This window comes from Bacillus cereus group sp. N21, assembly GCF_016483395.1.
Taxonomy (GTDB): domain Bacteria; phylum Bacillota; class Bacilli; order Bacillales; family Bacillaceae_G; genus Bacillus_A; species Bacillus_A pseudomycoides.
This window is the reverse complement of the sequence record NZ_JAEHBX010000022.1, coordinates 1-57,671: the sequence shown is the minus strand read 5'-3', so window position 1 is coordinate 57,671 and position 57,671 is coordinate 1. Positions and strand designations below refer to the sequence as shown.

Sequence of the window (57,671 nt, the reverse complement as noted above, 5' to 3'; positions counted from 1 at the left end):
GGTCCTGTAACAGGATTAATTGCGATGATTGGTATTTTAGGTATTATGATCATTTTATTAGCAGTATTAGCTTTAGTAGTTGTGAAAGCACTTGTCGGTAGCCCTTGGGGAATGTTTACGATTGCAGCGACAATTCCAATCGCTATTTTAATGGGTGTTTATATGCGTTATATTCGCCCAGGGCGTGTTGGAGAAGGATCAGTTATCGGTATTATTTTACTTCTTTTATCTCTTGTTGGAGGACAGTATGTAGCTGAGAATCCTACGCTTGCAAGCATGTTTACTTTTAGCGGTGAAACAATTGCAATTATGCTTATTGTATACGGTTTTATTGCGTCTGCATTACCGGTGTGGATGCTCCTTGCCCCACGTGATTATTTAAGTACATTTTTAAAGGTCGGAACGATTGTTGGGCTAGCAATTGGAATTCTAATTGTAGCACCAAACTTACAAATGCCGGCTGTATCCAAGTTCATTGACGGAACAGGTCCAGTGTTTTCCGGAAATCTATTTCCGTTTCTATTTATTACAATTGCTTGCGGGGCTGTATCAGGATTCCATGCTTTAGTTTCCTCTGGTACTACGCCGAAGATGATTGAAAGAGAAGGGCACGCACAACCAATTGGTTACGGGGCAATGTTAATGGAATCGTTCGTTGCGGCGATGGCCATGATCGCAGCTTGTGTATTAACACCAGGGACATATTTTGCAATTAATAGTCCGGCAGCTCTTATCGGAACGGATGTATCACAAGCAGCTCAAGTTATTTCTTCTTGGGGATTTGCAATTACACCAAATGAATTAAAGGATCTTGCTGTAAATGTTGGTGAACAAACGATACTATCTCGTACAGGAGGAGCGCCAACATTAGCAATTGGGATGGCCTACATCTTTTCACAAGTAATTGGTGGAACTGCGATGATGGCATTCTGGTATCATTTTGCTATTTTATTTGAAGCACTATTTATTTTAACGACAATTGATGCTGGTACACGTGTAGGGCGATTTATGATTCAAGATATTTTAGGGCATGTATATAAACCATTTGCGAAAACAGATTCTACACTGGCTAATGTGATTGCAACAACGTTATGTGTGTTAGGATGGGGGTATTTCTTATACCAAGGTGTAGTTGATCCGCTCGGTGGAATTAATACATTATGGCCACTCTTTGGAATTGCTAACCAGATGTTAGCGGGTATTGCGTTATTGCTCGGAACAACGATATTGTTCAAAATGGGGAAAAAGGCGTACGTTTGGGTTACGCTTATCCCAACGGTAGGTTTGCTGATTGTGACGATGACAGCAGGCTACCAAAAATTATTCCATGAGAATCCGAAAATTGGATTTTTATCGCATGCAAAAGTATTCCAGAGCGCCTTAGATGAAGGGGAAATACTAGCACCGGCCAAAAATGTGGCACAAATGAAGCAAATTATCTTCAATGATTATATCGATGCTACGCTTTGTGGAATTTTCATGTTAGTTGTAATAGCAGTTCTTATTTCTGCTATTCGTATATGGATTAAAGTATTGCAAAATAAATCTATACCATTAAAAGAAGCACCATATATTCCAAGAGATGAAAGTGAGTCGAGAAATTATGCTTAAAAAATTGGAGAAGGTGTGGAGAACACGAAAGCAATTTATTAGTTTGCTTGTTGGAGTACCAAGTTATGAAACGTACGTTACCCATATGAAAGAGTACCACCCAGAAGCACCGATTTTATGTCGAAAACAGTTTTTTGCTGAGGCGCAAGAAGCTAGGTTCAATGCGAAAGGTGGAAAAATATCAAGATGTTGTTGAAGAGAAAGAGCGATTCGTCGCTCTTTTTTTACTTTTTTGTTGTTTCACGTGAAACAGCAAGAAAGTAAAAAGTTTTGGAATTGATAGAAGTAAAATAAGTTTAGCATCATAAAAAACAAGCTATCTATAGATAGCTTGTTTTTTATGATGCTATTTGCGGGCAGTAATACTCCCACCTCAAAGTTCAGCGAAAGCAAAGAAATTACGTGGGAGATAAACTACCCGTAAAATTCCGATTGGTGAGGGCTGATAATCAGTGGGGATGAAGCCCCACTGATTAAAGTTTCACTTTATTCCTTATACAAGTTCTTTTCCAGCAGCAAATTTACGATATGCACCGTGATGTGTTGGTCCTACATATTCGTTAATTTTGAATGAGTGACGAATTGCTGCTGTGATGAATTCTTTTGCAGTTTTTACCGCCTCTTTTACAGATTTACCTTTTGCAAGTTCTGCTGTAATTGCTGCAGAGTATGTACAACCTGCGCCGTGTGTATTTGTTGTATCAATTTTCTTTGATTCTAAAAGATCAAATGTTTCTCCATCGTACAATACATCGATTGCAGTTTCTGTACCTAGCTTGCTACCGCCTTTAATTAGTACATATTTTGCACCTAAAGCATGGATTTTTTTAGCAGCTTCTTTCATGTCTTCAAGAGAATTAATTTTCACACCGCTTAGTTGATATGCTTCAAATAGGTTTGGTGTAACAACTAATGCTTTTGGAACAAGTACATCGCGTAAGCAGTCATTTGTTTCAGGATGCAATGCTTCATCTGCACCTTTACAAACCATAACTGGGTCTACTACTACATTTTGTAGATCATGCTTTTCAATTGTTTCAGCAACCATTTCAATGATTTCAACAGATCCAAGCATACCCGTTTTTAAAGCATCAACACCAACACCTTCAATTGTTGTTTCTAATTGTGGTTTGAGTGTAGAAGCAGGAATCGGGAATACGTTATGTGCCCAGCCGTTATGTGGATCCATTGTTACGATTGTTGTAAGAGACGTCATTCCGTATACACCAAGTTCTTGAAACGTTTTTAAATCTGCTTGTATACCAGCGCCACCGCTTGTGTCAGAACCAGCGATTGTAAGTGCTTTGTTTAATGTCATTGTGAAAGCCCCCTCAGGTGATATAATGAAAACTACATTTTTAACCATTATATCAATCTTATGAATAAGTACAAAGTGAAAAAGTTACTTGTTTGTTTGAGAATACATTGAATTTGGTACAATGAGAAAAGAAAATATTGTATGTAGGAGACAATTTATGTTTCAAGAGAACCGTATAAGCGAATTAGCGATATTAAAAGAGATTGCAGAAACATTAAATACATCCAATGATACATATCATGTGCTACAAGCGGTATTAGAAAAATTGCTGCATGTAACAGGATTAACAACAGGATGGATTTTTCTTGCTGATGAAAATGGTAGGTATACAAAATTAATTGATTATCATTTACCAGCAGCGCTTACCTTTCAAGATAAAAAGCCAATGTGCGAAGGAGAATGCTGGTGTTTGCGCCGTTTTGTGGAGGGGAAATTAGAACGAGCAGTTAATATTATTGAATGTAAACGAATTAACAATGCGGTTGAAAATAATTGGGGTGATACAGAAGGAATTCTTCATCATGCAACCGTTCCATTAAAAGCTGGCGAAGAAGAGTTTGGAGTCTTAAATGTCGCTAGTCCAGGGAAAACACATTTTTCTGAAGAAGAACTGATGCTATTACAATCGGTTGCCCTGCAAATTGGAACAGCTTTAAAACGAACGAAACTATATGAAAATGAAAAGAAACGGGCTCATTATTATGTGAAACTAGAGCGTTTTATTCAGGAACTAAGAAAAATTCATAAGTTAAATACATTACCAGAAGAAGTTGTAAAACAAGTGGGAGATGTATTTCTATGGGAGCAAGTTGCATTTTTTATACAAGAAGAAAAAAAGATATCCATGCGAGCTTGTTATAAGAAATATGTATCGGAAAGAGATATGGAGTTAGAGAGTATTGCAAAAGAAGCGATAGAAAAAAATCAGCCTGTTTTGTTGAAAAGACAGTCTAATGCCTCTAGCATTGTTGCTCTAATACAAATTCGAAATCAAGTGTTTGGTGTTTTATGCGTGAGTTCGAAGCATGGAGAGTTTGATGAGAACACTGTAGGTATTGTACAAGCGTTAACGAATCATATTTCATTAATGATTGAGAATTTACGGTTAAATAAACAGCGGCGTGAACTTGCTCGGATGGAAGAACGAAACCGTTTGGCAAGGGATCTGCATGATTCAGTTTCACAAAAGTTATTTTCATTAACATTTATGACGAAGGGTACCGAAGCTGTTTTAAAGGGACAAAATGAAACGGTAGATCAATCTCTTCATGAGATGAGGGAATTAGCACAAGCTGCCTTAAAAGAAATGCGAGCACTTATTTGGCAACTTCGTCCAGCAGGGTTAGAAAAAGGTTTGCTACTCGCTTTAAAGCAATATGGAGAGAACTTAGGGCTGAACATTCGTGAGCAAGTTAAAGGTGTGCGTGAGTTACCGCGTGTAGTGGAAGAAACATTATGGCGAATTGGACAAGAGGCTTTAAATAATGTGAGTAAACATGCGAGGGTAACAGAGGCGACAATTTATTTGAAAGTAACAGAGAAAGAAGTGTCTTTAGAGGTAGTTAATTATGGCCTCGGTTTTATAGAAAAAGATATAAAAGAGAAGAAATCGCTCGGTATGACAACAATGCGTGAACGCGCAGAGTTAATTGGCGGATGGATTACGATTGTAAGTGAGAAAAAGCGAACAAGTATAAAAGTTATCGTACCATTATAATGCGATGTGAAAATGAGGGAAACTTGTGAAGATAAAAGTATTATTAGTTGATGATCATACAGTTGTTTTAAAAGGATTAGCATTTTTTTTAAGCACACAAGAGGATCTTGAATTGGTTGGAGAGGCGAATAATGGGAAAGAAGCGTTGGTAAAGGTTCAAGAAGTACAGCCAGATATAGTTTTGATGGACCTGTATATGCCAGAGATGGATGGGATTGAAGCGACCGCATGCATCAAAAAGGAATATCCAAATGTGAAAGTACTCGTATTAACTAGTTTTTCCGATCAAGCGCATGTCTTGCCGGCTTTAAAAGCTGGGGCAAGCGGATATATTCTAAAAGATGTCGAGCCTGATCAACTTGTGGAAGCAATTCGTAGCGCATATAAAGGAAATATCCAGCTTCACCCTGATATAGCAAGTACACTTCTTTCTCAAACTTTGCCGCAAGAAGAGAAACAGGAGTCATCAAATATTCATGTAGATGTACTAACGGCAAGAGAGAATGAAGTGTTGCGGCTCTTGGCAAAAGGGATGAGTAATAAGGAAATTGCATCCGTGTTAGTGATTACAGAAAAAACAGTAAAAGCTCATGTAAGTAGTATTTTAGGAAAATTAAATTTATCGGATCGTACACAAGCAGCTTTATATGCAGTGAAAAATGGGGTCGTATAAGACAAAAGTCGTAGGACTTAGTTAGTCTTTAGGAGGCGGACTTTTTTTATGAAAAGATACGTCTATGTGAGGAAGAAATTGTTAGGATGAGAGGATAAAATGTATTTGTAAACAACAATAATTACAAGGGATTGTCCCTTTTTAGTGAGTAGATAATAAACCACGTAAGAGTAAGTAATAGGAGGAAAAAAGGCATGACAACAGTTTTATTTGTAAAAGCTAACAACCGCCCAGCGGACCAAGCAGTTAGTGTGAAATTATATGAAGCGTTTTTAGCAAGTTATAAAGAAGCACATCCCAATGATACAGTGGTAGAACTTGATTTATACAATGAAGAATTACCATATGTAGGAGTAGATATGATTAACGGCACATTTAAAGCAAGTAGAGGATTTGATTTAACAGCAGAAGAAGCAAAAGCAGTAGCTGTTGCTGATAAATATTTAGATCAATTCCTTGCAGCTGATAAAGTAGTATTTGGTTTCCCGTTATGGAACTTAACAATTCCAGCTGTACTGCACACATATATCGATTACTTAAACCGCGCTGGTAAAACATTTAAATATACACCAGAAGGCCCAGTAGGTCTTATTGGAGATAAGAAAATTGCGTTATTAAACGCACGCGGTGGTGTATATTCTGAAGGACCAGCAGCAGAAGTAGAAATGGCTGTTAAATATGTAGCAAGCATGATGGGCTTCTTCGGTGTAACAAATATGGAAACTGTTATCATTGAAGGTCATAATCAATTCCCAGATAAAGCAGAAGAGATTATTGCAGAAGGTCTTGAGAAAGCTGTTAAAGTAGCAAGCATATTCTAATGAACAAAATAATCGTTACTCAATAAGCAGTATCAATGTCTTTATGGCATTGGTAATGCTTTTTTTATTGTCGTTTGAGTTCATCTGCTAACTGTTGTAATTGCTTTCTGTCTTGTATCAAATACATTCTTCCTTCTTTTTTTAACCAATTTTGCTGACAAAATTGCTTTAATACGTATAAGAGATGACGATAGCTAACGTTTAAGTATTCAGAGGCCTCTGTATGTTTTTCAAGGTAACAATTGCTTTGCTCTGTTAACAAAATGAACGCCGCTAATCGATTTTCTAAAGGGTAGTTATAGCTTTTGGCATATTGTTCAGTTCGAGTAATTGTTTTTTCTCCAATGAATTTGCACAATTGCTGTAAGAAATGGGCGTCTTGTAATAAGAGATGGCGACAATCTTTCAAGGGAAGAGCTAAACAGATACATGCTTCCATAGCTTCAATCCCTTTTGTTAATGTCTCTACTCCAATTAATCCTAATTCTCCAATGATTGATGGTGCTTTTATAAAATTAATTAAGGAAATCCTGCCATTCTGATGACTCATATATATTTTTGCTTTTCCTGAAATTAAGTAATAGAGGTAGGGAAATTCCTCTCCTTCGTTACAAATGGTTTCTTTTTTTTGAAACGAATGAACTTCTATATATGGCAAAATGTCAAACGAAAAGAACGTTTGAAAGTTGAAGCATTTTACATAACTAGGAATCTTATCTGAATCTTTTTCGATTTTCATTTTTTCACCTCGCATTTAGTATGAGATATCTCCTATTCTTTTTACAAGCAGGAGTGATACGATTTGTTTGATGACAAAAGAAAAAGCGTATTTTGATAGAAGAAAGGGAGAGAAGCAACATGAAGAAATATCAAACATTACTATTTGATGTAGACGATACGTTATTAGATTTTAAAGCAGCGGAAAGAACAGCGTTACATTTGCTTTTTGAGGAACAAAAAATTCCTTTAACTGATGAAATTGCAGCACATTACAAAAAAATAAACCAAAATCTGTGGAAATCCTTTGAAGAAGGAAAAATAGAGCGTGATGAGGTAGTGAATACTCGATTTTCAATTTTATTTAAGAAGTATGGTCAAGAGGTGGATGGCCTTTTGTTTGAAAAAAAATATCGTAGTTATTTAGAAGAAGGAAATCAGCTTATTCATGGAGTGTTTGAATTCATACAAAATATTCAAACCCAATATGATTTATATATTGTGACAAATGGTGTTTCTAAAACGCAAGATAAACGTCTGCATAATTCAGGATTACATTCATTCTTTAAGGGCATTTTTGTTTCAGAAGACACTGGTTATCAAAAACCAATGAAGGAATACTTCGATTATGTCTTTGCACGAATTTCTAATTTTTCTGTGGAGAAAGGATTAATTATCGGGGATTCTTTAAGTGCAGATATTAAAGGTGGGCAGCTAGCCGGGCTAGATACTTGCTGGTTTAATCCTGAAAAGAAGTTAAACGATAGCGGGATAGTTCCGACTTATGAAATTCAAACTTTTGATGAGCTGTATGAAATTTTAAAATGTTAGTTCTTTTGAGGTTTTAAGGAAAATTTTATCATTTTAACCGAGAAGACCCCCTCCTCTAAACGAAGTGAAGGTGGGGGTAGTTCAATTTACTATTCGATATTTGCACTAGCCGCTTGTTTATTCTCACTATTGTTAGGGAGTGGAAATAAATTTCCAATCATTGCAGCTCCAAGCATCGGTAATAATAAATTAATCGGGAAAAACATAAGTAATAGCACTGTAATAGCGATTGGTTTTCGTAATGCATAGCTTGAAATGGCTGTCGTCACGATAGCTACAGAAGCAATTGGATCTAGCGGTATGACAGTGGCCATAGCATATCCAATACTTGCTCCAGCAAATATAATCGGAAAAATGTGTCCTCCACGCCAACCTGTATTTAAACAAACTGCCGTTATACATAATTTTAAAACACCTGAAAGAAACAGCATCCCAAATGATAATTCTGTCCACTCATTCACTAATTCTTTTAATTGGTGTTCTCCTGAAAACATAGTATATGGGAGGAAAGTTCCGGCAATCCCTAAAATAATGCCACCTATAATCCCTAATGTTAGTTTATATTCTTGAAAAGGATGTACTACTTTTTCCAATGTATGTTCTACCTTGAAGTAAAAATAGCCTATACTAGCACCTATACAAGCAAGAGGTAGAAAGGCAACCCATTCATGAAGCGCAAAAGATCCTTCTCCAAAATTAACAATAAAAGATCCTCGATTATCAAATTTACTAAGCAATAAATAAACAGAAAAACCAGCCAAAGTAGTAGCGACATATACGATAGCTTTTTTCCCTTTGGAAACTTCAGCAAGTCGTTCATTCTCATTTTCACTTGGAGCTAAGTAACCGAATAACGGTGCATTAAAAATAACACTTAAAGTAGCACCAATTCCAATTTCTGTTAGTCCTTGCATTCCTTTTACAGCAAAGTGAAAGCGATCGCCAACCCATGTACAAAGCCCGCCTATAATCCCAACAAGTGCTGCTTCGGGCCCTAAGCTTGCTCCAAATACTAAAACAATAATAGCTGTTAATGTAGCTTGATGTACAAAACGGTATTCAATCCTACCTGTTTTCTTATATTCAGCCATTACCTCTGGCATTAAACGTGGGTATGTACCAAAGTACTTTTGTGATAGTCCAATAAGAAAACCACCGATTATTGTTACACAAATTGTGTAATAAGATGGTAATGCAAATTCTTTAGGTAAATATTCCCAAACGAAATGAATTCCAGCATTGGTGACAACTAAAAATAACCAGACTGTGGCACCAACGATAGAACCTAGAAATATACCGTACACGATGAGTAAATAGTGCATATTTCTCCTAATAGTCAATTTTTATGCCTCCTCTATTTATACGTTATTATGAAAAATTAGAGATTCTAATACGAAAATAATGAATTGAATATGCATATTATCATTTTAAAGAATTACTTATTCAACATATATTATAAACATCATTAGTATTATTTCTTTTAAAGAAGCAAAATACAAGTGATGTTTAAAGCTTTTGATTTTATCGAAATGATACTGCTCATGTCATGTACGGAAATAAATATAAATTGTCTAAAATGCTATTGTAATCCCTACGAGAATTGTATACTAGTATAAGTTAAAATACGCATTAGATTTAGGAGGTTTCTTGTTTGATTCGTGATTTGAAAGAACAAGCGCTTGATGAGCTTGATGAAAGATGGGGATTAGCAGTAGGAGTTACTACATTGTTCTTTATATTCCCTTTCGTATGGTCTTGGAGCTGGAGTAAAGTAATAGAATCGTTTATGATGGATATTATTGTCATGCTAATGGTTGGGCCCTTAACTTTAGGTGCTTACTATCTTGCCTTAAATACAGTTCGTGACAAGACAGCTGGGATTGGGCAATTATTTAAATGGTGTAAAGGGTTAAATAAGCTTATTAAATCAATTTTAATATATTTACTAATGGATATCTATATTACTTTATGGACATTGCTATTTATCATTCCAGGGATTGTTAAAATTTTCTCTTACACTATGACATTTTTTATTTTAAATGATCATCCGGAATTTTCAATGAACCAAGCTATTACGGAAAGTCGTCGTATGATGAACGGACATAAGATGGATTATTTCTTAATATGTTTAAGTTTTATTGGCTGGTTTATACTAAGTATCCTTACTTTAGGAATCGGTTTCTTATGGTTGATTCCATATTTTTATACTACAAAAGCAGCGTTTTATGAGAAAGTTTCAACAGACTATTATAAAAGAAAATCTTATGTTTAAAAACAACAAAGCATAAATGTTAATGGTTCATGCTTGCTGTTCTTTATAAGCATTTTATAAATTGTTATACCATTGAACGACTTGTGACCTCTTACTTTAACGATTGTGTTATGGTATATGATCTATATATCACTTACAGTAGATGCTTTACACGCAAAATAAGCAAATATTTCATAAATACGAAAATGGCCAAGGGTTCTTTCAAAAAATCCTTGGCCATTAATTTTTTTAGAATATCACGTGCATGATATCAAGCAGTAGGCTTACCAAATTACCACTATAGAATCTTACAAAACTGTCATGTTGTTGTAAGGTCTAGCGATAGTAAAACAATAGATTTCCCTACATAATAAAGGTATAACAACAAACACAATTTCATGAGGTGATACATATGAATGGAAATAAAGTTTTATCTTCTTTTTCATACTGGAGTGTTCTTTTTGCCCCTGTCTTATTCCCGCTAATTGTTTGGATTCTCGGAGATCATGAAACAAAAGGTCATGCGAAACGAGCTCTATGGACACATCTTATTCCGGGAATTACTACTTTTATAGGAATTGTAGTATTGGGAATTATGGATGTCGGTTTTAAGCAACCAGGTACAACAATGGCTATTGGCGCAATGATTATGGTATGTATTTGCGGCCTAATTAGTCTATACTTTTTTATTTGGAATATTGTAAAAGGGATTCGAGTAATTAGAGCATAACCTCTAGGGTATCTACTATTCTTCGTATTCATCATTGTAATTCTTATTTAAGCTTACCTTGAGGACAAGGGGATATTTCCCTTGTTTCTTTAAATTCGAATTCTGATAATAAACAGTTAATAAAATCTTTTGTAAATATTCAGAAAAATAATTGACATTAGGAAATTATTGCTATAAAATCAACGGTAATTGCATAGTCTTATCAAGAAAAGGTGGAGGGACAGGCCCTATGAAACCTTGGCAACAGCCGAATAACGGAATTGTGCCAAATCCTGCAGGTAATAACCCTGAGAGATAAGAAAGAGACTTTAGAGCGTGTTTTCAAACTGCTTCTTTCTTGTTCGGGAAAGAAGCAGTTTTTTTATTTTCTATAAAAGAAAGGAGAATAAGGAATGGGAGAATCATGGGGAAAAGGAACCATTTGTGTGCAAGGTGGTTATACACCGAAGAATGGTGAACCACGTGTTTTACCACTTTATCAAAGTACGACGTATAAATACGATACGTCCGATGATTTAGCAGCGCTCTTTAATTTAGAGGCAGAGGGCTATATTTATACGCGTATTGGGAATCCGACACTAGCAGCATTTGAACAAAAGTTAACAGAGTTAGAAGGCGGAGCCGGAGCTGTTGCGACAGCCTCTGGTCAAGCGGCTATTATGCTTGCTGTTTTAAATATTTGTGGCAGTGGTGATCATTTGCTTTGTTCTTCAACCGTTTATGGGGGAACCTTTAACCTGTTTGGAGTAAGTTTGCGTAAGCTTGGTATTGATGTAACATTCTTTAATCCGAACTTAACTGCTGATGAGATTGTGGCACTTGCAACTGAAAAAACAAAGCTAATTTATGCAGAGTCCCTTGGAAATCCAGCGATGAATGTTTTAAATTTTAAAGAGTTTTCAAACGCGGCAAAAGAACTGGAAGTACCGTTTATCGTGGATAATACTTTGGCGACACCATATTTATGCCAAGCGTTTGAGCATGGCGCAAATATTGTTGTTCATTCTACAACGAAATATATTGATGGCCATGCGAGTTCATTAGGTGGAATTGTCATTGATGGAGGAAATTTTGATTGGACAAATGGAAAATATCCTGAGCTTGTCGAACCAGATCCAAGTTATCATGGCGTAAGTTATGTGCAGAATTTTGGCCAGGCGGCATATATTGTGAAAGCTCGTGTTCAACTATTAAGAGACTATGGAAACTGTATGAGCCCATTCAATGCGTATATTAGCAACATCGGTTTAGAAACATTACATTTACGAATGGAGCGTCATAGTGAAAATGCTCTTGCAGTTGCGAAGTGGCTTGCTAACCATGATCGTATTGAATGGGTGAATTATCCGGGATTAGAAAGTAATGAAAATTATCCGTTAGCGCAAAAGTACTTAGCAAAAGGTGCAAGTGGTGTTTTAACATTTGGTATTAAAGGAGGACTAGAATCTGCGAAAGAGTTCATTGCAAATGTGAAGCTGGCAACTCTTGTGACACACGTTGCAGATGCAAGAACATGTGTGATTCATCCCGCTAGTACAACGCACAGACAGTTAAATGAAGAAGAGCAACGTTTAGCAGGTGTTACATCTGATTTAATTCGCTTATCAGTCGGTATCGAAGATGTTTCTGATATTATTGCGGACCTAGAGGAAGCATTAGTTGGAGGCAAAGCGCATGCCGATCATTGTTGATAAGGATTTACCAGCCCGTAAAATATTGCAAAAAGAAAATATTTTTGTGATGACAAAAGAGCGAGCTGAAACACAAGATATACGTGCTCTAAAAATTGCAATTTTGAACTTAATGCCAACAAAACAAGAAACAGAAGCGCAATTGCTCAGGTTACTCGGTAATACACCACTTCAACTGGATGTGCATTTGCTTCATATGGAGTCTCATATATCCCGTAATGTAGCGCAAGACCATTTAACAAGTTTTTATAAAACATTTCGCGATATTGAGGGAGACAAATTTGATGGTCTCATTATTACAGGGGCCCCAATTGAAACACTTCCTTTTGAAGATGTAGATTATTGGGAAGAACTTGGACGCATAATGGACTATTCAAAAACGAATGTAACATCTACATTGCATATTTGTTGGGGAGCACAAGCGGGTCTGTATTATCACTACGGAATTCCGAAATACTCGCTTGAAGAAAAGATGTTTGGTGTATTCGAGCATGAAGTGCATGAGCAGCATGTGAAATTGTTACAAGGATTCGATGAGCTCTTTTTTGCACCACATTCACGCCATACGGAAGTACGCGCAGCTGATATTGAAAAAGTACGAGAGTTGACATTACTAGCAACATCAGAAGAAGCAGGTGTCCACCTTGTTATGGGGCAAGATGGAAAGCATATTTTTGTTCTTGGTCATAGCGAATATAGCTGCGATACGTTAAAACAAGAATATGAACGCGATAAACAAAGAGGGCTAGATATTAAGGTTCCCAAAAACTATTTTAAACATAATAATCCAGCTGAAAAGCCACTCATAAGATGGCGGAGTCATGGAAACTTATTATTTTCAAATTGGTTAAATTATTATGTGTATCAAGAAACCCCTTATATTTTGTAAGCTGATCATTATATAACACGTGGTAACGTTTTCTTTACACGGATTACTTTATATTTTTACGAATGTTCAAAATATATTGTTTTTCGGAATTTTAACTTATATAATGGCATCTAAATACAATTCTTTAGAGGGGTGGACAGTATCATGAATGAAATTCAAGTGGGCTTATTAGGCCTTGGAACGGTTGGCAGCGGTGTGGTTCGTATTATTACGAATCATCAAGATCGTCTTATGCACCAAGTTGGTTGCCCAGTGAAAGTAACAAAAGTATTAGTGCAAAATATTGAAAAAGAGAGAGAGGTCCAAGTACCCTCTACCTTATTAACGAAAAATGCAAATGAAATTATAGATAATCCTGATATTGATGTTGTCATTGAAGTGATGGGCGGCATAGAGGAAGCGAAAGCATATATTTTACAAGCTTTGAAAAATGGTAAACATGTTGTTACTGCTAATAAAGATTTAATGGCATTGCACGGAGCAGAATTACTGACGGTGGCAAAGGAAAATCAAGCTGACTTATTTTACGAGGCGAGCGTAGCTGGAGGGATTCCAATTCTGCGCAGCATTGTAGAAGGACTTTCTTCGGATCTTATTACGAAAGTGATGGGAATCGTGAACGGAACAACAAACTTTATTCTGACAAAAATGTCTGACGAAGGGAGAGCATATGACGACGTGTTAAAAGAAGCGCAGCAGCTTGGATTTGCGGAAGCAGATCCAACATCAGACGTTGAAGGTTTAGATGCAGCAAGGAAAATGACGATTTTAGCTACTCTAGGTTTCTCTACAAATGTAGAGCTTGGAGATGTGAAGGTGAAAGGGATTACTTCCATTACTGAGGAAGATATCGCATATAGTAAAAGCTTAGGATATACAATTAAATTAATTGGACTGGCGAAGCGTGATGGTGAAAAGTTAGAGGTAACAGTTGAGCCAACATTACTTCCGAATACACACCCTCTTGCAGCTGTTCAAAATGAATATAACGCCGTATATGTATATGGTGAAGCGGTAGGAGAAACAATGTTTTATGGACCTGGTGCAGGAAGTTTACCGACAGCGACAGCGGTTGTTTCTGATTTAGTTGCGGTAATGCAAAATGTGCGCCTTGGTGTAACCGGGAATAGCGCAGTTTCTCCGCAGTATGAAAAGGTATTAAAAGAGCCAGATGAAATTTTTGTGAAGAAGTTTTTACGCCTACATGTAAAAGATGAAATTGGTGTGTTTGCAAAAATTACATCTTTATTCTCTGAACGCGGTGTTAGCTTTGAAAAAATTATTCAAATGCCACTCGGGGAGAAAGGAAAGGCTGAGATTGTTATCGTAACACATCGTGCATCACTTGCAGACTATGAATATATTTTACATACATTGGGGACATACGAAGAAATAGATTGTGTGAAAGCAAACTATCGAATCGAAGGAGATGCTAGGTAATGTGGAAAGGTTTGCTTGCTGAGTATAAGGAGTTTTTACCTATTACGGAAAAGACACCTCCCTTAACATTGCATGAAGGTAATACACCACTTATTTTACTAGAAAACCTTTCAAAGCGGTGGGGCGTAACAATTTACGGGAAAATAGAGGGGGCAAATCCAAGCGGATCGTTTAAGGATCGCGGTATGGTAATGGCGGTAGCAAAAGCAAAAGAAGCAGGGAGCGGATCGATTATCTGTGCATCTACAGGTAATACGTCTGCATCTGCAGCAGCTTATGCAGCTAGGGCAGGACTGTCGTGCATCGTTATTATTCCAAATGGGAAGATTGCATACGGTAAATTAGCGCAAGCTGTCATGTATGGTGCTGAGATTATAAGTATTGATGGGAATTTCGATCATGCTTTGCAAATTGTACGTAAGCTTAGCGAATCATCACCAATTACACTTGTAAATTCTGTTAATCCATACCGAATTGAAGGGCAAAAAACAGCTGCATTTGAGATTTGTGATGCGCTTGGGAAGGCGCCGGATATTTTAGCAATTCCAGTTGGTAATGCAGGCAATATTACAGCGTATTGGAAAGGTTTCAAAGAGTATCACGAAAGACTTGGTACGGGTTTACCAGAGATGCGCGGCTTTGAGGCTGAAGGAGCAGCGGCGATTGTGCACGGACATAAAATTGAAGAGCCAGAAACAATCGCAACAGCAATTCGAATTGGAAATCCCGCAAGTTGGGAGCAAGCCGCCCTAGCTGCAGAACAATCTCGAGGTAAAATTGACGAAGTAACAGATCGTGAAATTCTTGAAGCGTATGAATGGCTAGCCAAGTATGAAGGAATCTTTGCAGAACCGGCTTCATGTGCTTCTCTTGCAGGTGTTTATAAACAATTGCAAAGCGGGGAAATTACAAAAGGAAGCCAAATTGTAGCGGTATTAACAGGTAACGGTTTGAAGGATCCAAATATCGCCATTGATACGAAGGGAATTCAACCAGTCGTGTTACAAAATGATGAGAAGGTTGTCTTTGATTATATTCAGGGAGCTGTCTTTCGGTAAAATAGATGAAAAAAGCCTATTGTAGCGTTATTCGCTCAATAGGCTTTTTTCATGTGGAGGATTTTTGTACCAATCTGAATAAATGCTTGAATGATCCAGCCTGTTGTAAAGGAAAGGATAATTGTTCCGAAGTAAATAGGCCCATCTAATAAGAAACTGAGTGTTAAAAATAGCAAAGCTAATGAAATTTCTGTTCTGCGAAACGTCCATTTTTTCTTTTCAGACATTGTTAAGACAAAGGCCTCTTGTGGTGCTGCACATAATTGTGTGGAGACATAAATTCCAATTCCAGCGCCAACAAATAGATTTCCGCACACAAGTGTTATATATTTTGGAAGAGAGCGGATTGAATCCATAATGATAGTAATAGAACCAATCCAATCAACAAAAACAGAAATAAGAACCATAGTAACAATTGTTCCGATTGTAATATGCTTCTTATTCAAAAATAGCACAATAAGTGTAAAGGCGAAGTTAATCATAAAAATCCAAAAGCCAATACTTACTCCAAAGTTTTGATATAGCGCAATAAAAAACGAATCATAAGGACTAAGGCCAAAGGAAGTAATAGTTGTCATCATGTTAATTCCAAGAGATAGGATGAGTAGTCCGCTAATAAAAAATATATAGTCTAGTTTTAGACGTATCATATGTTTCAAATCCTTTCTGAATGTATTTGCTAGAAAAAGATATATTGTGGAAAGCTTACCAGGTCAAGAAAGAATTTTTTGATGAGGTTTATTTAAATGATGGGAAGGGGAGGAAATAAGATGACAAATATAAAAAAGATTGCGGAAATTGCCGGTGTATCAGTGTCAACGGTTTCACGTGTATTAAATAATCATCCGTATGTAAGTGATAAAAAGAGGCAGGAAATTTTAGCAATCATTGAAGAGCTAAATTACACCCAAAATGTGAATGCGATTCATTTAGTAAGAGGAAAGACGAATGTGATAGGTGTTATTTTGCCGCATGTAAATGATCAATATTACAGTGCAATTATTGAGGGGATTTCTAAAGAAACGGCCAAAAAAAATTATAATATGATGCTCTGTCAGACGAACTATAGTGCCGAAAAAGAACTTGAAATTTTGCATATGTTAAAAATGAAGAAGCTTGATGGTGTAATTATATGCTCGAGAATGAATGGCTGCAAAACAATAGAAGAATATACAAAGTTTGGTCCGATTGTAACATGTGAAGAAATAGAATCTAAGTGTATTTCTAGCGTACATATTGATCACTATAAGGTGTTTTCGCAGGGGATGAAATACGTAATAGAAAACGGACACGCTCACATTGGATATTGTATTGGCAGAAGTCATAGCGTAAATAGTCAAAAACGAAAACAAGCTTATGAGGAAGCGCTTCAGGAGATTTCTATAGAATCTCGAGAAGAATGGAAGTTTACAGAGCATTTTACAGTAGCGGATGGTCGTGAAGTGATAAGAGCGTGGATTAACATGTCTGTGAAACCAACAGCATTTCTCGTTTCTTGTAATCCAATCGCAGCAGGTATGGTAACGGAAGCAAAAAAACAAGGAATTCGTATTCCTGAAGATCTTGCAATTATTGGATGCGATGACCAAGAGGTGGCTGATGTGTTAGGAATTACAACAATTGCTCATTCTAGTAAAGTAGTTGGTGCGAAAGCATTTGAAATATTATATGAGAAGATAGAGGATGAAAAAATAGATGTGAAGAACATTGAACTTTTACCACAGTTGACCCTTCGTGAAACTACATAATGCATAAAGTATGAAAATCGCTTTTCGAAAAGGCGTTTGGTATAATTAGGGACAATCTATGAGGCTAAAAGGGGTTTTGACATGAGATCCAAATTAGTAAAAGGAATTTTACTCATTACAATTGCATCTTTTTGTTTATTTGCATATGGTTTTATTTCGGGGATTAATGATGTATTAAATCCGAAAGCTTCAAATTTAACTATGAAGACAGCACAAAAACAAGTAAAGGGGAAACAGCACCCTGGAACATTACAAGTTGTCAGTTTAGGCGATTCTTTAACGCGTGGCGTTGGAGATAAAGAAGGAATTGGCTATGTGGGACGAGTGAAAGAAAGTTTGCAGAAGGATTACAAACAAAAGGTAGCGTTAACGAATTTAGCTGTTAGTGGTGCGAAAATGCCGGATTTGTTGAAACAAATAGCAAGTAGTGGTGCACAGTACTCAATTAAGCAAGCGGATCTTATCATTTTAACAATTGGAGGAAATGACTTATTTCCAGGATGGGAATCACTTGGAAAGATAGATCTAGAAACATATCGCCCTAATACAGAAACATTTCAAAATCAGGCAAAACAAATTTTAACAGAAATTCGAAAGCTAAATCCAGATAGCCCGATTTTCTGGCTCGGTTTATACAATCCTTTTGAGGATGTTGAAGATTTAAAAGGTTCTTCATCCATTGTTGTAGATTGGAATGCATCTTTAGAGAAGTTAGCAATAGATAATAAAAATGTATATATAACGCCAACGTTTGATCTGTTTCAAAACCGAGGGAAAGAATTATTATACTCAGATCATTTTCATCCGAATGAAATTGGCTACTCATATATGGCGGATCGCTTATTACAAGGCGTTGTAAGTAAGCTGAAGCTAAATGAAGGAGGGGCGAAATGACGACGGTACTTTCAGTACGAAATGTGAAAAAGGTCATTGGGAAAAAGACGCTTGTTGAAAACATTTCATTTGATGTGAACCAAGGAGAAGTGTTTGGATTTTTAGGACCAAATGGGGCAGGGAAAACAACAACAATTCGGATGCTAGTTGGTCTTATTAAAGCGACTGAAGGTACGATTTCTATTGGTGGTTATAATATTAAAGAGAACTTTCGAGAAGCGATGCGGCAAATTGGTAGCATCGTGGAAAATCCAGAGCTCTATACATATTTAACAGGGTGGGAAAATTTAAAGCAATTTGCACGTATGCTTGGCGGTATATCAGATGAACGTATTTTAGAAATTGCGAAAATGGTTCATTTAGATGAACGTATTCACGATAAAGTGAAAACGTATTCTCTGGGTATGAAACAACGCCTTGGAATCGCGCAGGCTCTTCTTGGAAACCCGAAACTCCTTATACTAGATGAACCAACAAATGGCCTAGATCCAGCTGGTATAAGAGAGATGAGGGAGTTTATACATAAGCTTGTGAAAGAAGAAAACATGAGTGTCTTTATTTCGAGTCACTTACTAAGTGAAGTACAAATGATATGTGATCGTGTCGCTATTATTCATAAGGGAAAAATGATTACAGTTGCACCTATTGAAGAGTTGATTAAAACTGCGAGCGATCGTGTTGAATGGATTGTTACACCGATTTCCCGAGCATTAGAACTTTTAAAAACTTCAAAAGAAGTTAGGGAAATTAGCATAGATGATGAACGTTTATTGTGCCGAATGGATATTAATACAATTAGTGCTTGGAATAAACGCTTTGTAGAAAACGGAATAGATGTACATAGCGTGAAGGAGCTTGTATTTACACTAGAAGATTTATTTATTGAACTCACAGGGAGTGAGAAACATGCGTGAATTTGCGAATCTTGTTTTAAATGAATCAGAAAAAATCTATCGAAAGAAACGTATTGTTGTCGTCATGCTCATATTGGCAATCTTAATTCCTTTGTTTGTTTATGCACAGTATCGTGAAGTGCAGACAACGCAAAAACGCCTTGGTACGAGCGATTGGAAGGTAGCACTTCAGCAGCAAATTGTTGATTCGCAAAATCGTTTAAATAATTCTAGGTTGCCAGAAGAATGGCGGGATTGGCTGAAAGTACGAGTGGAGCAGCAACAATATTATTTAGATCATGATATTAATCCAACAGCACCAGGAGCACCAACGTTTGTACGAGCATTCATTGAACAAGGAATTACATTGTTTATTCCGCTACTTGTAATGATTGTTGCAATTGACATTGTATCGGGAGAACGAAGTGATGGAACGATGAAAATGCTTCTAACGCGGCCGATTCGACGCTTTAAAATTCTTCTCAGTAAATATGTGACGATGTTGTTATTTATCTCACTTATATTGCTCTTGGTGGGGATTTTCTCCTATGTATTATCGGGCGTTGTTTTCGGATATGCCGGGTGGAATTTACCGGTACTGACGGGTTTTGGAATTGATAAAGAAACATTGAATACAAATTTTGTCCACCTCATTCCGCAGTGGCAATATATTTTAATGGCATATGGATTAGCTTGGTTTGTTGCGATTGTTGTGGGAACCATATCCTTTATGGTTTCTGTGTTAATTCGTAATACACCAGCTGGTATGGGAGTCATGCTAGCAGCGTTAATTGCAGGTGGTATCTTAAGTTCCTTCGCAACGTCTTGGGAAGGGGCAAAATATATTTTTAGCGTAAATTTATTGCTCACAGATTATTTATCAGGGAAGTTACCGGCATTGCAAGGTCTATCGATGAGCTTTTCATTGATGAATTTAACAGCTTGGGCTGTAGTTTCTCTTATCATTTCATTTGTCGTATTTACGAAGCAAGACATGGTCAATTAAATGAATAGGAAGTGAAGAGATGGAACATATTTTAAAGAATGATTGGGAGCCGTTACTTGCACCAGAATTCGAGAAACCATATTATCAAAAACTAAGACAGTTTTTAAAAGAAGAATATAGTACCCATGTCATATATCCGAAAGCCAATGATATTTTTAATGCACTACATTATACAAGTTATAAGGATACAAAGGTTGTTATTTTAGGACAAGATCCATATCATGGACCAGATCAAGCGCATGGGTTAAGTTTTTCTGTGCAACCTGGTGTGAAAACACCACCATCACTGCAAAATATGTACAAAGAATTGCATGCAGATCTTGGTTGTGAAATTCCGAATAACGGTTATTTAGTGAAATGGGCAGAGCAAGGCGTATTATTACTTAATGCGGTGTTAACTGTGAGACAAGGAGAAGCAAATTCTCATAAGGGAAAAGGATGGGAGCATTTCACAGATCGTGTTATTGAACTGTTAAATGAACGTGAAAAACCTTTAATTTTCATATTGTGGGGGCGCCATGCACAAGCAAAGAAAAAACTGATTACAAACTCGAATCATCATATTATTGAATCTGTACATCCAAGTCCTTTATCAGCAAGACGAGGTTTCTTTGGCAGCAAGCCGTTTTCAAAAGTAAATGACCTCTTATCTAGTATGGATGAGAAAAAAATTGATTGGCAAATTCCAAATCTATAAAAAAGGTAGCTAACAGTCATTCTGTTAGCTACCTTTTTTAATCACTGCGGTTCATTTTTTAATTTTGCATCTAGTACAAATGTACCAAATGGGATAACGGAAGCAATCAACGCACCTAAAGCCCATAAGATAGACTTACGATGTACGATTGTTACTTGAATCACGGCAAAGATGAATAATATAAATAGAACGCCATGAGCCATACCTGTAATTTTAACTGCTGTTGCAAACCCCGCAAAGTATTTTAACGGCATCGCTACAAATAATAGTAGTAGAAAGGAAATCCCTTCGACTAATCCAATTGCTCTTAATCTTCCGATTGGTGTAGATAACATAAAAGTGCCTCCTTGAACATGCGCTTGTATATAGTAAATTTGTATTCTTATTCCAAATAAAATAGTATGTTTTGTTTCATTATATACAAAAACAAAGTTTACACTACGAGAATGTTGTAAAGTTCAAAATATCTTCACAAAGCTACGTACATTTAAATAAAAACCCATTTGAAGTATTTGACTTCAAATGGGTTTTGTGAATGCATCTATATAAGTGCAAAAAACCTTTCCTTTTAGATGGGAGAGAGCATCCGTCCATGCATAGAAGCGGTTAGGTCCTTTTTTAGCCCCATGCCCCAAGTTAAAAAAAGGGGGAAAATGAGTGCAGGTCACCTTTTGTTTTCAAAGCAGTAACTTGTATGTTGAAAAATTTATATATTAAACAAGAACTTCGGTTTTTAGCACAAATTTCTCTACAACTTTAGCAACGCCATCATTCATATTCGTGTCTGTTACGTAGTTTGCAATTTCTTTAATGTCATCTGGAGCATTGCCCATCGCAACACCAAGGCCAGCGAACTCGATCATTGTTTGATCGTTGTAGCTATCGCCCATTGCGATTACTTCCTCACGCTTAATACCAAGTTTTTGAATCAATTGATTTAAGCTTGTTCCTTTTGTTACACCAGCTTCTGTGAACTCTAAGAAGTATGGTTTTGAACGCATTACACTTAGTTTGCCTTCTAGTTGTTTTTGAAGTTTTTTCTCTACTTCTACAAGGCGTTCAGCTTCTTTATTCATTAATACTTTTACAACAGGTTCTTGTACAGCAGTGATAAAGCTGTCTACTTCAATAATTGACATGCCTGTAAGAGTTCCTTCAATTTCTGTATATGGATTATTTTCTTCCGTTATAATATCATCGCCCATATACGTATGAATCCAAACATCTTCTTCTTTACTAATTTCATATAGATTGTGAACGATTTCAGGAGATAGTGTACTGCTGAATAATTCTTCATCCGTTTTACAATTAATAATTTTTGCACCATTAAACGATAAGATGAAGCTTCCATATTCTTCTAGACGAAGCTCCTTTGCAATATGACGCATACCAAATGTTGGGCGGCCAGAAGCAAGCACAACTTTTACACCTTGTTCTTGAGCAGTCATTAAGGCCTGTTTTGTACGTTCTGAAATCGTATGGTCATCACGTAGTAAAGTATCATCTAAATCTAAAACAATCATTTTATAAGACATATAGAAAGTTCCTTTCTTTGTTGAAAGTTGATATTGTTAGAAATTCGTTCTAGCAAAACGATGAGGATTAAATAGTAAGACATCGAACCTCTTTAAAGGTACATAAATTGAAAAAAGATAGAAACCCTTCCTTTTTAGATGGAAGAGAGCATCCGCCCATGCATAGAAGCGGTCAGATCCTTTTCCTGCCACCACGCCAAGTTAAAAAAAGGGAGAAAATGAGTGCAGGTCATCTTTTGTTTTTAAAGCAGTAATGTATATGTGAAAAACCAAAAACCTGATTGGTGATGGAAGTTTCATTTTATATAGTGAGCCTGATTACTGTATTGTTAGTATATATTATCATGGGCATATTGCCCATGATAATTCTATCGTAACAACTCTGGAAGTAGAGTGCAATAATGGAAGTTTTCCAATTTACGATGGTTGTTTTTCCTTTGAACGGGAAAATAAAACTTCAAGCAAAATAGCCATGACAGAACCAAGTACAAGGCCATTGCTTAAAAATGATGCTAAAAATGGTGGCAGGGTCGAAAATGCCTGCGGCGGGACAAACATAACCCCGATTCCTGTGAAAAGAGACAGACCAGCGACGCGGAATAAACGCTCTTTATTTTCTACGGTGTCATATTCACGGAAGGCAAGACCAATCATACTTGCAAATACAGGATAAATAGCAGCATATCCAACGGCGACAGGAATAGCGGCGAAGAATGATGTAATCTTTGGAAATATACTAATTATAATAATAAAACTTGACCCTAATAGGAAAGGAAGGCGTTTATAAATATTTGTTGTTGCAATAAATCCAGCTGAACCTGAAATAGCTACTGGTCCAATTGCTGAGAAAAGACCACCTAAAAGCTGATTTATGCCCGTTATAATTCCGGCATGTTTGAATCGATTTTGAACTGCACCTTCTTCATATTTAGAAACAACCTTTTGCACAACACGGATGCTTGCCAACATGTTCGTTAAGAGCAACAGTGTGACAAAGACAACGGTAATTGCCATGTTCCATTCGATACGAGGCAATCCAAACACGAATAGAGACGGTAGACGGATGATATCTGTTACCGGTGTAACCGGATTAGATAATCCGAAGCATGCAAATAGGATCCATCCAAAGACAATGCTGAACAGAACAGAGTATTGTCCAATAATAGGTAGCTTCATAATAAAAAAAGATAGTAAAATAACAATGAGTGAAAGAATAAAGACGTTTGCTTGTACTTCAGTATGTTGTCCATCAAGGCCGAACATTCCTTTTAGAAAAGAACCGCTGAGCTGGGCAACGAGAAGGAATAAATATGTTCCAATTACTGTTGGTGTAAAATAACGGACAAGTTTATCAATAAGTCCAAAAATACTAAGGATAATACAGATGATGCCGCTTAACAGAAATGCGTATTGTAAGACGCGGAGTGTTTCATTATTTGATCCAAATAATACGACACCTAAACTCGCGTATAGTGAGAAGATTCCCCACCAAAGACCAGCTGGCCCTTCTTGAATCGGTAGCCTATGACCAAATATAGCTTGCAGAAGGCCAGCAAAGCCAAGAACAAATAACGTTCGTTGTACAAATGCAATTGCTTCAGCACCTTCAAGGCCATAACTAGCAGCAACACTAATTGGTACAATGAGGCTACCGGCCAAAATAAATAATGCCCATTGCAAGGCAGAAAGAAATGTTTTCATTATATCAACCTCTTTCATAGATTCCGCTTCTAGTATATACGTATTTCATTTCCTCTGGCAAAGATTGTAGTAGAGAAAAGAGTTGAAGAATGAGATGAATGCACGCAGGCAATTATGGATTGCAGTTATATGTATGTGTTTTGTTGTAGTTCTTGGAACAATCGGATTTATGATGATAGAAGAGATTAGTTTGTTTCAAGCCTTTTGGATGACAATGATTACAGTATTAACGGTTGGGTATGGAGATGCAGTTCCATTAACACAAGCTGGGAAGATTTTTGCGCTTCTTATTATTCCTGTTGGTGTAGGAATTGTTACATATGCAATCGGGGTAGTAGCAGCAATGATTATTGAGGGGAATTTATTTCATGCAGTGCGGAGGAAGAAAATGGACAAACAAATAGCGCAAATACAAGATCATATTATTGTATGTGGTTGTGGTAGAGTAGGACTTCAAGTTGTACACGAATTACAGGAAAAGAATATTCCATTTGTTGTTGTTGATAAAGAAGAAGCAGTACTAGAGAAAGAGAAGCTTTTATATGTACATGGTGACGCCACGGAAGATCAGGTGTTACGTAAGGCGGGGATTACAAGGGCTGCTGGCTTAGTAGCAATTGTTGCGAATGATGCTGAAAATGTATTTATTACATTAACAGCGCGAGGATTAAATAGGACAATTAAAATTGTGGCTAGAGCTGAAAAGCCAGAAACGGAAGGGAAATTACGCCGTGCTGGTGCCAATAAAGTTATTAATCCATCCAGTATGGCTGGAATTCATATTGCAAAAGGAATCGCAAATCCGTTAACGGTTCATTATATTGATACGGTACTTTATGGAACAGATCAGGCTTTTGCAATAGAGGAAGTTCAAATTGGCGAAAGGTCTTTTTTAATTGGAAAAACATTGATAGAAAGCAATGTGAGAAATCAATTTGATGTTACAATTTTAGCGATTTTACGAGATGGAAATATTATTCATAATCCAACAGGGCAGGAAAAATTACAAGAACATGATATGATAATAGTATTTGGTCCAGTAGAGAAGCTGGGGCAATTTGAGAAAGAACTACAAAGTACGAGGTGATTAGGAATGCAAATATCGAGCGATAAAATTTTGAATAAAATGGCAAATGAAGTTGCGAAAGCAAAAAATAGTGAAGGACGAAAGGCAAAAGAACATCTTTTAGTGGTTCGTGCTTTATGTGATTTATTATTAGATGAACAGGTTGAAACTTCTGCATATGTAGAGCCAAGGCTACAATCACAAGTTATAACACCACATCCGACGATGACGGTTCAACCGATTGCGGCGGTTTCTGGAGAACCTGTCTATATAAAAGAAGATGGTGCAAATGGTAATTCGTTATTTGATTTCTAAAAGCTAAATTGGTTGGCTAATATGTAAAAATTTCTTATTATAAAGATAAAAAAGGGGAATTCCAATGAAAATTTTCTTCTTATTGGGCTGTATTACAGCCGGGTTATCTGTCGCGTTAGGTGCTTTTGGTGCACACGGTTTAGAAAATAAGGTTTCTGCAAAAATGTTAGAAGTTTGGAAAACAGGTGTTACATATCAAATGTTTCATGCTGGAGGATTATTTGTTGTTGCGTTATTAATGGATAAGATTCAATCTTCTCTTGTAAGCACAGCAGGCTGGTTTATGGTAGCGGGAATTATTATGTTCTCTGGAAGTCTATATGCATTAAGTACGACGGGGATTAAGTTTTTCGGACCGATTACACCACTTGGTGGTGTAGCGTTTATTGTAGGCTGGATTTTACTAGGAACTGCAGTTGTAAAAGGATTATAAAGACAAAAACAAAAGCTGGCAAATGCCAGCTTTTTTTATGGTCTTGGAGCATAGGTTGCTGGTTGGCTAGGTAAATACGTGATTTCTCCAGGGAATTCTACATAATCTAAGTAAATCATAAGTAGTAAGAATCTTTTTCCGGATTTTGGTTCGCTGATGACGATGTGATCACGTCCAGCTGCTTCAATAATACCTGTATAGGATTGTGTGCCAAGTGAACTGCCACGCTCATATGTCATAACAATAGTTGCTGGTTTTCCTTTGTTTAAGCGAAGGATGTTTTCAATATATGATTGCTCTAGTGGGAGCATACCTTGAGATACTGCAAGTTGTGCTTGAGCAGTTTGTTGCTGCATAGCTTGCTGTTGCATAGCTTGTTGCTGCTGCGGCGTCATTTGTTGTTGTGGTTGCATATATCCCCCTGAAGGTTGATAAAAACCTGTTCCATAGTATGGATTTTGTTGCTGTGCCATTACAAGTCCCTCCTCGTTTTCATTCCTTAATATACTGCTGGACAATCCCCGGCGGATGGTTGAAAGAAGCAGTGTTTTTTAAAACGGCCTGAATTTTGTTGATTATACCAAGTTGGTGGACAAGCACCTTCGGGCCTAAAAAACCATAAGGCAAAATTGGCAGGCCAAAAACGTTGCCCTTCAATTGTACGCCTTGCAAGGGCAATGTCCTGTTCACGGGCTCGTTGATAAAAGTATCCTTTCTGCGTTGCTTCAAAACCACCTGGATTTTGATAAACCATTTGGCGTAAATTCCGTATTTGTTTAAAATCTAAGCAATTTCCTCGAACGCGATTTACACCGACATTTCCAACCATCAACATGCCTTGTTGACCTTCACCTTCAGCTTCTGCACGCATCAGCCTAGCTAATAATTTTACGTCTTCTTCTGTATAGTTGATAACGCCCATTATGTTTCACCTCTCTTTATGGATTGCACTAGAGAAAGAGGTTTATTTCTAGATGAATTGTGGAGCAATTACTAGTTCATACGTATGAGGAAAAGGACTCAGATATGACAACCAAACAAAGTTTTAGGGAGGGGAATTTTAGCGTTAGAGGGAGAAAGATAATGAAAAAGCTAGCAAATGTGCTAGCTTTTTTATGAATTAGAATATTTTTGACCACATATTTGAGAAGAAATCACCGATTGATCGTATTGTTAATACGAACCAATTTGCCTTTTCTACTTCTTCTGTTGTTTTTGCAGCGATTTTCATCTTCTTACTTCCGTCTAAGAAACCGTATTGATCAGTTGATTCTAAAACAAGTGAACCTACTTTAGCATCTTTTTTGATTGGCGCAACTAATTTCTCATCTTCGGCAAGTGATTTATCTGCCTCAGTAGAAACTTTATAAGATGGTTTACTTCCTTTTTTTGTGATCACCGTTATCTCTTTTTCAGGTGTCACAGTTACAGTATCTTCTTTTCCTTTTACAACAGAAATTATATTGTTTTTATCTATTTTTAATTTCTGCTTTTCAAAGTTATTAAATCCGTAATCAATTAATTTGCGTGATTCTGTGAAACGTTCATCCATTGATTTTGTTTTAATAATAACGGAGATGAGACGTAGATCACCGCGTTTTGCAGAAATTGTAAATCCATACCCAGCTGTATCTGAACTTCCCGTTTTTAAACCATCTGTTCCTTCATAAGCAAAAGCAGCACCTGGTAACATCCAGTTCCAGTTTTCCATGCGAATTGGTTTTGGATGGTTATCTGGAAAGCTTCTAAATCTTTGTTTTGTATCCTCTAATATTTCTGGATACTTTGTAATAATTGTTTTTGATAGAATACCCATATCGCGAGCTGATAAAGAGTTTTCGCCATTCGGATCTGTTCCTTCCGGATGTTTTCCTTTTAAATCAGCATTATTTAATCCGGTAGCATTTACAAATTTATATTTCTTTAACCCTAGTTTTTTTGCGTGTTCATTTGCAAGGTTTAAGAAGTTTTTTTCATTTCCCGCAAGAAGTTCAGCAAGCGCAATGCTGGATCCATTTGCAGAGAAGATAACAATAGAATGATATAATTCTTTAACTGTATATTGTCGGCCTTTTTCGAAAGGAACGTTAGAGAATTCATTATTACGGGAAATTTCATAAGCGTAATCAGAGATGTTTACTTTTGTATCCCATGTTATTTTTCCTTCTTTAATTGCTTCCAAAACGGAGTAAACAACAATAAGTTTTGACATGCTAGCAATAGCTAGTAATTCATCTGGATTTTGCTCATGCAGTATTTTTCCTGTATCTGCATCAAAAAGAATGGCAGCAGCCGCTTCTATATGTATTTTTTCTTCTGCATGGGAGGTTGTTACTCCTAAGGAAGAAAATGACAATAGAAACACTAGTAAAATAGATAAAATTTTCCTCATATACATTATCACCTTCGCATCGTTATTAGCATATAGCTCGTACCATTTTAGCATGATTTTGAATATAAGAAAGTTGTAATTTAACAGGGGATTTGACGATTTCTTGTCTAATATTGTTTGAATTTGACGAAAAAAGAGGATTTTGAAGAGTTTTGATAGGATATTAAGAAAAAGGAACGAATTTCGTTCCTTTTTTGTACTATACGTATAAAAATTTTGCTACTTTTTCGCGTGGTAAGATGTTACCAATAAAGAATGTTCCGAATTCACCATAGCGAGCACTTACTTCATCAAAGCGCATTTCATATACAAGCTTTTTAAATTGAAGGATGTCGTCAGCGAATAGCGTTACACCCCACTCGTAATCGTCAAAGCCGACAGAACCTGTAATAACTTGACGTACCTTACCTGCATATTGACGACCAATTTTACCATGGCTGTACATAAGTTTTTTGCGTTCTTCCATTGGAAGCATGTACCAGTTATCATCGCCTTGACGACGCTTGTCCATTGGATAGAAACAAATATGATTTGCTTCTGGTAATTCAGGGTATAAGCGTGCTAGGATTTGAGGGTTTTGGTATGGATCTTCATCAGCTGGAAGGTAGTTACTTAACTCAACAACAGATACGTAAGAGTATGCAGGAACCATATATTCAGCTAATGTTGTTTTATTTAATTCTGTTTCAATTTCATTTAATTCTTCCATTGTTGGACGTAAAATCATAAACATAATATCCGCCTTTTGACCAACGACTGTATACATTGCATGACTACCTTGTTTTGAGGATGCGACCTTGTTCCATTTTTCGATGACGTTTAAAAATTCAAACATTGCTTGTCCGCGTTCGTCACTAGATAATGTTTTCCAAGCTGCCCAGTCGATAGAACGTAAATCATGTAAACAATACCAACCATCTAACGTTTTTGCTGCTTCACTCATTCTATTCACCTCAGTTAATGATATTTTACACGTTAACTATAGCATATATAGGTTTAAAGTCACCTGTGTAAAGCTTGGGTGCATAAAATTGTCACATTTTAAAAATGCTAGGAAGAGAATATGTATAAATCCATTTTGTTTTCACTTGGCATGGGGTGGGAAAATTTCCTGACTGCTTCTATGCATAGCCGGATGCTCTCTCCCATCTAAAAAGAAAGGTTTTTCATCAATGTTTTATAACAAATTAACCATGCTGAATTTTATGAAAATATAATCATTTTTATTTTGCCTATTTTTTAAGAGCTATAAGTTTAAAATATAGATGAAAAGAAGTATTCTTAAAAGTAGAGTTTTTTTAACATTTGTAGGAGGGTTTATTCGTGAGCGATTTATTTACAGCAGTAAAAGAAAAAGTTCAAGGAAAAGGTATTTCTATCGTACTTCCTGAAGGAACTGATGAAAGAATTTTAGGCGCTGCAAAGCGTTTAGCAAAAGAAGAGTTAGTAAAGCCAATCTTAGTTGGGAATAAAGAGGAAATTAGTGCAAAAGCTGCTAGCATGAACTTAACATTAGCAGGTGTTGATATTTATGATCCAGCTACATATGAAGAAATGGATGCAATGGTAGCATCTTTCGTTGAACGCCGTAAAGGGAAAGCGACAGAAGAAGATGCACGTAAAATCCTTAAAGACGAAAACTACTTTGGTACAATGCTTGTATACATGGGTAAAGCACACGGTTTAGTAAGTGGTGCAGCTCATTCTACAGCTGACACAGTTCGTCCAGCACTTCAAATCATTAAAACAAAACCAGGTGTTACAAAAACTTCAGGCGTATTCATCATGGTACGTGAAGATGAGAAATATGTATTCGCTGATTGCGCAATCAATATTGCACCAAACAGCCAAGATTTAGCTGAAATTGGTATTGAAAGTGCGAAAACTGCTGAGTTATTCGGCATCGATCCACGTGTTGCAATGTTAAGCTTCTCTACAAAAGGTTCTGCGAAATCTCCAGAAACAGAAAAAGTTGTAGAAGCAACTCGCATTGCGAAAGAAATGGCTCCTGAATTAACATTAGACGGTGAGTTCCAATTTGACGCTGCATTCGTACCATCTGTAGCTGAGAAAAAAGCACCAGGTTCTGTTATTAAAGGTGATGCTAACGTATTTGTATTCCCAAGCTTAGAAGCTGGTAATATCGGTTACAAAATTGCACAACGCCTAGGTAACTTTGAAGCAGTGGGACCAATCTTACAAGGCTTAAACATGCCAGTAAACGATTTATCTCGCGGTTGTAACGAAGAAGAAGTGTACAAGCTAGCTTTAATTACAGCAGCTCAAGCACTATAATTAAAAAGCCCCGCTATATAGCGGGGCTTTTATTACTTTTCGAGATCAAGTGCTTTATTATTGCGATCGATGATACGTTGTAAATTCATTTCGTACAAAGGAACTTCATCAACTGTTAATTGTGATGGTGTTAATTTGGGTGCGAAATGCAGTAATGTTTTTAACAGGCGCATCATTAAGTCTTGAACGGTAATCGTTTCACCAAGTAGTTCAGACAATGAGGCCATTGTACTTGGAACAATTTCAGGATACGTGAATCTTGTTTCTTTTCCTTGAATTGCTAAGTTGTAGAAATCACGAACAAGTGCCGCGCGTTCGGAGCCACTGCCTGTAGCACATAAATAAATTTGTACGGCAATCCCTCCGCGAATGCGGCGCTGTGAAATGCCTGCGAATTTTTGATCACGAATACTTAAATCATAGCTACCTGGACAATAAGAGCCAACGATTTCTTTTGCCTCGATATCGACATCGTAATCTTTTAACATTTCCTTAATTAAATGCCACATCGTATCGTATCCAAGATCGATATCAATTCCTTTTTCTGTTTCTTGGAATAGAAGTGATATATTTAAAACCCCTTCATCAAGTACGACTGCAAGACCACCTGAATTGCGGACAATGACATGGAAGTCGTTCTTTTTTAAAAAGGAAATCCCCTCATTTAAATGAGGAAGGCGAGAATCTTGAATGCCAAGAACAATTGTATTGTGATGAACCCAAGAGCGCATTGCTGAAGCAGATGTACCATTTCCGATTGTTGTACATAGCGTATCATCCATTGCAAATGACTGTAGAGCATGAAAAGTCTGGCCTAAACTAGACTGATCCACGATACGCCACTCTGGTTGAGATAAAATCGAACGGGAATTGCTCATATAACTAACCCCTTATCTATAAAATGACAATCTTTATTATAGCAAACATGGAGCAAAATGATGTAGTGGTTGACGGAAAGAAAATGAAATATGAAGGTAATGTAATTATTGGCGATTGCGTAAATATGCAGGTATGTACGCAATCGTAAGCGATGTAGCATATCAAACAATTAGTCAGTCAGTAAAAACAATTGGGGTAGTAGCATGTAAAGGAAATCCGAAAAAAGAGATTTCCCAGATATAAAGAGAGAGTCTAAAATATATAAATTCATTTTGATCTTTCAACATATAAGTCGCTGCCTCGAAGAACAAAAGGTGACCTGCACTTGCTCTCTCTCACCTAAAGATTAGGTTTTATGTCGGTTTTTCAATTTGTACTTATATAGAAGAAGCTTATATGATTGAATCAAAATAAAAAGGATGCGTTCATCGCATCCTTTTTATTCTGCAATTTTTTCTAAATTACCGTTTCGATCCATGCGAAATGAGGTTTGCGTTTGCTCTTCATCATCCATTAATGCTAATTTACGAGCACGGTTCATAATATTCATGAGCGTTTCGTAGTCTTCTTGTACTGTATTAGATTGTTGTTCTAGCTTTTCTAGTTTCTTCTCTAATTCTTCATTTCGAAGCATTTGCGCCTTAATTTCTTGTTTCAATCTCACATTCTCATTTTCAAGAGCTGTTACTTTTACGCTTGAAGACCCTACCGTTTGTAAAAAGTAAATTACATCTTGCATTGTTATAGAGGTACTAGATACAGCTGGTTCCGAACGTGGAACGGTGTTATTTACGACTGGCTCTTCATCGACTGTAATTACTGCTGAAGCTGATGGCGTATAAAGCAGGCGTTTTTTCGCATGTTCACCACTAGCAGCTCTCATTTTATCTTTTCGATGTCTTTTTGCTAGTTGCAGCGCTTGTTCATAGCTATAACGAACGACAGCATTCCAACGAAAACCACAAGCAGCTGATGTGCGATTTAACTGATCGCCAACTTCTTCAAATGCATTTAATTGTGTACTTCCTTCTCGAACATGACGTAGTACGGTTTCAGCGAGTAATAAATCATCTTCGTCTGTCCAAGCATCTTGTCTTACTTTCATAGATTCAACTCCCTTTCTTTTTATAAACTTCCTATTTTTATAATGGACAAAAGAAATTGCTTTTATACAAAGCTTTTAAAAATATGGTAGATTTTGATAAAGAAGAATTTCTATACAAATCCATTTTGATTTTCCAACATAAAAGTCGCGGTTATGAAGATGCACTCGTTTTCTCTCTTTGTTTTTACTTGGCATGGGGCAGGAGACCGCGCCTATGCATGGCCGGATGCTCTCTCCTACCTAAAAAGAAAGGTTTTTATATCGTTTTTTTAATTTGTACTTATATATGTGGATGAATTGTGCTTATAAAGAGAGGGATAACGAGAAAATATTAGAAATGAATCGTACAGAGGAAAACTTGCATCAACCTTCAAAGAGCGGTAAAATACCATTTAGTGTTTATTTTTAAATGTACTTGTGAAAAGTTGAAAATAGAGGAAGTGTTATATAGAATGGGAAATGAATTTCGTGTGTGTGATGATTGTCAGGCAACGAATATTAAGACGCTGATACCACGACTCAAAAAGGTAGATTCATGTGCAAATATCGAAGTTGGATGTCAATCATATTGTGGACCGGGACGTAAAAAATCGTTCGCTTTTGTTAATAATCGTCCAGTTGCAGCGCCAAATGAAGATGAACTGATTAAAAAAATTGAAGCAAAACTAAATAAATAAGAAAAAGAAGAGTGAACAATCTACTCTTCTTTTTTTACGTTCTAAAAAAGAAAAATTATTTTTAAATAAGGAAAGGTAGAGAACTGTTATTGGATCATTTACTAGTGGATAAACTTCCTATTATGATATCGGTTTCGTATGAACTACATTAGTTTTATATTGCAAAATAATGGTTGACAGCCTTTTGTAATGGTAGGTAGAATAGAAAATATGATTCTGATAATCATTATCAAAAAGGGTGGATACACCCAATTTTCTTTTTGCTGTTTCTTGAGAATGAATCTCATTTTGTTAAATATATGTTGTTGGTTAGGATGGTTGAGGGATGGAAGCTAGTGCGAGGAGTATAGAACAACAAGAAGTAAATGTGAAAGAGATTAAGAGCAGATCGCTTATTGCTTCTATTATTTTAATAGCGGGAACGATTTTATTAGCTTTAAGTATGGCAACTTCAATTTCATTTGGTGCAGCGGATATTAGTTTAAAGACTGTATGGCAAGCTGTCTTTCAGTTTGATGGTTCTTTGACGCATCATAATGTGATTTGGGAGCTGCGCATGCCTAGAGCAATTGGCGGTGTTGTTGCTGGTGCGTTTTTAGCGGTATCCGGTGCCATTATGCAAGGAATGACGCGAAACCCGCTCGCATCTCCATCATTAATGGGGATTACTGATGGGGCTGTGTTTGGAATTGCAATTATGTATGCGTTTTTTCCAAATTCACCGTATTTAATGTTTGTTATCGCTTCTTTTGTTGGAGCAGCATTTGGTGCAAGTATTGTATACGGCATTGGAGCTTCTTCACCAGGAGGATTAACACCTGTTAAGTTAGCGTTAGCTGGAGCGGCAATTAGTGCTTTACTTGGGGCTATTTCATCTGGAATCGCTTTGTATTTCAATCTTGCTCAAGAGGTGAGTATGTGGAATGCAGGCGGTGTTGCTGGTGTGAAGTGGCAAAGCATTGATATGTTATTGCCGATTGGACTTATTTGTCTCGTTATTGCGATTATGATGTCCAGGTACATTACAATCTTAAGTTTCGGTGAAGAAATTGCGATTGGACTTGGACAAAATACAACATTAATTAAATTTATCGGAACTGTACTTGTTCTTGTTTTAACAGGTTCAGCCGTATCTATGGCAGGATCCGTTGGGTTTGTTGGGCTTGTAATCCCCCATATGACACGTTTTCTTGTCGGTTCAGATTATAGATGGGTTATTCCATGTTCTGCTATATTAGGCGGATTGTTAATTGAATGTGCGGATATGTTATCTCGTATTATTAATCCACCGTTTGAAACACCAATCGGTGCGATTACAGCACTAATTGGCGTTCCATTCTTCCTCTACTTAGCACGTAATGAAGGGAGAGGAAAAATGTGAGAACAAGCGTCTTAACAAAAAAGAACATTTCAATTGTAACGATTTTGGCTGGATTAATCTTTTCAGTATTCCTTATTAGTTTAAATACAGGAACGTTTAAAATTCCACCAATGGATGTGTTAAAGTCATTGGTCGGGCTAGGAGCAGAAGATCAGTCCGTTATTTTATTCGAATTTCGTATGCCACGTATGGTTATTGCCATCTTAGTTGGTTCAGCATTAGCGGTATCCGGTGCCATTATGCAAGGATTATCACGAAATCCACTTGCTGATCCTGGAATTATTGGTATTAATGCCGGGGCGGGATTGACAGTTGTTGTTTTCGTATATTTCTTTTTTGGAAAAGTCGGGACGGGTACACTTCTATCTGTATTCATTCTTCCATTCTTTGCATTAGTTGGTGCAGTGTTAGCAGCAGTTATCATTTATGCACTGGCTTGGAAGGACGGCGTTTCATCAACTCGTTTAATACTTGTCGGTATTGCAGTAGCAGCTGGGTTTAGCGCTGTTAGCTTAATTTTTTCAATGAAAATGACATCGAATGATTTCCGTTTTGCAACGATTTGGTTAGCGGGAAGTTTATGGGGAACAGATTGGAAATTCGTATTAAGCGTACTTCCATGGATGCTCATCTTTTTACCAATTGCGATTCGGAAAGCGCATGTGTTAAATGTAATGAATTTAGGAGATGCAGCGGCAGTTGGACTTGGTGTAAACGTAGAGAAAGAAAGACGCAAATTATTATTCATTGCTGTTTGTTTAGCGGGAGCATCTGTTGCGGTTGCTGGTGGAATTGGTTTTATTGGTTTAATGGCACCGCATTTAGCAAGGCGACTCGTTGGCGGAAAGCATCAAATTATGTTGCCTACAGCGGCATTAATTGGAACGCTCTTGCTGTTATTTGCAGATTTAATTTCACGAAGTGTGTTAACGACATCAGAAATACCGGTCGGTCTTGTTATTTCTGTAATTGGTGCACCGTATTTCATTTATTTACTTATGAGAACAAAATAAAGGGAGGCATTTTGTATGGCAACTTTAGCGGTTGATTCGGTATCTGTTGGTTATAATGAAGGATTAATTATTGATGGATTGTCAGTTGAAATTCCAGAAGGGAAAATTACAACAATTATTGGGCCGAATGGATGCGGAAAATCCACATTGTTAAAAACAGCTTCTCGTATTTTGAAAGCAAAACGAGGTACTGTTTACCTAGATGGAAAAGCAATTGAGAAACAGCCAACAAAAGAAATCGCAAAGAAAATGGCGATTTTGCCACAAACTGCAGAAGTGCCAACTGGTCTTACTGTGTTTGAACTTGTTTCTTATGGCCGTTTCCCTCATCAAAAAGGGTTTGGCACGTTGAAGGAAGAAGATTATCGCTACATCCACTGGGCACTTGAGGTAACAGGGATGACAGAATTTGCGAATCGTCCAGCAGAAGCCTTATCGGGTGGTCAACGTCAACGCGTTTGGATTGCAATGGCTCTTGCGCAAGGTACGGATTTACTCGTACTAGACGAACCAACAACATACTTAGATATGGCTCACCAACTGGAAGTATTAAATTTATTAAAAAAATTAAATCAAGAAGAAGGCCGCACAATTGTCATGGTTATTCATGATTTAAACCATGCTTCTCGTTTTTCAGATCATATGGTTGCTTTGAAAGCTGGTAAGTTAATGAAGCAAGGGACACCAGATGAAGTAATGACAAGTGAAACGCTTCGCAATGTGTTTGAAATAGAAGCACAAATTGTTCCATGTCCTGTAAACTGTAAACCAATTTGTTTAACATACGATTTAATGATGATTAATAATCAGTTACGTGAGAAAGCATAGATGGAATCTTCCCCTCTTACTTTGATAGAGGGGAGGGATTCTAATGGACGTTGAGCTTCTCATTCGAGCTGGGAAGTTGAACGCCGTTAGAACGGGTTACATACAATGATTAATAAATATATATATATTAATAAAATGTTGATTGTAGTTTCTTATAGTGATATGTAGCTTATAAGAGAAATACATCCAGAAGGAGTGGGAATATGAAGAAATTCAAAGCGATGTTACTAGCAATGGTACTAGTAGTTACTTCTGTACTATTTGCAGCTTGTTCTTCTGATAAGAAAGAAGAAAAGAAAGCAGATGCGAAAGTTGAAGAGCGCACTGTACAACATGCAAAAGGGGAAATTAAAATTCCTGCAAATCCAAAGAAAATTGCTGACCTTAGTGGTTCAACAGAAGAATTATTAATCTTTGGAATGAAACCAATCATTACTGCAAATACGTCTCAAGAGAAAATCGATGCACATATTGCAGATAAATTAAAAGATGTAAAACCAGTTGGCTCTGCATGGGGCGATAAAATTAACATTGAAGCAGTAGCTGCTGCAAAACCAGATTTAATTCTTGTGAACAACCGCCAAGAAAAAATTTATGATCAATTATCTAAAATTGCACCAACAGTTATGTTAAAAACTCCATTAGATCAATGGCGTCCCAAGTTTGAAGAACTAGGTAAAATCTTCGGTAAAGAAAAAGAAACAACTGCATGGTTCAAGGAATATGATGAAAAAGCAAGTAAATTACACGATAAAATCGTTGCAAAAACTGGTGATGCGAAGTTCATGAAGATGGCTGCATATCCAAATGCATTCCGTGTATATGGTGACTACGGTTACGGTAGCGTACTCTTTAAAGATTTAAAATTACCAGCTGTTCAAGGTACACCAACTGATAAACCGCTAGTACAAGTACAAAAAGAAGCTTTAATTGATTACAACCCAGACTACTTATTCGTATTTACAACTGGTGATGGTTCTCAGCGCTTAAAAGAATTCCAAGAAGAAACAATTTGGAAAAACATGAACGCTGTTAAGAACAACCACGTATTCACAATCAAAAACGAAGACCTAAACAAAGGGTACTTCCCACTTGGTAAAGAAATGATCTTAGACGAAATTGCTGAGTTTGTTTTAGGGAAATAATATATACAGAAAAATCACTTTCGTTTTGGCGAAGGTGATTTTCTATATATAGGGGAATTTTATGCATTTCTATAGTCTTTCGTTTATAATAAAGATAAGAATGTAGTAAGGAAGGAGGGTGTCGATATGGTATATTTAAACGACAAACTCAGCGAAACAAAAGTGTTTAAAGACCCAGTACATAAATATGTACACGTGCGTGATCGCGTAATTTGGGATTTAATCGGAACGAAGGAATTTCAACGTTTGCGCCGTATTAAGCAGCTTGGAACGACATTTTTTACATTTCATGGTGCGGAACATAGTCGCTTTACTCATTCATTAGGTGTATATGAGATTATTCGTCGTATGATTGATGATGTGTTTGATGGCAGACCAAATTGGAATGCAGAAGATAGATTATTATGTTTATGTGCAGCGCTCTTGCATGATGTTGGACATGGTCCGTTCTCACACTCCTTTGAAAAAGTTTTTTCATTAGATCATGAGAAGTTCACACAAAAAATTATTGTTGGTGATACGGAAATCAATGATGTACTCGGCCGCGTAGACCGAGAGTTTCCACAAAAAGTAGCAGATGTTATTGCGAAAACGTCTGATAATAAATTAGCAATTAGTATGATCTCTAGTCAAATTGATGCAGATCGTATGGATTATTTATTAAGAGATGCCTATTTTACTGGTGTGAAGTACGGGAATTTTGATATGGAACGTATATTGCGTGTCATGCGCCCATACGGAAATCAAGTAGTAATTAAAAATAGCGGTATGCACGCTGTTGAGCATTATATTATGAGTCGCTATCAAATGTACTGGCAAGTGTATTTCCATCCGGTAACGCGCAGTGCAGAAGTTATTTTAACAAAGATTTTACACCGTGCGAAAACATTGCATGAGCAGTATTATACATTTAAGTATCATCCTGTTCATTTCTATTCTTTATTTGAAGAAGAGATAACAGTAGAGGATTATTTAAAGCTAGACGAGAATGTAATGTATTATTATTTCCAGGTATGGCAAGATGAAGATGACCAAATTCTAAGTGATTTATGTCGCCGTTTTATGAACCGAAATCTCTTTAAATATGTAGAATTTACAGAGAATCATGGTTTAGATAATTGGATGGAATTAAGTAGTTTATTTAAAAAGATTGGACTCGATCCAGAGTACTATTTAGTTGTTGATTCAACATCGGACTTACCGTATGACTTTTACCGTGCCGGAGAAGAAGAAGAGCGGCTTCCAATCTTGCTTCTTATGCCAAATGGAGATCTCAGAGAGCTTTCGCGTGAATCTGATATTGTAGAAGCGATTACTGGTAAGAAGAGAAGGGATCAAAAACTTTTCTATCCGCATGATTTAATCTATGAAGATGGAAGAAAAGGAAAATATAAAGAGAAAATTATTGAGTTATTAGAAGGAAAGAAATAAGAAGCAGTCATAGGACTGCTTCTTAGTAAAGAAAACTGAAATTATTTGTCGCTTAAGCGTTTTCCGCCAACTGCATAATGATTTTTAGACATTTCTTCGATGAAAACAACGATGTTTTCTTCTGGAGCACCAGTTGTTTCGCTTACTGCTGTTGTTACTTTCTCAGCAAGAGCTTTCTTTTGTTCTTCTGTGCGTCCTTCTAGCATTTTCACTGTTACGTATGGCATGTACAATCGCTCCTTTTATGTAAGTTACAATCTTATTATAACGGATTCTAAGGAAGAACAATCGAAAAAACAAATATTTTCTTTTTTTGACATAATGAAGAGGAGATGAAGTATGGATCAGTTATTTAGATATCCACTGCACCAAATTCCACTGGTAGCAATGGCTATTATTATCGCGTTGTCTATGCATGAATTTGCACATGCATATGTTGCATATAAGTTTGGTGATGATACAGCGAAAAGGCAGGGGCGTTTAACTTTATCACCAATGTCTCATTTAGACCCGATCGGAATGATTGCAGTATTAATTCTTGGGTTCGGTTGGGCACGTCCGGTACCTGTTAACCCTTATAACTTTAAAAGACCACGTCTTGCTGGTGTACTAGTTTCTATTGCAGGACCGATTAGTAACCTAATCTTAAGTGCTATCGGTTTAATCATTTGGTACAGTTTGTTAAGGTTTGGAGTACTAGATGCCATCCCATTTGCGGTGGCAGATACATTAGGTCAATTCTTCCAAATTTTTATTGTTCTTAATATCGTTTTATTTGTTTTCAACTTATTACCGATTCCACCGCTGGATGGATATCGTGTAATTGAAGACTTAGCACCGGCAAATGTTCGTGCGAAAATGACGCAATATGAGAAATATGGAGCAATTGCTTTATTGATTCTTGTTATTACACCGCTTGACCGTTATACAATTCAACCAATTTTCAGTGTAGTAATCCCGCACGTACTAGGATTTTTACAAAGTATTATTGCACCTATATTTGGGCTAATGTAATACATGAGTGAGGAGGAGTTTACATATGACAGAGAAAAAGAAAAAAATTGGTTTTAATATTGTGAAGAATGATTCAACAGATGGGCATGGTGGCTTTGGTGTTGGGGCGTTAAGTTTAGAAAATATTTCACCTGTTTTTGTAGATGTATTAGAGCAAACTGCATTTGTTGATATTGGTGCGATGCATGCGCGTAGTACTGTGGAAAAAGGGATTAAGTTTTTAACAAATAAAGATGAAGTTCCAAATGGAAAACCGTATTGGCTTGTGTGGGTAACAATTGAGAGAACGGCAAAAGGTGCTTACTATGCAGGTGTAACAGCTTGTGAGATGACAGTTGATCGTGAAATTCGCCGTGGTTATAAATCACTTCCAGAGCATGTAAACAAGATGGATAAATCATTAAAACGTTACATCATGGTTGACCATATGGATGAACCATCTAAGAAGGTGCTTGGTACATTCTTAAAAGAGCATAATGAAGCAATTTGGAACGAGTCTAGTGAAGAATTGCGTCATGCATTATTAGGAGAATAATTTTAAGGCTACCAGGAGAAATTCTGGTAGCCTTTGGTGTTTTTGGGGTATGGTAGTATTTCTCTTTATGTCGTATATTGTCGGAACGTCGATATGTTGTGTCGAAGCACCGATATATTGATGCTACAAATACGATAAGTATTTACCATGGAAAGTATTTTTTCCACCAGCTCTCTTTTTTCTTCTCTTTGCTAGCCTTCTCGAATTCTTCTTTATCATCAATATGATCCATGCAATATTCAGTCGGTTCTGTTCCTTTTGCAAAATACATTTTCACGGAAACTGGACAGCCTTTCGTTGCGATTTTTCCATTTTCAGGATTGATATTTACAGCAATAATATCACTTGGTTGCTTGAATTCCTTTTTAGGCTGACCCTCTAGTCCTTTTTCCATCGTATCAGCCCATATTTTTTTTGCGTAGCCTTGTTCTGCCGGGTTTGTGATGGATTTTGGCTGATCGTATCCGACCCATACACCTGTTACTATTTGCGGAGTGAAGCCGATCATCCAGCTATCTGTTTCTGTGGAACCAGATTTTCCTGCATACGTACGTGATAGTTTTGGAAGCAGGGATTGTCCTGTAACAGAAGCATACCCACTTAGTTTTTTATTGAACATTCCCGTCATCATTTCTTCCATTACAAATGTATTATTTTTATCGAGCACTTGTTTACTTTCTAAATGTGCATCATATAAAATATTCCCTTCATGATCGACAACGCGGCGAATAAAGGTTGGTTTTACTTGTTTTCCCCCATTGGCAAACATACTGTACGCACCTACCATTTCAATTGGTTTTACAGGAGACGTACCAAGGGCAAGGGATGGTACATCTTTTAATGAACTTATAATCCCAAATTGTTTAGCGGTTTTTGCTAAAGAGTCCTCTCCTAAAAATAAATGTGTTTTCACGGCATATACGTTATCTGATACTGCAAGGGCTTGCGCCATCGTCACAAAATCATCGGCATAGTAGTCTTTATAATTTTTCGGTTTATATTTAGAAACACCGTCTCCTAATGTAAATACTGTATATTCGCTTTTTAAGCGAGTCGCTGGTGTAAATCCTTTTTCGAGTGCAGCATAATATAAAAAAGGTTTAAAGGTGGATCCTGGTTGGCGAGATGCCTGAATCGCTCGGTTAAATTGACTTTCTTTATAATCTTTTCCACCAACAAGAGCTGCTACTTCTCCTGTTTTCGGATTCATTGAGACAAGAGCCGTTTGTATATTAGTTGTTTCTGGAATCGTATCTTTTACAGATTGCTCGGCTATTGTTTGTAGTTTTGGGTCTAGTGTTGTGTAAATATGGAATCCACCGCGCTGTAATGTTTGCTCATCGAGTCCAATATCATGCAGGAGAGAGGAGTGTACAGCGTGTTGGAAATAAGGTGCTATTTCTGCGACTTCTTTTGTTTCTAATGAAGCAAATGTAAGCTTTTCCTTTTTGGCAGAGGAAGATTGCCCTTTCGTAATATAGCCCTGCTCTACCATTTCATCTAAAATGATTGATTGTCTTGTTTTTGCTCGTTCCTCCTTTAAATAGGGAGAATATACGCTAGGGCCTTTTGGGATACCAGCTAACATACTAGCCTCTGCTAATGTCAAGTCACTAGCAGATTTATTAAAGTAAAGACGGGAAGCGGCTTCAATACCATAAGCGCCGTGTCCGTAATAAATCGTATTTAAATATCCTTCTAAAATATGATTCTTGCTGTAATTAACCTCAAGACGAATAGTATATATTGCTTCTAACGCTTTTCGTTTCCAAGTTTTATCATGATCTAAATATAGATTGCGGGCATATTGCTGCGTAATCGTACTAGCACCTTGGACCTTTGCCATTGCTTTTATATCTGCAATGATTGCACCAGCAATTCTTTTTATATCGAAGCCATGGTGATCATAGAATCGTTGGTCTTCAATAGAGAGTGTCGCTTCTCTCACATAAGGAGAGATTTGGTCGAGAGATACGTTATAGCGCTTTTGCATCCCGTTGCTTTGTCCTATTACAGTATCATCATTGGCATAAAAGGTGCTCGTTTGCGGAACAGCGATGGGAGGCGGCCCCATAATCTTTGCTACTATGATGATGATAAAAAACGAAAAAACGAAAAAAAGAATGCATGAAAAAAGTGCGGTGAAGAAAAGACGTTTATATTTTTTCAGTTTTGGATTCACAGTTTGATCCATCTTTTTCATCCCCTCATCGTATACTTTTATTAGTATTGAGGGTTTTTTCGTATTTTAAACACAAAATGAAAAAGAGCCCTTTCAATTAAGAAAGAAGCTCAAAAGCGCGCATTGGCCAATCCGTAATAATTACATCTACACCGTAATCGATCATTGTTTGTAAGTCTTTATTTTCATTGATTGTATAGGGACGGAAAACATAGCCTTGCTGCTGTGCAGTTTGTACAAATTCTTTTGTTAGTAACTGAAAATTTGGGTGTAATCCGGACGCCTCCCTTTTCTTGGCTTCAGCAATTGGATCACTGAGTGGTTCATCGTATAAAATAGCTCTTGGAATTTCAGGTGCAATTTCCGCGAGTAGGGAAACGGAATCATGGTTAAAAGATGAGAATATAATTTGGTTTGAAAGATGATATTCACGAACGAGGTCGACAACCTTTTCTTCGATACCTGGATAGTGGATTACGTCTGTTTTTAATTCAATATTAAGTTGTAAATTTGTCGTAGAGAGCCAAATGAATACTTCGCGTAAGGTTGGAATCTTTGCTTCATGAAAAGAAGGGCTTTTATGGCTACCAGCATCAAGAGACTGTAATTCCACTACTGTTTTTTCAGAAACTAGTCCAATTCCATTTGTCGTACGATCAACAGTTTCATCGTGAATTACAACAAGCTCACCATCTTTCGAAAGGTGAACATCAAGTTCGATGCCATGGGCACCAACACGTTCTGCTTCTTGAAAAGCAATCATTGTATTCTCTGGATGTGTTCCTTTAACTCCGCGATGGGCAAAAATAAGTGGTTTTTTCATCTGAAAATCTCCTTATGAGTTCATTTCTTCCATTATGAAACTGCGGTGAGAAAAATACAATCTATATGTCAAACATTTACAAAAGTATAACACTTGCATAAAAGTTAACGTTAACGTAAAATGTAATAATGTGATGAGAGGAGGAGTAAACATGTATAAGATCGATGAGGTAACGAAGCAAGTTGGATTAACAAAACGTACACTTCGTTATTATGAGGAAATTGGTTTAATTCATCCGCCGGAGCGTAGCGAAGGGAATATTCGTCTTTATACAGATGAAGATATTGTACGTATTAAAAAGATTGTAGAAGCGAAAGAAGTATTAGGAATCACACTTCAAGAAATGCAGCATTTCTTATCATTAAAAGAACGCATGGAACAAAGACGAAATAGTGACAATCCACGTGACCGTGAAGTGATTCAAGAAATTAAGGATATGCTTGAGAACCAAGTGCAAACGCTGGATACAAAAATGAAACAAATGGAGCGCGTGAAAGCAGAATTAGAGAATAGTTTAGGACGTGCACGTAAATTCTTGGAGGACACAAAAGGAGAGTAATGAATATGGAGAGCAAACAAAAATTGGGGAGATTGATTACAGTGCTGGCTACTTTCCTTGCCTTTTCAGGCATCGGAGTAGTTGATCCTATTTTGCCGATTATCGCTGAGAAGATAGGGGCAACGCATTGGCAAGTGGAGATGTTATTTACAGCTTATATTTTAACGATGGCAATTATGATGCTACCGGCTGGTTTATTCGCAGCACGGTTTGGTGATAAGAGAATGATGACAATTGGTTTATCAATTGTAACTGTATTTGCTTTTATATGTGGTATATCACAAACGATTGCCCAGTTATCTCTTTTCCGTGCTGGCTGGGGGCTAGGTAATGCGATGTTTTTCGCAACAGCGATGACATTATTAATTGCTCTTAGTAAAGAAGTACATGAAGCGGTTGGTTTATATGAAGCTGCGATTGGTTTAGGGATGGCCGGTGGACCATTATTAGGAGGACTACTAGGTGGACATTCTTGGCGTTACCCATTTTTTGCGACAAGTCTTTTAATTTTATTAGCATTTATTCTTGTTTTCTTTTTTGTAAAAGAGCCGGAGCGAAAAGTACAGAGAAAAGCAGCTGGAGAGGGGGAATTACTTAACCTTATTAAGTATAAACCGTTTATGCAAGGTGCAATTTCAGGTATGTTATATTATTACGGATTTTTCGTTGTATTAGCATATTCACCACTTATTATGCATTTATCGGCAATTCAGTTAGGTTTCGTATTTTGCGGTTGGGGACTTGCTTTAGCATATGGATCTGCAATATTAGCGCATAAATTAGAAGGGAAATATGAACCGAAAGCATTGTTACGATTTAGCTTACTTGTATTTGCAATTCTGCTAATCGCATTATTTTTTGTTAAAGTTATGTGGTTACAAATTGTTCTTATCGTCTTATCTGGATTAGCATCGGGACTAAATAACGCTTTATATACAAGCTATGTCATGGATATTTCACCTTATGAAAGATCTATTACGTCCGGTGTATACAATTTCGTTCGTTGGCTTGGCGGGGCAATTGCACCAATTTTATCAGGAATTATCGGCCATGCGATTTCACCGCAAAGTCCATTTTTAGTTGGGGGAATTGTTGTATTAGTTGGTTGTGTTATGATTTTGATTCCTGTTCGAGAAGGTTCTAAATTAGAATCAGAAACCCTTTCTTAAGAAAGGGTTTTCTTTGTTGTTAAATATAGTGTTTAAATAATATATGAATAAAAATACTTTTACCAAAATATATTTTCGGTATTTTTGTACTTTTAACTATACATTTTGTATGTTTTGTTTTATTTTTGTTAGGGGACATTAATGATGTCCCTATTATAAATTTGCAATGAAAGGCGTGATTGTACGATGGAACTATGGTTCACTGAAAAACAAACAAAACATTTTGGAATTACGGCGCGTATTAACCGCACATTACATACGGAGCAAACAGAATTTCAAAAGCTTGATATGGTTGAGACAGAAGAGTTCGGAAACATGCTTATTTTAGATGGCATGGTTATGACAACAGAGAAGGACGAGTTTGTGTATCACGAAATGGTGGCACACGTACCTTTATTTACACATCCAAACCCTGAGAACGTATTAGTTGTTGGCGGTGGTGATGGTGGTGTAATCCGTGAAGTATTAAAGCACCCAAGCGTAAAGAAAGCAACACTTGTTGAAATCGACGGTAAAGTAATCGAGTACTCTAAACGGTACTTACCATCAATTGCAGGTGCGTTAGATAACGAGCGTGTTGAAGTAAAAGTAGGAGACGGTTTCCTACACATCGCAGAAAGCGAAAATGAGTACGATGTAATTATGGTTGACTCTACAGAGCCAGTAGGACCAGCAGTAAACTTATTTACAAAAGGATTCTACGCTGGAATTTCAAAAGCGTTAAAAGCAGATGGGATTTTCGTTGCTCAAACGGATAACCCTTGGTTTACACCAGAATTAATTTCAACTGTGTTTAAAGACGTAAAAGAAATCTTCCCAATTACACGTTTATACACAGCGAATATCCCAACATACCCAAGTGGAATGTGGACATTTACAATTGGATCTAAAGAATATGACCCGTTAGAAGTAAGCGAAGAGCGTTTCCACGAAATCGAAACGAAATATTACACAAAAGAACTGCATAAAGCAGCATTCGTATTACCGAAGTTTGTTGGAGACTTAATTAAATAATAATTAAAAGCGGAAGCAGCTCATTCAAGGTGTGCGATAGAACGGACATGCTAGCTGCTGACGCTATTATAATAAAATAATCTTCTATCGCTAAAAGAAGATTGAGGTAAATCGAGAAAGAGGAGTGTAGCACTCCAAATTTGAGAAATAATGAAAGGTTGGGATACCTTAAGTTCCACATAAGGAGGAAAAGAATATGCGTTTTGATGAAGCTTATTCAGGTAAAGTATTTATTAAAAGTCATCCAAGTTTTGAAGATGCAGAGGCAGTAATTTATGGGATGCCAATGGATTGGACAGTAAGTTACCGTCCAGGCTCTCGTTTTGGTCCTGCACGTATTCGTGAAGTATCGATTGGACTAGAAGAGTACAGTCCATATTTAGATCGTGAACTAGAAGATGTAAAATATTTTGATGCTGGTGATATTCCGCTACCATTCGGAAATCCACAACGCAGTATAGACATGATTGAAGAATATGTAACAAAACTATTAGATGCCGGTAAGTTTCCACTAGGTCTTGGCGGTGAGCACCTAGTGTCTTGGCCAATTTTTAAGGCAATGGCAAAAAAATATCCGGATTTAGTAATCATTCATATGGATGCTCATACTGATTTGCGTGAGTCATATGAAGGGGAGCCTTTATCTCACTCTACACCCATCCGTAAAGTGTGCGATTTAATTGGTCCGGAAAACGTATATTCTTTCGGAATTCGTTCTGGAATGAAAGAAGAATTCGAATGGGCAAAAGAAGTGGGCATGAACCTATACAAATTTGACGTATTAGAACCGTTGAAAGAAGTATTACCAAAGCTTGCAGGACGCCCAGTTTATGTCACAATTGACATTGACGTGTTAGATCCAGCACATGCTCCTGGAACAGGAACACTAGAAGCTGGTGGTATCACATCTAAAGAATTATTAGATTCCATCGTAGCAATTGCAAATTCAAATATAAAAGTAGTTGGAGCAGACTTAGTAGAAGTAGCTCCAGTCTATGATCATAGTGATCAAACACCAATCGCAGCAAGCAAATTCGTGCGGGAAATGCTTCTTGGTTGGGTGAAGTAAAAGCGGAGGCAGTTTGCTCAGAATCGCAGGTCATTGGAGCACTCGACCGAGAAGCGCTTTTGGCTTCGACCGAGAGTGTGAAATGGCCAGAGATTCTAGCTGGCGCAGCTGGATAAAGTAAAAGCGGAAGCCGGCTCGCAGCATCCATATATCGACGCTTCTGCAAAATTCGACATCCGTTTACAAAACGTATAAGAAAAAAGGAGCTAGTCCCACCTGATGGAACTAGCTCCTTTTTCTTATGCAACTTTTTCTTCCGAAGCGATTCCGCGAATTTCATCAGCGGAACGAATTGGATACTTACGGAAAATAATTGTTCCGATATAACCAATAATTGTGGTCACGATTCCACATAATATAGCTGCAATGGCTACTTTCATTACATCGTTGAACCCAAAGAGAACAAGGAGTCCTGGAATTGGTGATGCTGTACCGGGGGCATTGTTCACAAGTTGGAATAAGGATGTAATAATACCAGCAAGTGCACCACCAACGAAGTTTGTCGTATAGATTGGAATGGGATTTGCTGCTACGACATCGGCCTGTGTTAATGGTTCAATTGCTACAGCAATTGTATCTTTCTTTGAACAGATCTTTAAACGTTTAAAGAAAATAAAATTCATTGGAGCAGAGGCTGCTACTGCAAGACTACCAATAGCCATTGGTAAACCTGTTAATCCAAGCATAGCAGTTAGCGCCATGGAGCTTAATGGAGATGTAGAAATAACTGTTATGAGTCCGCCAAGCATAATTCCCATAATAATTGGGCTTTCTGTGGTTGCGATTGAAATAATAGAGCCGATTTTTCCAAGTGTAGCATTTACAACGGGGTCCATAAGCATAGCCATTCCGCGAGAAAGTGGTGCTGCAACGAATAAAATGGCAAGAAATTCCACACCGGCTGGCAATTTCTTTTCTAGAAATTTAACGACAAAGGCGCATACATATCCAGCAAAAAATCCTGGTAAAATACCAAATCCACTAGTGGCGATACCGATTAAAACAGCATATACAGGAGATACACCAATTGCGAGTGCTACTAAAATAGCAGCCGCGACACCGCTCATACTACCGGAAGCTTGTCCAACCGATTGTAAAAAGTTGTTATGAAACATTTCGCCGCCGATATATCGATGAAATGCTTCAATAAGAAAGCTTGCGATTGCAGCATTGGCCAGGGCCCCCATTGCTTTCATTCCGTAAGGAGCACGAAAGCTAAACAGTGTAAAAAGAAAAAGTACAACGAGTAGTAGTGCTAAACCTTGCAAGATAGCCATTTGAAAAATGTCCCCTTTTTAATTTTGTTTATAAAAATTTGTATTATTCAATAATAATACAAAAGTTGTTTAAACGGAAAATTTTTTTATTGGGAAAATACTGTGAGCGCTTTCCTTACAATAGTGTAAGGAAATTGTAATACATTTCAATAGTATATAGTATGCCCTTATCTGTATAATACAGATATAAATATGTGACTGATAAGAATAAACAGGAGGCTATATATGAAATTGGTAATAAAAGTGTTAGTCGTCTTTGCCATTCTTTTAGGTGGTACGGCATATTATTTACAATCAAAAACAGAAGGTGTAGAGGCTTTTGTCGATAACTTCTTTTCAAATAAAGAAATACAAGATTATTACGCAGTTATAAATAAGGGTGAGAAAATAGACGATGAATATTTGTATACATTCAAAGGGTATACAGAGGATGGAAAGCAACAAACGATTAAAAAGATCATGAATCGTCAGCTACATTCAGGTGCTTTTATAAAAATTTATGCTAAGGGCATGCAAGGAAAAGGCTGGGCTGAAATTTCAAAAGAAGAAATTCCAGAAAAAGCCTTAAAACAATTACAGAAAGTGTAAAAGGAGCGAATTGTTCGCTCCTTTTTTTAATGTTTTAAAATTGTAATCGATGTGTTTGTTTGACTAGAAACAATTTCTACACGTCCGCCAATTGGGAAAGTGAAGATTGGAGTTGTATGACCAAAGTTGGCATTTGCAATTACAGGAATGTGGGAAAGCTCTTGTTTTGAATAAATCATTTCTTGAATATCTTCTATGACAGCTTCAGAACCTTTTTGTAGTCTTCCAATTACAATGCCTTTTATATGTTCAAAATCTGGTTGTTGGATGAGAGAGTGTAAGTAACGATCAAAAGTCTTAACTGTAGCTTTTCCTGTAAGAGCATCTTCTTCTAAAAATAATATTTTATCTCGTAAGCTCGGCATATATGCTGTGCCTTGTAGTAAATTAAAGGTACTCATATTACCGCCAATAATTTCGCCAACTATTTCACCTTCATATAAGGAAATATAACCTTCATTTTGGAAGAAAGTGCGATTTTCTTGGTCCATATACCAAGAGTCATCGCTCCACGTTTCAGCAGGTTGTATTTCTATTGGCTCTTCAGAAGTCATGCATTTTAAAAAGTAATCTATCGTATAATCGAGCCCTTTCTCCATTCCAAAAGAAGAAAAGTGAGGACCTGAATATGTAATAAGACCAGTCTTTGCATAAATTGCATTGCCTAGAGCTGTAATATCAGAATAACCACATAAAATTTTTGGATTGCTACGAATTAAGTCGTAATTTATATGGTTTAGTAGCCCATTGGAATTATATCCTCCAAGTGTTGTTAAGATTGCTTTTACATTGGAGTCTGCGAAAGCTTCATGGAGGTCTTGAACTCGAGAAGAAACGGAAGAAGAAGCAAAACGATCAATTTCTTCAGCGTTTTTTGAAAATGTAACACGAAATCCCATATCTGCTATTCGTTTCATAGCAAGCTCACGATTATAATTTGAGACAATACTTAAACTACAAGAAGGTGAAATGACTCGAATTTCATCACCTTGTTTTAACTTTGGTGGTATCATTTGGAGCACTCCTTTTAATGAAAGAAAATTTAGATTTAAAAGACATTTTATCATAAGAGATAGATCTTTATAAATTGTTTTTTTGAAACAGGGTTTTCCTGATTTTTCAGCAGACAGACATAGGTTTTTTTTGATATGATAGGAAAAGTGATTTATATAAAGTTTATTTAATATCTATAACATATTGAAAGGTGTGCAAGACGTGGAGAAACAACTTGCAGGCTTGCCAGTACACGTTCATTTCGTAACAGAAATCCGTGAAGGGGCACGAAAGGAGACCGTTGCTTTTGAGGCAAATGGTCAATACTATGTAAAAGGTCAAGGTACATATGTAACGTTTCAAGAGCCGAACGAACAAGGCGAAGTAAAGACAATCATTAAAATTCAAGGTGAACAAGTTCTCATTATGCGTTCAGGTGCTGTTTCTATGCGTCAGACGCATGCGAAAGGTGAATGGACAACTGGTACGTATACGAGTGAACTTGGTACGTTTGCATTGCAAACGAAAACTGATAACGTTCTTTTTAAATGGTCGGACGAGAAGAAAAAAGGACAACTCTTTTTAACGTACGCATTGCTTCTAAGTGAACAAGAAGCGGGCCGATATACAATTACGATTAATTTGAAGGAGGCAAAATAATGAACTCTTTAGAACAAGTAAAAGAATTGATTAAAGAAGAAATTAAAGCTGCCGTATTAAAAGCAGAGTTAGCAACAGAAGAACAAATTCCAAACGTTGTATTAGAATCTCCAAAAGATAAAACGCATGGTGATTTCTCTACAAACATGGCGATGCAGCTTGCACGCGTAGCAAAAAAAGCTCCTCGTATGATTGCAGAGGAATTAATTGCAAACTTCGATAAAGCAAAAGCTTCTATTGAAAAGATTGAAATTGCTGGTCCTGGTTTTATTAACTTCTATATGGATAATAGCTATTTAACAGACTTAATTCCGGTAATTGTTACAGCTGGCACGAATTATGGTGAAACAAACACTGGTAAAGGTGAAAAAGTACAAGTTGAGTTCGTATCTGCAAACCCAACAGGTGACCTTCACTTAGGACATGCACGTGGTGCGGCAGTAGGTGACACATTATGCAACGTATTAGCAAAAGCAGGATACGATGTATCTCGTGAATACTACATTAATGACGCTGGTAACCAAATTCATAATTTAGCGCTTTCTGTCGAAGCTCGTTACATGCAAGCATTAGGGCTAGAAAAAGAAATGCCAGAAGATGGATACCATGGTGCGGATATCATCGGAATCGGACAACGCTTAGCTGAAGAGTTTGGCGATCGTTATGCAAAAGCTGATGAGAAAGAAAGCTATGAATTCTACCGTGAGTACGGTTTGAAATACGAATTAGCAAAACTTCAAAAAGACTTAGAAAGCTTCCGTGTTAAGTTTGACGTATGGTTCTCTGAAACATCACTATACAAAAATGGAAAAATTGATCAAGCTCTTGCGGTATTAAAAGAGCGCGATGAAATATTTGAAGAAGACGGAGCAACTTGGTTCCGTTCTATGACTTATGGTGATGATAAAAACCGCGTATTAATTAAAAATGATGGTTCTTACACATACTTAACGCCAGATATCGCGTATCACCGTGATAAATTAGAGCGTGGATTTGATAAATTAATCAACATTTGGGGCGCTGACCACCACGGTTACATTCCTCGTATGAAAGCAGCGATTCAAGCGCTTGGTTACGATAAAGAGACGTTAGAAGTAGAAATCATCCAAATGGTACAACTATACCAAAACGGTGAAAAAGTAAAAATGAGTAAGCGTACAGGTAAAGCTGTTACACTTCGTGAGCTAATGGAAGAAGTAGGCGTGGACGCAATGCGTTACTTCTTTGCAATGCGCAGCGGTGACTCTCACTTAGACTTTGATATGGACTTAGCGGTATCAAAATCTAACGAAAACCCTGTATACTATGCACAATATGCTCATGCACGTGTATGCAGTATCCTTCGTCAAGGTGAAGAACTTGGATTAACTGCAGGTGGAGATATCAATTACAAACTTGTTGCTTCTGAAAAAGAAGTAGACTTACTGAAAAAACTGGGTGAATTCCCAGCAGCAGTTGCAGAAGCAGCGCAAAAACGTCTGCCACACCGCATTACAAACTATGCGTTTGAATTAGCAGCAGCGCTTCATAGCTTCTACAATGCAGAAAAAGTATTAAACCCAGATAACTTAGAATTAAGTAAAGCTCGTTACGACTTAATGCGTGCAGTACGCATTACACTTCAAAATGCATTAGCATTAGTTGGTGTATCTGCACCTGAGAAAATGTAATAGGCAAAAGAAAAGATGCTTATTTTTGTTTAAAAGTGATATACAGGTTGATATAAAAACATCTGATCAGTCTATAGACTGATTAGATGGCAAAGAAAGCGGACCATCGAAAAGCCGTATGGGGGAGAACCTCACGTACGGCTTGATGAGGGGAAGCTGGGCAGAAAAAGAGATGGCAAAGCTATCTCTTTTTCTGTTTCAGTTTTCTACTCTAAATATATGTTATGGTGATGAAGTGAAAATAGAAAAACATCAATTAACTATTGATTTTTTAGAACAATTCTAGAATAATAGGTTGTCGGGGGTAAAATTATCAAAAAGCTATACATGTAGTATTAGTAGATGAAATGTTACCAGTAAATGGTGTGATTGTTGTAAATGATGTTGTTACAACTATGCCAAATACTAAACTAACACTTCATCTAACCAAGTATCTACACAATTAGTAATTAATCTTGAAAATTTCCAACCTAGTCAAAAAACTAGGGGTTTTATGTCTAAAATAGTACATATAGTCCAACTAAAGTTTTCATGATTTGATAAAAATAATGAAAGGATATAAATCTCTCGATTTTGATATTATCATCACTTATATATATAAATCTCTCGATATTAAAATGTAATGTCGCCCTAGAAAAGCTAACTCTTCTTAGCGAGTAAGTGAAATGTATGTATAAGTTCATTTTAATTCTTCAACATAGCCATAGATCCATTAGGCACATTACTTTTTCTCGACACTCATTTATAGACTCCAAAAATGAAAAGGCTGAATTTCATATTTCTGCACGATTCACATGAAATTAGTTGCCCAGTACACTCTTTTTTATTTACCCCCAAATTCGTTCCACTGTATACAGATTTGGAGAATATGACTTTTATCTTCATAGGCAAAATACTTCGTCCGGAGCATTTTTAATCATATAGCGTTTATATTGGAACATTTCTTGTCTGATTGTTTCGGTGTGTAGTTCAGTTGTGCAACGAAACATAAAACGTTTTAACATATGGCTAATTTCACTTCGACTCATGATGACAGAAAACGAAGACATATCTTCAATGACATCCTTTAGAATACGAGTATCCTAGCACGTTTCAAAGCCATAACTCTCTTCGGCTGGGGTGCTAAATTCGATTATACGCTGTACTTCTTGTTATTCTTTATGAGGATAATTATGGGGATTGACCAAATGCATATTTGCTGTGAAGTAGCTCGTCTATACTTGCTCACACTAAAATTTTTGCGTATGGAGCAATCGTTTGCGCTGGATATGAAGAAATTTAGGAAACTCTACGGCATAATAAGACGAATGACTGTCATGAGTTTTATCGTGAATGCTTTTTGAATTCCTTTATCAAAATTTGTTCTTTCCCTTATTTGTTTTTGTTAAACAATATAGACCAGAAATACCACGGTTTAGATATGTCGGAGAAATTAGATGAATCTATATAAAAAGCAAATTTCAAGTTTCTAAACAATAGAAGAGTTGAAAAAAGAGAAAAGGATGATAATAGCTATCAAACATATTTAAGTAAAATAGCTTAATGACATTGAATAATAGAATCTTTGTCATAGTATGTTTGTACCAAAATCTAGAAACATTTAATTTTATAGGGAGGATAACAGAAAGCATGTATTTAAAAAGAATAACTTCGATTTTTTCGATTATAATGATTTTTATGTTTACTATAGGTCAGAGTTTGCTGCCTATAATAGCAAATGCACAAGAGTTAAATACAGCGGGACTTGTGGATAGTTTTAAGATTGATAAAACAAATCTACAGACCACAGAACGGACTAAAGTAACTGTAAACTTCAGTGAAAAAAATGGACTTAGGCTGAAGCCTGGAGACACACTAACATTAACGCTGCCTCCAGAATTAAAAGGATTAGATAGAGAGTTTCCATTAGATGACTATGGTACTTGTAAAGTCACTGCAGGTACTGTGGTATGTACATTTAATGATAGAGTGAGTACACATCAAAATATTAAAGGGTATTTAAACTTTTACGTGGAAGCTGCTAATGTAGGAACGGATCAAAAGAAAGAGATTGAAACCAATTTCGGTACAAATGTAGATAAGCAATCTGTAACAATTACCGGCCCAAGCGGTGGTGGTGGTACAGATCCTGGAAAGCCACCGTTTTTTTATAAAACTGGTGATATGAACTCAGGTAAGGACAATGAAGTACGTTGGTTCTTGAATATAAACTTAAATAAAGAAGAGTTAAGTCGCGATATTGTTGTGACTGATAATTTACAGGAAGGTCAAACACTTAATAAGGATAGTTTCTATATAATTATTGATGATTATATAGGTCGTCGATCTTTAACGCTACAAGAGTTTGAAAAGCAACGTTACGGAACGATTACCTTTACTGGTGACAGATCATTTAAAGTTGTGCTTTATAAGGATAAAGCACGTCTTGCCTCCTTTTCGATTGGTTATACATCTACTATAACGGAAGCCGGAAAGAAGCAAGAGTTTTTTAAGAATGATTATACGATTGATTACCAAGTTTTTCACAAAGACCCAGTTACTGAATCGGGTAGTTACCCAGTCGAAAATATGACAGCTGGCGGTGGTGCTGAAGGTAACGAGGTTCCAAAAGGAACGCTAAAAATTGTTAAACATATTGAAGGAAATAAAGAAAAAGTAATCCCAAATGTTTCGTTTAAGTTGTATAAAGAGCCGGGTGAACAAGTTGGGGGCGAATATAAAACAAATAACGACGGGATAATTGAAATTCCTAACTTACAACCGGGTAAATATTATATGCAAGAGGTTTCAGCCCCAGACTATGTTGATTTCGATCCTCAAGCAAAAGTAAGTTTCGAGGTTAAATCAGGTGATGTAAATGGAGTGGAGCTGCCAATTCCGAATAAAGTGAAAACTACATCTGTTACAGGAACAAAGACGTGGAAAGGCGATAATGCGAAAGATCGTCCGACGATGATTAAGGTAGACTTACTACAAAATGATAAAGTGATCGCAACGCAAGAAGTAACAGAAGCAACAGGCTGGAAATATGAATTCAAAGACTTAGCGGCATATGATACAGACGGAAAAGCATATAAGTATGAAGTAAAAGAACAACCGGTAGATGGATATCAAACAGAAGTAAAAGGTTATGACATTACAAATACAAAAGTGGTACAAACCACAAAAGTAGAAGGAACGAAGACGTGGAAGGACGGAAAAGCAACAAATCGTCCAGCAATGATCAAAGTAGACTTACTACAAAATGGCCAAGTGATCGCAACACAAGAAGTAAGCGAAGCAACAGGCTGGAAGTATGAATTCAAAGATTTAGTGGTAAACGATGCAGACGGAAAAGCATATAAATATGAAGTGAAAGAACAACCGGTAGATGGATATCAAACAGAAGTAAAAGGTTATGACATCACGAATACAAAAGTAGGCAAGACATCAGTTTCAGGAAAGAAGACTTGGAACGATAACAATGCATCAGATCGCCCAGAGTCAATCAAAGTGAAATTACTACAAAATGGCAAAGAGATTGACACGAAAGAAGTAAGCAAAGCAACAGAGTGGAAGTATGAGTTTAAAGATTTAGTGGCATATGATGAAAATGGAGTAGCTTACAAGTATGAAGTGAAAGAACAACCAGTAGACGGATACGAATCAAAAGTAAAAGGTTATGACATTACGAATACAAAAGTAGGTAAGACATCAGTTTCAGGAACGAAGACCTGGAAAGGTGGCACAGAGGAAGAGCATAAAGCCATCAAAGTAGACTTACTACAAAACGGTACAGTGATTGCGACACAAGAAGTAAGTAAAGCAACAGGCTGGAAGTATGAATTTAAAGATTTAGCAGCGTTTGATGAAAATGGAGCAGCTTACAAGTATGAAGTGAAAGAACAACCGGTAGACGGATACAAATCTGAGGTGAATGGTTATGACATCACAAATACAAAAGTAGGCGAAACGAAAGTAGAAGGAACAAAGACTTGGAACGATAACAACGCAACAGATCGTCCAAGCACGATTAAAGTAGATTTACTACAAAACGGTAAAGTAGTAGACACAGAAGAAGTAACAGCAGCAACAAATTGGAAGTACGCATTTGAAAACCTACAAGCATACGATGCAAACGGAGTAGCTTACGAGTATACAGTGAAAGAACAACCAGTAAAAGGATATAAATCGGAAGTAAAAGGTTATGACATCACAAATACAAAAGTAGGCCAAACAAAAGTAGAAGGAACGAAAACATGGAAAGACGATAATGCGAAAGATCGTCCGAAGATGATTAAAGTAGACTTACTACAAAATGACCAAGTGGTTGCGACACAAGAAGTAACAGCGGAAAAAGGTTGGAAGTATGAATTCAAAGATCTAGCGGCATACGATGCTGAAGGAAAAGCATATAAGTATGAAGTGAAAGAACAACCGGTAGATGGATATCAATCCGAAGTACATGGTTATGACATCACGAATACAAAAGTAAGCCAAACAAAAGTAGAAGGAACGAAGACATGGAAAGACGATAATGCGAAAGATCGTCCAGCAATGATCAAAGTAGACCTACTACAAAATGGTAAAGTGCTTGCGACACAAGAAGTAAGTGAAGCAAGCGGTTGGAAGTATGAATTCAAAGATTTAGCGGCATACGATGCCGAAGGTAAGGCATACAAGTATGAAGTGAAGGAACAACCGGTAGATGGATATCAATCCGAAGTACATGGTTATGACATCACGAATACAAAAGTAAGCCAAACAAAAGTAGAAGGAACGAAGACATGGAAAGACGATAATGCGAAAGATCGTCCAGCAATGATCAAAGTAGACCTACTACAAAATGGTAAAGTGCTTGCGACACAAGAAGTAAGTGAAGCAAGCGGTTGGAAGTATGAATTCAAAGATTTAGCGGCATACGATGCCGAAGGTAAGGCATACAAGTATGAAGTGAA

At 36.9% G+C, this 57,671-nt stretch carries 55 protein-coding genes, 1 pseudogene and 1 riboswitch (1 of these 57 running past the window's edge); of the genes and pseudogenes, 38 read left to right on the top strand and 18 right to left on the bottom strand.

Annotated elements, in window-relative coordinates; all coding sequences use genetic code 11:
• Both cstA and JDS96_RS14520 read left to right on the top strand, forming a co-directional pair.
• Window positions 1–1,611 carry the 3' portion of a carbon starvation CstA family protein gene (cstA, locus tag JDS96_RS14525; protein ID WP_199667223.1) on the top strand. It extends 465 nt beyond the left edge of the window, so 1,611 of the gene's 2,076 nt are visible here — the last part of the coding sequence; its start codon lies off the left edge, out of view; its stop codon occupies window positions 1,609–1,611.
• Window positions 1,604–1,807: a YbdD/YjiX family protein gene (locus JDS96_RS14520; RefSeq protein ID WP_026008488.1), complete on the top strand. Its 204-nt coding sequence runs from the start codon at window positions 1,604–1,606 to the stop codon at window positions 1,805–1,807. The genes cstA and JDS96_RS14520 overlap by 8 nt, the downstream gene beginning before the upstream one ends.
• A gap of 297 nt (window positions 1,808–2,104) precedes the next feature.
• Here JDS96_RS14520 and pdxK read toward each other — a convergent pair whose 3' ends face one another.
• Window positions 2,105–2,929 carry a pyridoxine/pyridoxal/pyridoxamine kinase gene (pdxK, locus tag JDS96_RS14515; RefSeq protein ID WP_199667222.1) on the bottom strand — a complete coding sequence of 275 codons (825 nt, stop codon included), beginning with the start codon at window positions 2,927–2,929 and terminating at the stop codon, window positions 2,105–2,107.
• Window positions 2,930–3,086: 157 nt separating this feature from the next.
• Between pdxK and JDS96_RS14510 the strand changes: the two genes are divergently transcribed.
• The 3 genes from JDS96_RS14510 to JDS96_RS14500 all read left to right on the top strand — a co-directional run bounded on the left by JDS96_RS14510 (window position 3,087) and on the right by JDS96_RS14500 (window position 6,140).
• Entirely contained in the window at window positions 3,087–4,646 is a 1,560-nt protein-coding gene (locus tag JDS96_RS14510) for a sensor histidine kinase (protein ID WP_199667221.1), read from the top strand.
• Window positions 4,647–4,671: 25 nt separating this feature from the next.
• Window positions 4,672–5,319 (top strand): response regulator, encoded by a 648-nt coding sequence (locus JDS96_RS14505; RefSeq protein WP_098609657.1) that lies wholly within the window; start codon window positions 4,672–4,674, stop codon window positions 5,317–5,319.
• A 194-nt stretch (window positions 5,320–5,513) separates the two neighbouring features.
• Window positions 5,514–6,140: an FMN-dependent NADH-azoreductase gene (locus JDS96_RS14500; protein ID WP_003202357.1), complete on the top strand. Its 627-nt coding sequence runs from the start codon at window positions 5,514–5,516 to the stop codon at window positions 6,138–6,140.
• Window positions 6,141–6,204: 64 nt separating this feature from the next.
• Here JDS96_RS14500 and yeiL read toward each other — a convergent pair whose 3' ends face one another.
• On the bottom strand, window positions 6,205–6,879 hold the full coding sequence (gene yeiL, locus JDS96_RS14495; RefSeq protein ID WP_029427499.1) for a transcriptional regulator YeiL: 675 nt from the start codon (window positions 6,877–6,879) through the stop codon (window positions 6,205–6,207).
• A gap of 119 nt (window positions 6,880–6,998) precedes the next feature.
• On the opposite strand from yeiL, the gene JDS96_RS14490 reads away from it, so the two are divergent.
• Entirely contained in the window at window positions 6,999–7,688 is a 690-nt protein-coding gene (locus JDS96_RS14490; RefSeq protein ID WP_199667220.1) for a YjjG family noncanonical pyrimidine nucleotidase, read from the top strand.
• Window positions 7,689–7,777: 89 nt separating this feature from the next.
• On the opposite strand, the gene JDS96_RS14485 is transcribed toward JDS96_RS14490, so the two are convergent.
• Window positions 7,778–9,010 (bottom strand): chloride channel protein, encoded by a 1,233-nt coding sequence (locus tag JDS96_RS14485; RefSeq protein ID WP_374220999.1) that lies wholly within the window; start codon window positions 9,008–9,010, stop codon window positions 7,778–7,780.
• A gap of 329 nt (window positions 9,011–9,339) precedes the next feature.
• Here JDS96_RS14485 and JDS96_RS14480 point away from each other — a divergent pair, with 329 nt between their 5' ends.
• The 6 genes from JDS96_RS14480 (at window position 9,340) to thrC (ending at window position 15,747) form a co-directional block, all read left to right on the top strand.
• A complete protein-coding gene (locus JDS96_RS14480; RefSeq protein ID WP_199667218.1) occupies window positions 9,340–9,960 on the top strand; it encodes a DUF975 family protein in 621 nt (206 codons plus the stop codon).
• 391 nt (window positions 9,961–10,351) lie between these two features.
• The gene (locus tag JDS96_RS14475; protein ID WP_003209270.1) at window positions 10,352–10,669 is read left to right on the top strand and encodes a magnetosome magnetite crystal formation protein family; all 318 of its coding nucleotides are present in this window, start codon (window positions 10,352–10,354) and stop codon (window positions 10,667–10,669) included.
• Window positions 10,670–10,865: 196 nt separating this feature from the next.
• Window positions 10,866–10,970: riboswitch (SAM riboswitch) on the top strand.
• A 91-nt stretch (window positions 10,971–11,061) separates the two neighbouring features.
• Window positions 11,062–12,360, top strand: a complete 1,299-nt coding sequence (locus tag JDS96_RS14470; protein ID WP_018764875.1) for a bifunctional O-acetylhomoserine aminocarboxypropyltransferase/cysteine synthase — start codon at window positions 11,062–11,064, stop codon at window positions 12,358–12,360.
• On the top strand, window positions 12,344–13,249 hold the full coding sequence (gene metA / locus JDS96_RS14465) for a homoserine O-acetyltransferase MetA (protein WP_033796602.1): 906 nt from the start codon (window positions 12,344–12,346) through the stop codon (window positions 13,247–13,249). Before JDS96_RS14470 ends, metA begins: the two co-directional genes overlap by 17 nt.
• A 144-nt stretch (window positions 13,250–13,393) precedes the next feature.
• A complete protein-coding gene (locus JDS96_RS14460; protein WP_003202371.1) occupies window positions 13,394–14,689 on the top strand; it encodes a homoserine dehydrogenase in 1,296 nt (431 codons plus the stop codon).
• Entirely contained in the window at window positions 14,689–15,747 is a 1,059-nt protein-coding gene (gene thrC, locus JDS96_RS14455) for a threonine synthase (RefSeq protein WP_098609654.1), read from the top strand. Before JDS96_RS14460 ends, thrC begins: the two co-directional genes overlap by 1 nt.
• A gap of 35 nt (window positions 15,748–15,782) precedes the next feature.
• Here the strand turns inward: thrC and JDS96_RS14450 are convergent, their stop codons facing one another.
• On the bottom strand, window positions 15,783–16,397 hold the full coding sequence (locus JDS96_RS14450) for a YczE/YyaS/YitT family protein (protein ID WP_026008491.1): 615 nt from the start codon (window positions 16,395–16,397) through the stop codon (window positions 15,783–15,785).
• A gap of 120 nt (window positions 16,398–16,517) precedes the next feature.
• On the opposite strand from JDS96_RS14450, the gene JDS96_RS14445 reads away from it, so the two are divergent.
• From JDS96_RS14445 to JDS96_RS14425, 5 genes are all read left to right on the top strand, one after another.
• Window positions 16,518–17,495 (top strand): LacI family DNA-binding transcriptional regulator, encoded by a 978-nt coding sequence (locus tag JDS96_RS14445; protein ID WP_199667217.1) that lies wholly within the window; start codon window positions 16,518–16,520, stop codon window positions 17,493–17,495.
• Window positions 17,496–17,576: 81 nt separating this feature from the next.
• Entirely contained in the window at window positions 17,577–18,389 is an 813-nt protein-coding gene (locus JDS96_RS14440; RefSeq protein WP_003202379.1) for an SGNH/GDSL hydrolase family protein, read from the top strand.
• Window positions 18,386–19,303, top strand: a complete 918-nt coding sequence (locus tag JDS96_RS14435) for an ABC transporter ATP-binding protein (RefSeq protein ID WP_018782402.1) — start codon at window positions 18,386–18,388, stop codon at window positions 19,301–19,303. Before JDS96_RS14440 ends, JDS96_RS14435 begins: the two co-directional genes overlap by 4 nt.
• A complete protein-coding gene (locus tag JDS96_RS14430) occupies window positions 19,296–20,288 on the top strand; it encodes an ABC transporter permease (protein WP_199667216.1) in 993 nt (330 codons plus the stop codon). Before JDS96_RS14435 ends, JDS96_RS14430 begins: the two co-directional genes overlap by 8 nt.
• A 19-nt stretch (window positions 20,289–20,307) precedes the next feature.
• Complete coding sequence (locus JDS96_RS14425; protein ID WP_006096715.1) at window positions 20,308–20,985, top strand: uracil-DNA glycosylase; 678 nt, start codon at window positions 20,308–20,310, stop codon at window positions 20,983–20,985.
• A 41-nt stretch (window positions 20,986–21,026) separates the two neighbouring features.
• On the opposite strand, the gene JDS96_RS14420 is transcribed toward JDS96_RS14425, so the two are convergent.
• The 3 genes from JDS96_RS14420 to JDS96_RS14410 form a co-directional block, all read right to left on the bottom strand.
• Entirely contained in the window at window positions 21,027–21,320 is a 294-nt protein-coding gene (locus tag JDS96_RS14420) for a DUF3817 domain-containing protein (protein ID WP_003202389.1), read from the bottom strand.
• A 378-nt stretch (window positions 21,321–21,698) separates the two neighbouring features.
• Window positions 21,699–22,520 (bottom strand): Cof-type HAD-IIB family hydrolase, encoded by an 822-nt coding sequence (locus JDS96_RS14415; RefSeq protein WP_003209257.1) that lies wholly within the window; start codon window positions 22,518–22,520, stop codon window positions 21,699–21,701.
• A 417-nt stretch (window positions 22,521–22,937) separates the two neighbouring features.
• On the bottom strand, window positions 22,938–24,221 hold the full coding sequence (locus JDS96_RS14410) for a purine/pyrimidine permease (RefSeq protein WP_003209256.1): 1,284 nt from the start codon (window positions 24,219–24,221) through the stop codon (window positions 22,938–22,940).
• Between the two features lie 94 nt (window positions 24,222–24,315).
• Between JDS96_RS14410 and JDS96_RS14405 the strand changes: the two genes are divergently transcribed.
• From JDS96_RS14405 to JDS96_RS14395, 3 genes are all read left to right on the top strand, one after another.
• On the top strand, window positions 24,316–25,308 hold the full coding sequence (locus JDS96_RS14405; protein WP_141521849.1) for a potassium channel family protein: 993 nt from the start codon (window positions 24,316–24,318) through the stop codon (window positions 25,306–25,308).
• A 6-nt stretch (window positions 25,309–25,314) separates the two neighbouring features.
• On the top strand, window positions 25,315–25,602 hold the full coding sequence (locus JDS96_RS14400) for a YwdI family protein (RefSeq protein ID WP_018764884.1): 288 nt from the start codon (window positions 25,315–25,317) through the stop codon (window positions 25,600–25,602).
• A 64-nt stretch (window positions 25,603–25,666) separates the two neighbouring features.
• Window positions 25,667–26,035 carry a DUF423 domain-containing protein gene (locus tag JDS96_RS14395; RefSeq protein ID WP_003202398.1) on the top strand — a complete coding sequence of 123 codons (369 nt, stop codon included), beginning with the start codon at window positions 25,667–25,669 and terminating at the stop codon, window positions 26,033–26,035.
• A 35-nt stretch (window positions 26,036–26,070) separates the two neighbouring features.
• Here the strand turns inward: JDS96_RS14395 and gerQ are convergent, their stop codons facing one another.
• The 4 genes from gerQ to hemQ all read right to left on the bottom strand — a co-directional run bounded on the left by gerQ (window position 26,071) and on the right by hemQ (window position 29,370).
• The gene (gene gerQ, locus JDS96_RS14390; RefSeq protein WP_003202400.1) at window positions 26,071–26,508 is read right to left on the bottom strand and encodes a spore coat protein GerQ; all 438 of its coding nucleotides are present in this window, start codon (window positions 26,506–26,508) and stop codon (window positions 26,071–26,073) included.
• 26 nt (window positions 26,509–26,534) lie between these two features.
• On the bottom strand, window positions 26,535–26,957 hold the full coding sequence (locus tag JDS96_RS14385) for a cell wall hydrolase (protein WP_003202402.1): 423 nt from the start codon (window positions 26,955–26,957) through the stop codon (window positions 26,535–26,537).
• A 198-nt stretch (window positions 26,958–27,155) separates the two neighbouring features.
• Complete coding sequence (locus JDS96_RS14380) at window positions 27,156–28,433, bottom strand: serine hydrolase (protein ID WP_199667215.1); 1,278 nt, start codon at window positions 28,431–28,433, stop codon at window positions 27,156–27,158.
• A gap of 193 nt (window positions 28,434–28,626) precedes the next feature.
• Window positions 28,627–29,370, bottom strand: a complete 744-nt coding sequence (hemQ, locus tag JDS96_RS14375; protein ID WP_199667214.1) for a hydrogen peroxide-dependent heme synthase — start codon at window positions 29,368–29,370, stop codon at window positions 28,627–28,629.
• A 380-nt stretch (window positions 29,371–29,750) separates the two neighbouring features.
• On the opposite strand from hemQ, the gene pta reads away from it, so the two are divergent.
• Window positions 29,751–30,722, top strand: a complete 972-nt coding sequence (gene pta, locus JDS96_RS14370) for a phosphate acetyltransferase (RefSeq protein ID WP_199667213.1) — start codon at window positions 29,751–29,753, stop codon at window positions 30,720–30,722.
• 32 nt (window positions 30,723–30,754) lie between these two features.
• Here pta and lipL read toward each other — a convergent pair whose 3' ends face one another.
• Window positions 30,755–31,600: an octanoyl-[GcvH]:protein N-octanoyltransferase gene (gene lipL / locus JDS96_RS14365; protein ID WP_199667212.1), complete on the bottom strand. Its 846-nt coding sequence runs from the start codon at window positions 31,598–31,600 to the stop codon at window positions 30,755–30,757.
• 41 nt (window positions 31,601–31,641) lie between these two features.
• On the opposite strand from lipL, the pseudogene JDS96_RS33045 reads away from it, so the two are divergent.
• A pseudogene (locus JDS96_RS33045) lies at window positions 31,642–31,861 on the top strand (lipoprotein BA_5634 family protein); the annotation flags it as partial.
• Between the two features lie 179 nt (window positions 31,862–32,040).
• On the opposite strand, the gene JDS96_RS14355 reads toward JDS96_RS33045, so the two are convergent.
• Complete coding sequence (locus tag JDS96_RS14355; RefSeq protein WP_006096703.1) at window positions 32,041–32,706, bottom strand: RsfA family transcriptional regulator; 666 nt, start codon at window positions 32,704–32,706, stop codon at window positions 32,041–32,043.
• Window positions 32,707–33,158: 452 nt separating this feature from the next.
• Between JDS96_RS14355 and JDS96_RS14350 the strand changes: the two genes are divergently transcribed.
• From JDS96_RS14350 to JDS96_RS14325, 6 genes are all read left to right on the top strand, one after another.
• A complete protein-coding gene (locus tag JDS96_RS14350) occupies window positions 33,159–33,383 on the top strand; it encodes a YuzB family protein (protein WP_003202417.1) in 225 nt (74 codons plus the stop codon).
• 325 nt (window positions 33,384–33,708) lie between these two features.
• Window positions 33,709–34,764: a FecCD family ABC transporter permease gene (locus JDS96_RS14345; protein ID WP_199667211.1), complete on the top strand. Its 1,056-nt coding sequence runs from the start codon at window positions 33,709–33,711 to the stop codon at window positions 34,762–34,764.
• Window positions 34,761–35,777, top strand: coding sequence for a FecCD family ABC transporter permease (locus JDS96_RS14340; RefSeq protein WP_018764889.1), 1,017 nt, complete (start codon window positions 34,761–34,763; stop codon window positions 35,775–35,777). Before JDS96_RS14345 ends, JDS96_RS14340 begins: the two co-directional genes overlap by 4 nt.
• A gap of 15 nt (window positions 35,778–35,792) precedes the next feature.
• Window positions 35,793–36,605, top strand: coding sequence for an ABC transporter ATP-binding protein (locus tag JDS96_RS14335; RefSeq protein ID WP_199667210.1), 813 nt, complete (start codon window positions 35,793–35,795; stop codon window positions 36,603–36,605).
• A 203-nt stretch (window positions 36,606–36,808) separates the two neighbouring features.
• On the top strand, window positions 36,809–37,750 hold the full coding sequence (locus tag JDS96_RS14330; RefSeq protein WP_199667209.1) for an ABC transporter substrate-binding protein: 942 nt from the start codon (window positions 36,809–36,811) through the stop codon (window positions 37,748–37,750).
• 126 nt (window positions 37,751–37,876) lie between these two features.
• Complete coding sequence (locus JDS96_RS14325) at window positions 37,877–39,181, top strand: HD domain-containing protein (RefSeq protein WP_199667208.1); 1,305 nt, start codon at window positions 37,877–37,879, stop codon at window positions 39,179–39,181.
• A 41-nt stretch (window positions 39,182–39,222) separates the two neighbouring features.
• On the opposite strand, the gene JDS96_RS14320 is transcribed toward JDS96_RS14325, so the two are convergent.
• Window positions 39,223–39,408: a 2-hydroxymuconate tautomerase gene (locus tag JDS96_RS14320; protein WP_001147172.1), complete on the bottom strand. Its 186-nt coding sequence runs from the start codon at window positions 39,406–39,408 to the stop codon at window positions 39,223–39,225.
• 112 nt (window positions 39,409–39,520) lie between these two features.
• Here JDS96_RS14320 and JDS96_RS14315 point away from each other — a divergent pair, with 112 nt between their 5' ends.
• Window positions 39,521–40,195 carry a site-2 protease family protein gene (locus JDS96_RS14315; protein ID WP_003202430.1) on the top strand — a complete coding sequence of 225 codons (675 nt, stop codon included), beginning with the start codon at window positions 39,521–39,523 and terminating at the stop codon, window positions 40,193–40,195.
• 25 nt (window positions 40,196–40,220) lie between these two features.
• Window positions 40,221–40,730 carry a YwhD family protein gene (locus JDS96_RS14310; protein ID WP_003202432.1) on the top strand — a complete coding sequence of 170 codons (510 nt, stop codon included), beginning with the start codon at window positions 40,221–40,223 and terminating at the stop codon, window positions 40,728–40,730.
• Window positions 40,731–40,872: 142 nt separating this feature from the next.
• On the opposite strand, the gene JDS96_RS14305 is transcribed toward JDS96_RS14310, so the two are convergent.
• Both JDS96_RS14305 and JDS96_RS14300 read right to left on the bottom strand, forming a co-directional pair.
• Entirely contained in the window at window positions 40,873–42,924 is a 2,052-nt protein-coding gene (locus JDS96_RS14305; RefSeq protein WP_199667207.1) for a transglycosylase domain-containing protein, read from the bottom strand.
• 85 nt (window positions 42,925–43,009) lie between these two features.
• Window positions 43,010–43,735 carry a glycerophosphodiester phosphodiesterase gene (locus JDS96_RS14300; RefSeq protein ID WP_003202435.1) on the bottom strand — a complete coding sequence of 242 codons (726 nt, stop codon included), beginning with the start codon at window positions 43,733–43,735 and terminating at the stop codon, window positions 43,010–43,012.
• A 151-nt stretch (window positions 43,736–43,886) separates the two neighbouring features.
• Between JDS96_RS14300 and JDS96_RS14295 the strand changes: the two genes are divergently transcribed.
• From JDS96_RS14295 to speB, 4 genes are all read left to right on the top strand, one after another.
• Window positions 43,887–44,294, top strand: coding sequence for a MerR family transcriptional regulator (locus tag JDS96_RS14295; RefSeq protein ID WP_016112729.1), 408 nt, complete (start codon window positions 43,887–43,889; stop codon window positions 44,292–44,294).
• 5 nt (window positions 44,295–44,299) lie between these two features.
• Window positions 44,300–45,463 (top strand): MFS transporter, encoded by a 1,164-nt coding sequence (locus JDS96_RS14290; RefSeq protein ID WP_199667206.1) that lies wholly within the window; start codon window positions 44,300–44,302, stop codon window positions 45,461–45,463.
• 186 nt (window positions 45,464–45,649) lie between these two features.
• Complete coding sequence (gene speE, locus JDS96_RS14285; RefSeq protein ID WP_097794008.1) at window positions 45,650–46,477, top strand: spermidine synthase; 828 nt, start codon at window positions 45,650–45,652, stop codon at window positions 46,475–46,477.
• A 196-nt stretch (window positions 46,478–46,673) separates the two neighbouring features.
• Complete coding sequence (gene speB, locus JDS96_RS14280) at window positions 46,674–47,546, top strand: agmatinase (protein WP_199667205.1); 873 nt, start codon at window positions 46,674–46,676, stop codon at window positions 47,544–47,546.
• 239 nt (window positions 47,547–47,785) lie between these two features.
• Here speB and JDS96_RS14275 read toward each other — a convergent pair whose 3' ends face one another.
• The gene (locus JDS96_RS14275) at window positions 47,786–48,823 is read right to left on the bottom strand and encodes a PTS sugar transporter subunit IIC (protein ID WP_003209243.1); all 1,038 of its coding nucleotides are present in this window, start codon (window positions 48,821–48,823) and stop codon (window positions 47,786–47,788) included.
• Window positions 48,824–49,048: 225 nt separating this feature from the next.
• Here JDS96_RS14275 and JDS96_RS14270 point away from each other — a divergent pair, with 225 nt between their 5' ends.
• Window positions 49,049–49,411, top strand: coding sequence for a YxeA family protein (locus JDS96_RS14270; RefSeq protein WP_018764896.1), 363 nt, complete (start codon window positions 49,049–49,051; stop codon window positions 49,409–49,411).
• A gap of 26 nt (window positions 49,412–49,437) precedes the next feature.
• Here the strand turns inward: JDS96_RS14270 and JDS96_RS14265 are convergent, their stop codons facing one another.
• Window positions 49,438–50,424 (bottom strand): S66 family peptidase, encoded by a 987-nt coding sequence (locus JDS96_RS14265; protein WP_199667204.1) that lies wholly within the window; start codon window positions 50,422–50,424, stop codon window positions 49,438–49,440.
• 202 nt (window positions 50,425–50,626) lie between these two features.
• Here JDS96_RS14265 and JDS96_RS14260 point away from each other — a divergent pair, with 202 nt between their 5' ends.
• From JDS96_RS14260 to JDS96_RS14250, 3 genes are all read left to right on the top strand, one after another.
• Window positions 50,627–51,064: a YwiB family protein gene (locus JDS96_RS14260; RefSeq protein ID WP_016112723.1), complete on the top strand. Its 438-nt coding sequence runs from the start codon at window positions 50,627–50,629 to the stop codon at window positions 51,062–51,064.
• Window positions 51,064–52,734, top strand: coding sequence for an arginine--tRNA ligase (gene argS / locus JDS96_RS14255; RefSeq protein ID WP_003202452.1), 1,671 nt, complete (start codon window positions 51,064–51,066; stop codon window positions 52,732–52,734). Before JDS96_RS14260 ends, argS begins: the two co-directional genes overlap by 1 nt.
• A 1,629-nt stretch (window positions 52,735–54,363) precedes the next feature.
• The coding region (locus JDS96_RS14250; RefSeq protein ID WP_199667203.1) for a Cna B-type domain-containing protein at window positions 54,364–57,671 on the top strand (3,308 nt) is incomplete at its 3' end.

What these genes read in the sequence shown, in the direction of transcription:
- JDS96_RS14415 (WP_003209257.1), bottom strand. Translation starts at nt 22,520, where the DNA reads ATGTCTTATAAAATGATTGTTTTAGATTTAGATGATACTTTACTACGT.
- JDS96_RS14300 (WP_003202435.1), bottom strand. Translation starts at nt 43,735, where the DNA reads ATGAAAAAACCACTTATTTTTGCCCATCGCGGAGTTAAAGGAACACAT.
- JDS96_RS14510 (WP_199667221.1), top strand. Translation starts at nt 3,087, where the DNA reads ATGTTTCAAGAGAACCGTATAAGCGAATTAGCGATATTAAAAGAGATT.
- gerQ (WP_003202400.1), bottom strand. Translation starts at nt 26,508, where the DNA reads ATGGCACAGCAACAAAATCCATACTATGGAACAGGTTTTTATCAACCT.
- speB (WP_199667205.1), top strand. Translation starts at nt 46,674, where the DNA reads ATGCGTTTTGATGAAGCTTATTCAGGTAAAGTATTTATTAAAAGTCAT.
- JDS96_RS14380 (WP_199667215.1), bottom strand. Translation starts at nt 28,433, where the DNA reads ATGTATATGAGGAAAATTTTATCTATTTTACTAGTGTTTCTATTGTCA.
- metA (WP_033796602.1), top strand. Translation starts at nt 12,344, where the DNA reads ATGCCGATCATTGTTGATAAGGATTTACCAGCCCGTAAAATATTGCAA.
- speE (WP_097794008.1), top strand. Translation starts at nt 45,650, where the DNA reads ATGGAACTATGGTTCACTGAAAAACAAACAAAACATTTTGGAATTACG.
- JDS96_RS14470 (WP_018764875.1), top strand. Translation starts at nt 11,062, where the DNA reads ATGGGAGAATCATGGGGAAAAGGAACCATTTGTGTGCAAGGTGGTTAT.
- JDS96_RS14275 (WP_003209243.1), bottom strand. Translation starts at nt 48,823, where the DNA reads ATGGCTATCTTGCAAGGTTTAGCACTACTACTCGTTGTACTTTTTCTT.
- JDS96_RS14350 (WP_003202417.1), top strand. Translation starts at nt 33,159, where the DNA reads ATGGGAAATGAATTTCGTGTGTGTGATGATTGTCAGGCAACGAATATT.
- JDS96_RS14485 (WP_374220999.1), bottom strand. Translation starts at nt 9,010, where the DNA reads ATGCACTATTTACTCATCGTGTACGGTATATTTCTAGGTTCTATCGTT.
- JDS96_RS14405 (WP_141521849.1), top strand. Translation starts at nt 24,316, where the DNA reads ATGAATGCACGCAGGCAATTATGGATTGCAGTTATATGTATGTGTTTT.
- argS (WP_003202452.1), top strand. Translation starts at nt 51,064, where the DNA reads ATGAACTCTTTAGAACAAGTAAAAGAATTGATTAAAGAAGAAATTAAA.
- JDS96_RS14330 (WP_199667209.1), top strand. Translation starts at nt 36,809, where the DNA reads ATGAAGAAATTCAAAGCGATGTTACTAGCAATGGTACTAGTAGTTACT.
- JDS96_RS14290 (WP_199667206.1), top strand. Translation starts at nt 44,300, where the DNA reads ATGGAGAGCAAACAAAAATTGGGGAGATTGATTACAGTGCTGGCTACT.
- JDS96_RS14345 (WP_199667211.1), top strand. Translation starts at nt 33,709, where the DNA reads ATGGAAGCTAGTGCGAGGAGTATAGAACAACAAGAAGTAAATGTGAAA.
- JDS96_RS14335 (WP_199667210.1), top strand. Translation starts at nt 35,793, where the DNA reads ATGGCAACTTTAGCGGTTGATTCGGTATCTGTTGGTTATAATGAAGGA.
- JDS96_RS14355 (WP_006096703.1), bottom strand. Translation starts at nt 32,706, where the DNA reads ATGAAAGTAAGACAAGATGCTTGGACAGACGAAGATGATTTATTACTC.
- JDS96_RS14320 (WP_001147172.1), bottom strand. Translation starts at nt 39,408, where the DNA reads ATGCCATACGTAACAGTGAAAATGCTAGAAGGACGCACAGAAGAACAA.
- JDS96_RS14295 (WP_016112729.1), top strand. Translation starts at nt 43,887, where the DNA reads ATGTATAAGATCGATGAGGTAACGAAGCAAGTTGGATTAACAAAACGT.
- JDS96_RS14475 (WP_003209270.1), top strand. Translation starts at nt 10,352, where the DNA reads ATGAATGGAAATAAAGTTTTATCTTCTTTTTCATACTGGAGTGTTCTT.
- JDS96_RS14310 (WP_003202432.1), top strand. Translation starts at nt 40,221, where the DNA reads ATGACAGAGAAAAAGAAAAAAATTGGTTTTAATATTGTGAAGAATGAT.
- JDS96_RS14445 (WP_199667217.1), top strand. Translation starts at nt 16,518, where the DNA reads ATGACAAATATAAAAAAGATTGCGGAAATTGCCGGTGTATCAGTGTCA.
- JDS96_RS14315 (WP_003202430.1), top strand. Translation starts at nt 39,521, where the DNA reads ATGGATCAGTTATTTAGATATCCACTGCACCAAATTCCACTGGTAGCA.
- hemQ (WP_199667214.1), bottom strand. Translation starts at nt 29,370, where the DNA reads ATGAGTGAAGCAGCAAAAACGTTAGATGGTTGGTATTGTTTACATGAT.
- JDS96_RS14450 (WP_026008491.1), bottom strand. Translation starts at nt 16,397, where the DNA reads ATGATACGTCTAAAACTAGACTATATATTTTTTATTAGCGGACTACTC.
- pdxK (WP_199667222.1), bottom strand. Translation starts at nt 2,929, where the DNA reads ATGACATTAAACAAAGCACTTACAATCGCTGGTTCTGACACAAGCGGT.
- JDS96_RS14265 (WP_199667204.1), bottom strand. Translation starts at nt 50,424, where the DNA reads ATGATACCACCAAAGTTAAAACAAGGTGATGAAATTCGAGTCATTTCA.
- JDS96_RS14305 (WP_199667207.1), bottom strand. Translation starts at nt 42,924, where the DNA reads ATGGATCAAACTGTGAATCCAAAACTGAAAAAATATAAACGTCTTTTC.
- JDS96_RS14425 (WP_006096715.1), top strand. Translation starts at nt 20,308, where the DNA reads ATGGAACATATTTTAAAGAATGATTGGGAGCCGTTACTTGCACCAGAA.
- JDS96_RS14430 (WP_199667216.1), top strand. Translation starts at nt 19,296, where the DNA reads ATGCGTGAATTTGCGAATCTTGTTTTAAATGAATCAGAAAAAATCTAT.
- JDS96_RS14400 (WP_018764884.1), top strand. Translation starts at nt 25,315, where the DNA reads ATGCAAATATCGAGCGATAAAATTTTGAATAAAATGGCAAATGAAGTT.
- JDS96_RS14460 (WP_003202371.1), top strand. Translation starts at nt 13,394, where the DNA reads ATGAATGAAATTCAAGTGGGCTTATTAGGCCTTGGAACGGTTGGCAGC.
- lipL (WP_199667212.1), bottom strand. Translation starts at nt 31,600, where the DNA reads ATGAGCAATTCCCGTTCGATTTTATCTCAACCAGAGTGGCGTATCGTG.
- JDS96_RS14325 (WP_199667208.1), top strand. Translation starts at nt 37,877, where the DNA reads ATGGTATATTTAAACGACAAACTCAGCGAAACAAAAGTGTTTAAAGAC.
- JDS96_RS14500 (WP_003202357.1), top strand. Translation starts at nt 5,514, where the DNA reads ATGACAACAGTTTTATTTGTAAAAGCTAACAACCGCCCAGCGGACCAA.
- JDS96_RS14520 (WP_026008488.1), top strand. Translation starts at nt 1,604, where the DNA reads ATGCTTAAAAAATTGGAGAAGGTGTGGAGAACACGAAAGCAATTTATT.
- JDS96_RS14385 (WP_003202402.1), bottom strand. Translation starts at nt 26,957, where the DNA reads ATGGGCGTTATCAACTATACAGAAGAAGACGTAAAATTATTAGCTAGG.
- JDS96_RS14420 (WP_003202389.1), bottom strand. Translation starts at nt 21,320, where the DNA reads ATGTTATCTACACCAATCGGAAGATTAAGAGCAATTGGATTAGTCGAA.
- JDS96_RS14270 (WP_018764896.1), top strand. Translation starts at nt 49,049, where the DNA reads ATGAAATTGGTAATAAAAGTGTTAGTCGTCTTTGCCATTCTTTTAGGT.
- JDS96_RS14435 (WP_018782402.1), top strand. Translation starts at nt 18,386, where the DNA reads ATGACGACGGTACTTTCAGTACGAAATGTGAAAAAGGTCATTGGGAAA.
- thrC (WP_098609654.1), top strand. Translation starts at nt 14,689, where the DNA reads ATGTGGAAAGGTTTGCTTGCTGAGTATAAGGAGTTTTTACCTATTACG.
- JDS96_RS14410 (WP_003209256.1), bottom strand. Translation starts at nt 24,221, where the DNA reads ATGAAAACATTTCTTTCTGCCTTGCAATGGGCATTATTTATTTTGGCC.
- yeiL (WP_029427499.1), bottom strand. Translation starts at nt 6,879, where the DNA reads ATGAAAATCGAAAAAGATTCAGATAAGATTCCTAGTTATGTAAAATGC.
- JDS96_RS14440 (WP_003202379.1), top strand. Translation starts at nt 17,577, where the DNA reads ATGAGATCCAAATTAGTAAAAGGAATTTTACTCATTACAATTGCATCT.
- JDS96_RS14395 (WP_003202398.1), top strand. Translation starts at nt 25,667, where the DNA reads ATGAAAATTTTCTTCTTATTGGGCTGTATTACAGCCGGGTTATCTGTC.
- JDS96_RS14490 (WP_199667220.1), top strand. Translation starts at nt 6,999, where the DNA reads ATGAAGAAATATCAAACATTACTATTTGATGTAGACGATACGTTATTA.